Origin of the sequence: Enterobacter cancerogenus, assembly GCF_019047785.1 — a bacterium.
GTDB lineage: Bacteria > Pseudomonadota > Gammaproteobacteria > Enterobacterales > Enterobacteriaceae > Enterobacter > Enterobacter cancerogenus.
In genome coordinates this window covers 4,295,154-4,351,839 of record NZ_CP077290.1, presented here as the reverse complement: position 1 = coordinate 4,351,839, position 56,686 = coordinate 4,295,154, and the positions used below count along the sequence as shown (strand labels likewise).

General features: G+C 56.0%; 55 protein-coding genes, 1 tRNA gene and 1 pseudogene (2 of these 57 only partly in view). 33 read left to right on the top strand and 24 right to left on the bottom strand.

The window, feature by feature from the left end; translation table 11 throughout:
* From galS to I6L58_RS20570, 4 genes are all read right to left on the bottom strand, one after another.
* Positions 1–29, bottom strand: the start of a protein-coding gene (gene galS / locus I6L58_RS20585; protein WP_042320612.1) for an HTH-type transcriptional regulator GalS. It extends 994 nt beyond the left edge of the window; the window shows 29 of its 1,023 coding nt (coding positions 1–29); its start codon is at positions 27–29; its stop codon lies off the left edge, out of view.
* A 155-nt stretch (positions 30–184) separates the two neighbouring features.
* Entirely contained in the window at positions 185–1,342 is a 1,158-nt protein-coding gene (gene yeiB, locus I6L58_RS20580; RefSeq protein WP_088208088.1) for a DUF418 domain-containing protein YeiB, read from the bottom strand.
* An 18-nt stretch (positions 1,343–1,360) separates the two neighbouring features.
* On the bottom strand, positions 1,361–2,029 hold the full coding sequence (folE, locus tag I6L58_RS20575) for a GTP cyclohydrolase I FolE (RefSeq protein ID WP_042320272.1): 669 nt from the start codon (positions 2,027–2,029) through the stop codon (positions 1,361–1,363).
* A 103-nt stretch (positions 2,030–2,132) separates the two neighbouring features.
* Positions 2,133–3,281 carry a YbfB/YjiJ family MFS transporter gene (locus tag I6L58_RS20570; protein ID WP_058609829.1) on the bottom strand — a complete coding sequence of 383 codons (1,149 nt, stop codon included), beginning with the start codon at positions 3,279–3,281 and terminating at the stop codon, positions 2,133–2,135.
* 137 nt (positions 3,282–3,418) lie between these two features.
* On the opposite strand from I6L58_RS20570, the gene fghA reads away from it, so the two are divergent.
* Positions 3,419–4,246, top strand: a complete 828-nt coding sequence (gene fghA / locus I6L58_RS20565; protein WP_088208087.1) for an S-formylglutathione hydrolase — start codon at positions 3,419–3,421, stop codon at positions 4,244–4,246.
* A gap of 101 nt (positions 4,247–4,347) precedes the next feature.
* Here fghA and cirA read toward each other — a convergent pair whose 3' ends face one another.
* The 3 genes from cirA to yieE form a co-directional block, all read right to left on the bottom strand.
* The gene (gene cirA, locus I6L58_RS20560; RefSeq protein ID WP_088208086.1) at positions 4,348–6,318 is read right to left on the bottom strand and encodes a catecholate siderophore receptor CirA; all 1,971 of its coding nucleotides are present in this window, start codon (positions 6,316–6,318) and stop codon (positions 4,348–4,350) included.
* Positions 6,319–6,545: 227 nt separating this feature from the next.
* Complete coding sequence (locus I6L58_RS20555; protein ID WP_088208085.1) at positions 6,546–8,015, bottom strand: amino acid permease; 1,470 nt, start codon at positions 8,013–8,015, stop codon at positions 6,546–6,548.
* A 180-nt stretch (positions 8,016–8,195) separates the two neighbouring features.
* Positions 8,196–9,062 (bottom strand): DNA-binding transcriptional regulator YeiE, encoded by an 867-nt coding sequence (gene yieE / locus I6L58_RS20550; protein WP_006176427.1) that lies wholly within the window; start codon positions 9,060–9,062, stop codon positions 8,196–8,198.
* Positions 9,063–9,159: 97 nt separating this feature from the next.
* Here yieE and I6L58_RS20545 point away from each other — a divergent pair, with 97 nt between their 5' ends.
* Together I6L58_RS20545 and nfo are read left to right on the top strand one after the other, a co-directional pair.
* Positions 9,160–10,206, top strand: coding sequence for a YeiH family protein (locus tag I6L58_RS20545; protein WP_088208083.1), 1,047 nt, complete (start codon positions 9,160–9,162; stop codon positions 10,204–10,206).
* A gap of 64 nt (positions 10,207–10,270) precedes the next feature.
* A complete protein-coding gene (gene nfo / locus I6L58_RS20540; protein ID WP_088208082.1) occupies positions 10,271–11,128 on the top strand; it encodes a deoxyribonuclease IV in 858 nt (285 codons plus the stop codon).
* A gap of 47 nt (positions 11,129–11,175) precedes the next feature.
* Here nfo and fruA read toward each other — a convergent pair whose 3' ends face one another.
* The 3 genes from fruA to fruB are packed head-to-tail and all read right to left on the bottom strand — an operon-like array spanning position 11,176 to position 14,946.
* Positions 11,176–12,861, bottom strand: a complete 1,686-nt coding sequence (fruA, locus tag I6L58_RS20535) for a PTS fructose transporter subunit IIBC (protein WP_006176430.1) — start codon at positions 12,859–12,861, stop codon at positions 11,176–11,178.
* 16 nt (positions 12,862–12,877) lie between these two features.
* Positions 12,878–13,816 (bottom strand): 1-phosphofructokinase, encoded by a 939-nt coding sequence (fruK, locus tag I6L58_RS20530; RefSeq protein WP_006176431.1) that lies wholly within the window; start codon positions 13,814–13,816, stop codon positions 12,878–12,880.
* Complete coding sequence (gene fruB, locus I6L58_RS20525; protein ID WP_088208081.1) at positions 13,816–14,946, bottom strand: fused PTS fructose transporter subunit IIA/HPr protein; 1,131 nt, start codon at positions 14,944–14,946, stop codon at positions 13,816–13,818. Before fruB ends, fruK begins: the two co-directional genes overlap by 1 nt.
* Positions 14,947–15,300: 354 nt before the next feature.
* Here fruB and setB point away from each other — a divergent pair, with 354 nt between their 5' ends.
* Entirely contained in the window at positions 15,301–16,482 is a 1,182-nt protein-coding gene (gene setB, locus I6L58_RS20520; RefSeq protein ID WP_006176433.1) for a sugar efflux transporter SetB, read from the top strand.
* On the opposite strand, the gene I6L58_RS20515 is transcribed toward setB, so the two are convergent.
* Entirely contained in the window at positions 16,479–16,733 is a 255-nt protein-coding gene (locus tag I6L58_RS20515) for a YkgJ family cysteine cluster protein (RefSeq protein WP_042320278.1), read from the bottom strand. The genes setB and I6L58_RS20515 overlap by 4 nt on opposite strands.
* Positions 16,734–16,896: 163 nt before the next feature.
* Between I6L58_RS20515 and yeiP the strand changes: the two genes are divergently transcribed.
* Positions 16,897–17,469 (top strand): elongation factor P-like protein YeiP, encoded by a 573-nt coding sequence (gene yeiP / locus I6L58_RS20510; protein ID WP_006176435.1) that lies wholly within the window; start codon positions 16,897–16,899, stop codon positions 17,467–17,469.
* 117 nt (positions 17,470–17,586) lie between these two features.
* On the opposite strand, the gene uxuA is transcribed toward yeiP, so the two are convergent.
* Positions 17,587–18,777, bottom strand: a complete 1,191-nt coding sequence (gene uxuA / locus I6L58_RS20505; RefSeq protein ID WP_088208080.1) for a mannonate dehydratase — start codon at positions 18,775–18,777, stop codon at positions 17,587–17,589.
* Positions 18,778–18,982: 205 nt separating this feature from the next.
* On the opposite strand from uxuA, the gene I6L58_RS20500 reads away from it, so the two are divergent.
* The 9 genes from I6L58_RS20500 (at position 18,983) to yejF (ending at position 30,573) form a co-directional block, all read left to right on the top strand.
* Positions 18,983–20,449 (top strand): mannitol dehydrogenase family protein, encoded by a 1,467-nt coding sequence (locus I6L58_RS20500; protein ID WP_088208079.1) that lies wholly within the window; start codon positions 18,983–18,985, stop codon positions 20,447–20,449.
* Positions 20,450–20,572: 123 nt separating this feature from the next.
* Positions 20,573–21,559 (top strand): CobW family GTP-binding protein, encoded by a 987-nt coding sequence (locus I6L58_RS20495; protein ID WP_006176438.1) that lies wholly within the window; start codon positions 20,573–20,575, stop codon positions 21,557–21,559.
* 33 nt (positions 21,560–21,592) lie between these two features.
* Positions 21,593–22,309, top strand: coding sequence for a phosphatase PAP2 family protein (locus I6L58_RS20490; protein WP_088208078.1), 717 nt, complete (start codon positions 21,593–21,595; stop codon positions 22,307–22,309).
* A gap of 411 nt (positions 22,310–22,720) precedes the next feature.
* Entirely contained in the window at positions 22,721–23,290 is a 570-nt protein-coding gene (mepS, locus tag I6L58_RS20485) for a bifunctional murein DD-endopeptidase/murein LD-carboxypeptidase (RefSeq protein ID WP_006176441.1), read from the top strand.
* Between the two features lie 127 nt (positions 23,291–23,417).
* On the top strand, positions 23,418–24,974 hold the full coding sequence (locus tag I6L58_RS20480) for a cyclic di-GMP phosphodiesterase (RefSeq protein ID WP_088208077.1): 1,557 nt from the start codon (positions 23,418–23,420) through the stop codon (positions 24,972–24,974).
* A gap of 73 nt (positions 24,975–25,047) precedes the next feature.
* Entirely contained in the window at positions 25,048–26,853 is a 1,806-nt protein-coding gene (locus tag I6L58_RS20475) for an extracellular solute-binding protein (protein ID WP_088208076.1), read from the top strand.
* Between the two features lie 9 nt (positions 26,854–26,862).
* A complete protein-coding gene (locus I6L58_RS20470; RefSeq protein WP_006176444.1) occupies positions 26,863–27,957 on the top strand; it encodes a microcin C ABC transporter permease YejB in 1,095 nt (364 codons plus the stop codon).
* Positions 27,957–28,982: an ABC transporter permease gene (locus I6L58_RS20465; RefSeq protein WP_006176445.1), complete on the top strand. Its 1,026-nt coding sequence runs from the start codon at positions 27,957–27,959 to the stop codon at positions 28,980–28,982. The genes I6L58_RS20470 and I6L58_RS20465 overlap by 1 nt, the downstream gene beginning before the upstream one ends.
* 1 nt (position 28,983) lies before the next feature.
* A complete protein-coding gene (gene yejF, locus I6L58_RS20460) occupies positions 28,984–30,573 on the top strand; it encodes a microcin C ABC transporter ATP-binding protein YejF (protein WP_088208075.1) in 1,590 nt (529 codons plus the stop codon).
* 3 nt (positions 30,574–30,576) lie between these two features.
* On the opposite strand, the gene I6L58_RS20455 is transcribed toward yejF, so the two are convergent.
* The 3 genes from I6L58_RS20455 to rsuA form a co-directional block, all read right to left on the bottom strand.
* Positions 30,577–30,921, bottom strand: a complete 345-nt coding sequence (locus tag I6L58_RS20455) for a YejG family protein (protein ID WP_042320285.1) — start codon at positions 30,919–30,921, stop codon at positions 30,577–30,579.
* Between the two features lie 279 nt (positions 30,922–31,200).
* Complete coding sequence (locus I6L58_RS20450; RefSeq protein ID WP_058609838.1) at positions 31,201–32,397, bottom strand: Bcr/CflA family multidrug efflux MFS transporter; 1,197 nt, start codon at positions 32,395–32,397, stop codon at positions 31,201–31,203.
* Positions 32,398–32,412: 15 nt separating this feature from the next.
* On the bottom strand, positions 32,413–33,120 hold the full coding sequence (rsuA, locus tag I6L58_RS20445) for a 16S rRNA pseudouridine(516) synthase RsuA (protein ID WP_088208074.1): 708 nt from the start codon (positions 33,118–33,120) through the stop codon (positions 32,413–32,415).
* Positions 33,121–33,271: 151 nt separating this feature from the next.
* Between rsuA and I6L58_RS20440 the strand changes: the two genes are divergently transcribed.
* Both I6L58_RS20440 and rplY read left to right on the top strand, forming a co-directional pair.
* Positions 33,272–35,032, top strand: coding sequence for a DEAD/DEAH box helicase (locus I6L58_RS20440; RefSeq protein ID WP_058609840.1), 1,761 nt, complete (start codon positions 33,272–33,274; stop codon positions 35,030–35,032).
* 125 nt (positions 35,033–35,157) lie between these two features.
* Complete coding sequence (rplY, locus tag I6L58_RS20435; protein WP_006176451.1) at positions 35,158–35,442, top strand: 50S ribosomal protein L25; 285 nt, start codon at positions 35,158–35,160, stop codon at positions 35,440–35,442.
* 51 nt (positions 35,443–35,493) lie between these two features.
* Here rplY and yejK read toward each other — a convergent pair whose 3' ends face one another.
* A complete protein-coding gene (gene yejK / locus I6L58_RS20430) occupies positions 35,494–36,501 on the bottom strand; it encodes a nucleoid-associated protein YejK (protein WP_006176452.1) in 1,008 nt (335 codons plus the stop codon).
* A 134-nt stretch (positions 36,502–36,635) separates the two neighbouring features.
* Between yejK and I6L58_RS20425 the strand changes: the two genes are divergently transcribed.
* The 3 genes from I6L58_RS20425 to I6L58_RS20415 all read left to right on the top strand — a co-directional run bounded on the left by I6L58_RS20425 (position 36,636) and on the right by I6L58_RS20415 (position 38,792).
* Complete coding sequence (locus I6L58_RS20425; protein ID WP_001135586.1) at positions 36,636–36,863, top strand: YejL family protein; 228 nt, start codon at positions 36,636–36,638, stop codon at positions 36,861–36,863.
* A gap of 19 nt (positions 36,864–36,882) precedes the next feature.
* Positions 36,883–38,643: an LPS biosynthesis-modulating metalloenzyme YejM gene (yejM, locus tag I6L58_RS20420; protein WP_006176453.1), complete on the top strand. Its 1,761-nt coding sequence runs from the start codon at positions 36,883–36,885 to the stop codon at positions 38,641–38,643.
* Between the two features lie 72 nt (positions 38,644–38,715).
* Positions 38,716–38,792 (top strand) — tRNA-Pro (locus I6L58_RS20415).
* Between the two features lie 55 nt (positions 38,793–38,847).
* Here I6L58_RS20415 and I6L58_RS20410 read toward each other — a convergent pair.
* Positions 38,848–39,108 carry a DUF2534 family protein gene (locus I6L58_RS20410; protein WP_042320288.1) on the bottom strand — a complete coding sequence of 87 codons (261 nt, stop codon included), beginning with the start codon at positions 39,106–39,108 and terminating at the stop codon, positions 38,848–38,850.
* A gap of 215 nt (positions 39,109–39,323) precedes the next feature.
* Here I6L58_RS20410 and eco point away from each other — a divergent pair, with 215 nt between their 5' ends.
* On the top strand, positions 39,324–39,827 hold the full coding sequence (eco, locus tag I6L58_RS20405; RefSeq protein ID WP_006176455.1) for a serine protease inhibitor ecotin: 504 nt from the start codon (positions 39,324–39,326) through the stop codon (positions 39,825–39,827).
* Positions 39,828–39,919: 92 nt separating this feature from the next.
* Here eco and mqo read toward each other — a convergent pair whose 3' ends face one another.
* Entirely contained in the window at positions 39,920–41,569 is a 1,650-nt protein-coding gene (gene mqo, locus I6L58_RS20400; RefSeq protein ID WP_088208073.1) for a malate dehydrogenase (quinone), read from the bottom strand.
* A 187-nt stretch (positions 41,570–41,756) separates the two neighbouring features.
* Here mqo and I6L58_RS20395 point away from each other — a divergent pair, with 187 nt between their 5' ends.
* A complete protein-coding gene (locus tag I6L58_RS20395) occupies positions 41,757–43,043 on the top strand; it encodes a SulP family inorganic anion transporter (protein WP_088208072.1) in 1,287 nt (428 codons plus the stop codon).
* Here the strand turns inward: I6L58_RS20395 and mgtE are convergent.
* The 5 genes and pseudogenes from mgtE to I6L58_RS20370 form a co-directional block, all read right to left on the bottom strand.
* On the bottom strand, positions 43,006–44,442 hold the full coding sequence (mgtE, locus tag I6L58_RS20390) for a magnesium transporter (RefSeq protein WP_006176459.1): 1,437 nt from the start codon (positions 44,440–44,442) through the stop codon (positions 43,006–43,008). The two genes, I6L58_RS20395 and mgtE, sit on opposite strands and share 38 nt — an antisense overlap.
* Before the next feature lie 186 nt (positions 44,443–44,628).
* Positions 44,629–46,272: a multidrug ABC transporter permease/ATP-binding protein gene (locus I6L58_RS20385; RefSeq protein WP_006176461.1), complete on the bottom strand. Its 1,644-nt coding sequence runs from the start codon at positions 46,270–46,272 to the stop codon at positions 44,629–44,631.
* Positions 46,273–46,348: 76 nt separating this feature from the next.
* The gene (alkB, locus tag I6L58_RS20380) at positions 46,349–46,999 is read right to left on the bottom strand and encodes a DNA oxidative demethylase AlkB (protein ID WP_006176462.1); all 651 of its coding nucleotides are present in this window, start codon (positions 46,997–46,999) and stop codon (positions 46,349–46,351) included.
* Positions 46,999–47,682: pseudogene (ada, locus tag I6L58_RS20375) on the bottom strand (bifunctional DNA-binding transcriptional regulator/O6-methylguanine-DNA methyltransferase Ada); the annotation flags it as partial. The gene alkB and the pseudogene ada, both read right to left, overlap by 1 nt.
* A gap of 303 nt (positions 47,683–47,985) precedes the next feature.
* Entirely contained in the window at positions 47,986–48,534 is a 549-nt protein-coding gene (locus I6L58_RS20370) for a helix-turn-helix domain-containing protein (RefSeq protein ID WP_088208071.1), read from the bottom strand.
* A gap of 184 nt (positions 48,535–48,718) precedes the next feature.
* Here I6L58_RS20370 and I6L58_RS20365 point away from each other — a divergent pair, with 184 nt between their 5' ends.
* The 10 genes from I6L58_RS20365 (at position 48,719) to I6L58_RS20320 (ending at position 55,185) form a co-directional block, all read left to right on the top strand.
* On the top strand, positions 48,719–48,955 hold the full coding sequence (locus tag I6L58_RS20365) for a helix-turn-helix domain-containing protein (RefSeq protein WP_088208398.1): 237 nt from the start codon (positions 48,719–48,721) through the stop codon (positions 48,953–48,955).
* 1 nt (position 48,956) lies between these two features.
* On the top strand, positions 48,957–51,029 hold the full coding sequence (locus tag I6L58_RS20360) for a Mu transposase C-terminal domain-containing protein (protein ID WP_088208070.1): 2,073 nt from the start codon (positions 48,957–48,959) through the stop codon (positions 51,027–51,029).
* A 10-nt stretch (positions 51,030–51,039) separates the two neighbouring features.
* A complete protein-coding gene (locus I6L58_RS20355; protein WP_088208069.1) occupies positions 51,040–51,957 on the top strand; it encodes an AAA family ATPase in 918 nt (305 codons plus the stop codon).
* A 241-nt stretch (positions 51,958–52,198) separates the two neighbouring features.
* Positions 52,199–52,429, top strand: a complete 231-nt coding sequence (locus I6L58_RS20350; RefSeq protein WP_088208067.1) for a hypothetical protein — start codon at positions 52,199–52,201, stop codon at positions 52,427–52,429.
* Entirely contained in the window at positions 52,419–53,066 is a 648-nt protein-coding gene (locus tag I6L58_RS20345; protein ID WP_088208066.1) for a DUF3164 family protein, read from the top strand. Before I6L58_RS20350 ends, I6L58_RS20345 begins: the two co-directional genes overlap by 11 nt.
* Positions 53,066–53,290 carry an ANR family transcriptional regulator gene (locus tag I6L58_RS20340; protein WP_254082135.1) on the top strand — a complete coding sequence of 75 codons (225 nt, stop codon included), beginning with the start codon at positions 53,066–53,068 and terminating at the stop codon, positions 53,288–53,290. The genes I6L58_RS20345 and I6L58_RS20340 overlap by 1 nt, the downstream gene beginning before the upstream one ends.
* Before the next feature lie 267 nt (positions 53,291–53,557).
* Entirely contained in the window at positions 53,558–53,734 is a 177-nt protein-coding gene (locus I6L58_RS20335) for a hypothetical protein (RefSeq protein WP_176399416.1), read from the top strand.
* Positions 53,731–54,447 (top strand): DUF2786 domain-containing protein, encoded by a 717-nt coding sequence (locus tag I6L58_RS20330; RefSeq protein ID WP_088208397.1) that lies wholly within the window; start codon positions 53,731–53,733, stop codon positions 54,445–54,447. The genes I6L58_RS20335 and I6L58_RS20330 overlap by 4 nt, the downstream gene beginning before the upstream one ends.
* 216 nt (positions 54,448–54,663) lie before the next feature.
* The gene (locus tag I6L58_RS20325; protein WP_088208062.1) at positions 54,664–54,891 is read left to right on the top strand and encodes a hypothetical protein; all 228 of its coding nucleotides are present in this window, start codon (positions 54,664–54,666) and stop codon (positions 54,889–54,891) included.
* A 3-nt stretch (positions 54,892–54,894) separates the two neighbouring features.
* Positions 54,895–55,185, top strand: a complete 291-nt coding sequence (locus I6L58_RS20320) for a hypothetical protein (protein WP_088208061.1) — start codon at positions 54,895–54,897, stop codon at positions 55,183–55,185.
* Between the two features lie 2 nt (positions 55,186–55,187).
* Here I6L58_RS20320 and I6L58_RS20315 read toward each other — a convergent pair whose 3' ends face one another.
* Positions 55,188–55,598: a DUF2513 domain-containing protein gene (locus tag I6L58_RS20315; RefSeq protein WP_088208060.1), complete on the bottom strand. Its 411-nt coding sequence runs from the start codon at positions 55,596–55,598 to the stop codon at positions 55,188–55,190.
* Between the two features lie 621 nt (positions 55,599–56,219).
* Here I6L58_RS20315 and I6L58_RS20310 point away from each other — a divergent pair.
* Both I6L58_RS20310 and I6L58_RS20305 read left to right on the top strand, forming a co-directional pair.
* Complete coding sequence (locus I6L58_RS20310) at positions 56,220–56,498, top strand: hypothetical protein (RefSeq protein ID WP_088208059.1); 279 nt, start codon at positions 56,220–56,222, stop codon at positions 56,496–56,498.
* Positions 56,499–56,514: 16 nt separating this feature from the next.
* A protein-coding gene (locus tag I6L58_RS20305; RefSeq protein WP_088208058.1) for a gp16 family protein crosses the window boundary here: on the top strand, positions 56,515–56,686 show its 5' end (the start). The gene runs 224 nt beyond the window's last position; the window shows 172 of its 396 coding nt (coding positions 1–172); it begins with the start codon at positions 56,515–56,517; the stop codon falls past the right edge of the window.

Below are 56,686 nucleotides of genomic sequence, written 5' to 3'. Positions count from 1 at the left end.
AGACGGGCAACGTCACGAATGGTGATCATGTTCACCATCCTTCAAAGGATTGCAGCAACTCACAGACACCCCCTGTGTTTAGCAAGGAGGCTATTCTGGCAGCGAGCGGAAGGGGACTACGTGAAGAAGGTCACACAGATGAAAACGCTTACATCCGTTTTGTTAATGATTGTGATCCAGATCGTTATCTGGTTGTATTACTCAATGATACACCCGACGCAAGTGCGGTTAATTGACGCCATACCCACTCCAGCGGTCCCTGGCGGAAATAGCGCAGCCAGATAACGGAAAACGCCAGGTTCACGGCCCAGACTGGAATAACGAATGCCAGGAGCGTCAGCCGGTCGAATTTCATAAACAGGCCAAATCGATAGAACAGCGTGGTGCAAATCAGCGTCTGAAGGAGGTAGTTGCTGAGCGCCATGCGGCCTACGCAGGCCACGGCGCTGACGATCCACAGCCGGCTAAGCTGTGGCCAGAAACCGTAGATCAGCGCCGCATAGCCGATGGTCTGAAACGGCGCGCTCAGCTCACGTGGAGCCTGAAGCAGGAAGGCACACCAGCGGTAGTTCCACGCCAGATGCCACTGCATCACGACCGCCGGAAGATTGATCAGCAGGCCAAGCAGCACCAGCCCTGCCCCTGTCAGACGATAATGACGTGGGCTGAATTCGCCTTTCAGCCACCCGGTGCGCATCAGCGACGCGCCCATCAGCATCATTCCCGCCAGCTGCCAGCCGTACTGTGCGCCCAGCGCAATGAGATTGTCGCCCAACATATCCGCGCGATTGCTTATCGCCTCGGTGCCGCCTTTAAGCTTCCAGAACTGTTCGTACTGAAGGTGAGCCGCGTCCGGGATCCACGCGCGGTTGGTTGAATCGCCCGAAATAAGACCGAGCAGCACCAGCACGCTCAGCCCCATGACGTACAGCATCACGCCGGTGTTAAACAGGCTTTTGACGCTGGGCGCATCGCGAATCAAGCGCCAGCAGATTAGCCCCACCAGCCCGTACGCCAGCAGAATATCGCCGTCCCAGAAGAACAGCCCATGGATAAAGCCGAGTATGACCAGCAGCGTCAGGCGTGCCTGGATCCAGCGCGTGCCGCGCCTGAGCAACAGCTGAAGGCCCGCGCCAAACAGCAGGGCAAACAGCGTCAGGAATTTAACCTGGGCGAAGAGATCGAGCACCGCCCAGGTCCAGGCATCGCTGCGAGCGATCTCGCCATACCAGGCCGGATTAAGATAAGCCGCCTTCGGCAAACCGAAGGCGTTAATATTGAGCAGCAGGATACCGAGAATGGCGACGCCGCGAACAAAATCGAGCGTGACGTTTCGCTCCATGGTTCCTGCCCTGCCTGATTAGTTGTGGTGACGCACGGCGCGCAGAAACTCCTGGCGGGTGTTCTGGCTGGATTTAAACAGGCCACCGAGCGAGGTGGTGGTGGTCGCGCTGGTGGCGTCCCGTACGCCGCGCGCCTTAACGCAGTAATGCACCGCGTCGATAGAGACGGCCACGTTGTTGGTGCCCAGCAGGGTCTGCAGCGCGGTAAGGATCTGCTGCGTCAGACGCTCCTGCACCTGCGGGCGCTGGGAGAAGAACTGCACGATGCGGTTGATCTTGGACAGACCAATCACCGTGTCTTTCGGGATGTACGCCACGGTCGCCTTGCCGTCGATGGTTACGAAGTGGTGCTCGCAGGTGCTGGTCAGGGTGATGTCGCGCACCGTCACCATTTCATCAACCTTCATCTTATTTTCAATGACGGTGATTTTAGGGAAATTGGCGTAATCGAGGCCGGAGAAAATCTCGTCGACATACATCTTGGCAATGCGGTGCGGCGTTTCCATCAGACTGTCGTCGCTCAGGTCGAGATTCAGCAATTGCATGATCTCGGTCATGTGCCCGGAAATCAGACGTTTGCGGGTTTCATTATCCAGCTCCTGAACCGGCGGGCGCAGTGGCGTTTCAAGACCGCGCGCAACCAGGGCTTCATGGACCAGGGCAGCTTCTTTACTGAGTGATGACATTTTTTTCTCCTGCAGGTGTGGCTTCCTTCTGCCCTCGTTGTGGCAAAAGTGTGCGCTCATTGTGCGTGAGGTGACGCACATAATCCAGTATTCACGATGATAATTATTGCAATTGCCGCTGCCTTTCGGCCTGACGGTTCCACACCAGCGCGCCGCCAATGAACAAGGCGACCCCGGCCAGCCCCAGCGCAGGCTCCAGCTGATGGGTCAGCCAGGTGGAAATAGCGGAGGTGACCGGACCAATCAATTGACCGATTGCATAGCCCGTGGTCAGCAGCCCCGCCATATAGCGCGTATGGTTCGGCGCCAGCTCGCGTCCATAGAGTAAGGAGAGCTGAACCGCACACAGGAAGCCGCCGCCCACCAGCAATCCGCCCATCAGCAGTCCGCTAAGTCCGGGTAACAGCCAGGCCGCCAGCACGCCTGCGCCCTGCAGCCACAGGACGATGGCCAGCCTGCGGTTCGAGGTGGAGAGATGACGCAGGGCGATACTGAGCGCAATGCCCAGCACGGCGGCCGCACCAAACAGCGGCCAGACAAACTGCGCGAAGACGCTGCCGGGGAATCGCACGGCCGCCATTTGCGAGAGAAAGGTTGCTGGCAGGATGTAACCGAATCCCGCCAGGCTGTAGCTCCAGACCAGCCGTTTCAAATCCGTGGTCAACGTGAGTGGCTCAGGCGCCGTGCCGGGTCGATGGAGTTGACCCGCACGCGGCAGATACCGCGCCACCAGCGCGATAAGCACCAGCGCCAGCACGCCATAGATTTGCCAGGCCGCCCCTGCCGACAGCCCCTTCGCCTGAATATAGACCGCCAGCAGTCCGCTCAGGGCGATACCCGCCCCCGGCCCGGCGAAGACCGCCGCGCTCAGGCCCGGCTTACCCAACTGGCCCAGACGCTCGTTGGTCCAGGCGGCAATCAGCACCATTGACCAGCCGCTCATGCAGCCGATAACAAAGCGCAGCAGTCCGTGGACGAGCGCATTATCCGCGGCGGCGGAAAGGAGCGTCAGCGCAACCGCGCCGGTCATGCCCAACCAGAGACGCGTTTCCACGAAGCGATGGGCGCGCATGGCATCCCAGGCCCCTACCAGATAACCCAGGTAGTTCATCGCCGCCACCAGCCCGGCGCTGGTCAGCGTGAGTTGCCCGGCGGCAATCATCAGCGGCACCTGAGGCGTAAAGGCAAACCGCCCGATGCCCATGGCAACCACCAGAACCACAAATCCGCTGAGCGCGATACGCAGCGCCATGATCACTCCAGTTGTTAAAGAAAAGTAAATTTATGATGCAGCATCCCGCCGTGAAGCGGAAGTGAAAGTTACTCACAGGTCAATGAAAACTCTGTATTATGAGTTTGATGAATCGTTTTTCGTATAAGGAGCCCTGCATGGAACTGCTCGAAGAGCACCGTTGTTTTGAAGGTCGACAGCAGCGCTGGCGGCACGACTCCACCGTTCTGAACTGTGATATGACGTTCAGCATTTTTCTGCCACCGACGGAAAATCCCCCCGTTCTGTTCTGGCTGTCAGGCCTGACCTGCAACGACGAAAACTTCACCACCAAAGCCGGGGCGCAGCGGGTCGCCGCTGAGCTGGGTATTGCACTGGTCATGCCGGACACCAGCCCGCGCGGTGACGAGGTTGCCGACGATGCTGGCTACGATTTAGGCAAAGGCGCAGGCTTCTACCTCAATGCGACCCAACAACCCTGGGCGAACCATTACCGCATGTACGATTACATCCGCGATGAACTGCCCGCGTTGATTCAGGCAGAGTTTGCGGTGAGCGAGCGTTGTGCAATTAGCGGTCACTCGATGGGCGGCCACGGGGCGCTGATCATGGCGCTGAAAAATCCGGGGAAATACACCAGCGTGTCGGCATTTGCGCCGATTGTGAACCCTTCTCAGGTGCCGTGGGGGCAAAAAGCCTTTACGCACTACCTGGGTGAGGACGCTGAACAGTGGCAGGAATGGGACAGCTGTGCGCTGATGCTGGCGAGCGATTCGGCGGATGCGATCCCCACGCTCGTCGACCAGGGCGATGCGGATCAGTTCCTCGCCGGTCAGCTGCAGCCAGCGCTACTGGCAGAGGCCGCACGTCAGAAAAACTGGCCGCTGACCCTGCGCATTCAGCCGGGGTACGATCACAGCTATTACTTTATGGCATCCTTTATTGAGGATCATCTCCGCTTCCATGCGGCGCATTTAATGGGATAAGTGCGCCCTTTGTTGCCCGGTGGCGCTTCGCTTACCGGGCCTACAAATCCCTCGAATATAGGACGGGTAAGGCGCAGCCGCCACCCGGCATTAAAGCGACATCAGAACTTATAATCCACGCCCACAAAGTAGCGACGACCATCTTCCGTGTAGCTGTAGTCGTCACGGCTGAGGTCTTTATCCAGCAGGTTCTGCACGCCCGCGCGCAGCTTAACGGCTTTCGTTGCCTGCCATGACGCTCCCGTGTTCCACACGACATAGCCACCCGGCGTCGCGGCACCGCTGGTTAAGGCGCGTTTCTCGCCGGTATAGTTGCCCTGAACATAGAATGACCAGTCCTGCGTGGCTTTCCAGTCAACGGTTCCGTTTGCCGTATGGAACGGCAGTTCGGACAGCGGTTTGTTGCCGCCGTTGCTGATATCGCGGCCATCGTTATAGGTGTAGTTCAGCGTGACTTTCCAGTCTTCCGCCACCGGGAATTTCAGTTCGGTTTCCACACCCCGGATGCGCGCCTTGTTAACATTGTAATAGCGGAAAATAGGCTCGCCGTCGGCGTTCAGACCGACATAATTCGGGTAGCTTTGTGCCTGATCGACGTTAGCCGTACGGCTGATACTGATACGATCGTCTACGTCGTTCTGGAAGGTGGTGATGCTCGCCTGCACACCCTCTAACCAGCCCTCTTCCCCGCTATAATAGAGACCCAGTTCGAAACTTTCGCTGGTCTCAGGCTTCAGGTCCGGGTTACCGACGATCTCACACGCCCCGCGGCACGAGCCGGTGATCCAGTCCGGGCTAAGCTGCAGCAGAGACGGCGCTTTAAACGCGGTGGCCCAGCCCCCTTTCACCGTTACCGTATCCGTTGCGTTATAGACCAGATAGGCACGCGGGCTCCAGTGGTCGCCGTAGGTTTCGTGGTCATCCATACGGATACCGGTGGTCAGCGCCAGCGGCTCAAAGATGCGCCACTCGTCTTCCAGGAAGAGTGCGTACTGGCTTGCTGAGGTGTTGCTGCTGGAGCCGCCCGTCAGGTTGACCGGATCTCTCAGCTTGTCGTGACGCCACTCGCCGCCAAAGGTCAGCAACTGGTTAATTTCACCCAACGGCAGCACATATTTACCGTCAACAGCGTTGCTCTCGGAGGTAATCGCATTTGCGTTGCCGGGATTTTTGTTATCCACCTTCTCGCCATACACTTTCAGCTCGCTATTGCCCACGCCCCAGCGGCCATTGTGGCTCAGGGAGTAGTTCTGGCGCTCGAGGCGGTTTTTATCGAGAGAGTCGGAATCGCGATCCTGGCGGTCGAAGCCGTAGCCCGCGGTGAAGTCGTGGTTCTCCGTCGGCGTCCAGGCAAATTCGACGTTGGCATCACGGCTGGTGAACCCTTCAATACGCGGGGTTTCACCGGTGGAGGAGGTAGAAGATGACTGCTGGTCGTCTTTTTCGCGTTTGGACAGGCTGCCGTAGGCTTTCAGCCCCAGCACACCGTCCACCAGTGGACCGCTGGTATAGAACTGACCGTTATAGGTATCACCGCGATCGCGATGTTCCTGAATCGTTGAATCCGCACTGAGGGTACCGGTCCATTTCTGGCCGATCTTTTTGGTGATGATGTTGACCACGCCGCCCAGCGCATCCGACCCGTAGAGCGAGGACATCGGCCCGCGCACCACTTCGATACGCTCAATGGCGTCTACAGGCACCCAGTTCAGGTCGAAATCGTTATGGCGGAACACCGCGTTACGCGAACTCACGCGCTTACCGTCGATCAGGATCAGCGTATAGCTGCTGTCCAGCCCACGAATGCTGACGCCTTTACGGTTATCCCCTTCGTTGGTGAGCTGCACGCCCGGCACATCCTGTAACACATCCTTCAGGTTCTGAACCGGCTTACGCTTCAAATCTTCCTGGGTAATCACGCTGATACTGGCGGGCGCATCCTTCAGGTTTTGCTCAGTAGCCGAGGCCGTGACAACCAGCGTGTCGCCGGATTCCGCCGCTACAACAGGCAGTGCCAGGGACATAGCGGACGCACAAAGGCCTCCCCTGACGATGGGATTCAACCTAAACATTCCATATCTCCATGAGGTGAACACAACTAAATCAATGAATTATTGCTCGCATTGCCCATCATGCCGCCCACGTCTGTGGCGGGTCGGCTGGCGCGTTATAATTTTTGATAACGATAAAGCAAACGATAACTATTATCAATTTAATTGTTAAAAATTATATCCGTTCTGCATACTGTGGAGATAAAAAAGCCCGCTCGAGTGAGCGGGCTGAAAGAGAGGAACTGCGGTTATTTTTTGAATCGTTCCGGGAAATCCATTTCGCTATAGCGAACGAAACGTGTGCCTTTCACCAGCTTGTAACCAAACCAGATCGCCAGGAACAGCGGAATGCCGATGTAGGTCGCCATCACGCCACCCCAGTCGATGGTGTCAGACAGGAACGCCTCATAGTTCTGACCAAGCGTAATGATCAGACACAGAACAAAGGCAAAAATCGGCCCCAGCGGGAAGAACCCTGAGCGGTACGGCAGGTCATTGATGTCGTGCCCCTGCATCACGTAACCACGGCGGAAACGGTAGTGGCTGATGGCAATCCCCAGCCAGGCGATAAAGCCGGTCATACCCGAGGTGTTGAGCAGCCACAGGTAAACGGTCTGGTTACCGAACATCGAAGTCAGGAAGCAGAGACCCGCGATTACCGTGGTTGCGTACAGCGCGTTACGCGGTACGCCGCCGCGAGAGAGTTTGGCGAAAATACGTGGCGCTTTACCGTCGCAGGCCAGGGTGTAGAGCATACGGGTAGAGGCGTACATACCGGAGTTACCCGCAGAGAGTACCGCGGTCAGGATAACGGCGTTCATCACCGCTGCCGCCGAGAGCAGACCAGCATGCTGGAAGACCAGAGTGAACGGGCTAACGCTGATGTCTTTCACGTCATTACGCAGCAGGCTCGGATCGGTATAAGGAATGATCAGGCTGATAATCAAAATGGCGAACACATAGAACAGCAGGATACGCCAGAACACCTGGCGCACCGCGCGCGGAATGTTCTTCTCCGGATTTTCAGATTCACCAGCCGCGATGCCGATAAGCTCGGTTCCCTGGAAGGAGAAGCCGACGATCATCGCCACGCCAATCATTGCCGACAAGCCCCCGGCAAACGGCGCATCGCCTATGGTCCAGTTGCTCCAGCCCGCCGGCTCTGTCCCTTTGAAAATGCCGACGATCATCGCCACACCGACGACGATAAAGATGATGACGGTCGCCACTTTGATCAGAGAGAACCAGTATTCCGCTTCACCGAACCCGCGAACGGAGATGTAGTTCAGCAGGAAAATCACCGCCAGGAACAACGCACTCCAGATCCAGCCGGGCGTGTCCGGGAACCACCAGGTCATCACCAGCTGTGATGCCACCAGGTCAACGGCGATGGTTACCGCCCAGTTGTACCAGTAGTTCCAGCCCAGCGCGAAGCCGAAGCCTTCTTCCACATACTTTTGCCCGTAAGTGGAGAAGGAACCCGAGACCGGCATGTAAGCAGCCAGCTCGCCCAGACTGGTCATCAGGAAGTACACCATCAGGCCAATAAGGATATAAGAGAAGAGTGCCCCGCCCGGGCCTGCTGCCGAAATCGTTGCGCCAGAGGCAACGAAAAGACCTGTACCAATGGAGCCGCCAATGGCGATCATCGTCAGGTGACGCGCCTTGAGTTCGCGACGTAGCGCGGGCGCTTCTGTGGTTTTATTTTCTGAAACCATGTGAAAATGCTGTCCATTTATTAAATGAGGCGCGATTGTAGCAGACGATCCGCGTTCCTTCCGGCAGAAATACCCAGTTATAAGAGAGCTTCATGACGCGGCCAGGATTATAAGTAAAGCATACAAACAGGGGCTGAAAAGCGCGCCTGGCCCCGGTCAGCGAAGCGCCACCGGGGAGGGTTACATCTCGCAGTAGCGTAAAAAACGCTGCAACGAACTGGAAAGGTGTTTCTGACGATGATGGATGCACCACAGCGTGCGCACCAGTTTTGGCAGCGGAACAGGGATTTCAACCAGCGTACCCGCCTCGAGCTGTTCAGCAATCACCCGCCGCGAAAGACAGCTGATGCCCAGCCCGTGACGCACCGCATGTTTAATGGCTTCGGAATTTCCCAGCTCCATCCCCAGCTGAAACTGTGGCAGATGGGAGAGCAGCAGGTAATCCACGATTTCGCGCGTGCCGGACCCCTGCTCACGCAGGATCCACTGGGCCTGCGCCAGGCGCTCGAGCGTTACCTCGCCCTGTAATAACGACGAGGCTGGCGAAGCGAACACCACCAGCTCATCCTCCAGCCAGGGTTCAGCAATAATGTCGACGTTGTGGCACGGCCCTTCGATAAGACCAATGTCCACGCGAAAATCGATTACCGCATTGATCACGTCCTGACTGTTGCCGACGCTCATCTCCAGCGGCAAGGCCGGGAAGTCGCGGCGGTAGCGGGCAATGACCTCGGGCAGAATGTAGTTGCCGATGGTGCTGCTGGCGTAAACGCGGATCGCGCCGTTGTCCTCGCGGAACAGCTGTTCGATTTCCGTCGCCTGCTCCAGCAGCGCCAGCGCGCGCGGATATAAAAGCCGACCGTGTTCGTTCACCACCAGCCGCTTCCCTACCCTGTCGAAAAGCTGAACGCCCAGCTGCCCTTCGAGGTCGGTTAACGCAGCGCTGACGGCAGACTGCGAAAGCGACAGCATTTGCGACGCCTGTGTCGTCGAGCCGCTTTTCAGCACTTCCGCAAACACTTCCAGCTGACGCAAAGTAATGTGCATGGTTGCTTACCACTTATAAAGATTGATTATAAATATATAATCAATTTTATTTTTAAGCCAGAGCGCCGTAACCTTTAGCCAGACAAAGGAGAAGGTTATGTCAGAAATCACCTTACAGCATCATCGTACATTGTGGCACTTCGTGCCGGGTCTTGCGCTCAGTGCCGTCATTACCGGCGTGGCGCTCTGGGGCGGCAGCATTCCGGCGGTGGCGGGCGCAGGCTTCAGCGCCTTAACGCTGGCCATTTTAATTGGCATGGTCGTCGGGAATACCCTTTACCCGCACATCTGGAAATCCTGCGACGGTGGGGTTATTTTCGCCAAGCAGCATCTTCTGCGGCTCGGGATTATTCTCTACGGCTTTCGCCTCACGTTTTCCCAGATTGCGGACGTGGGCGTGAGCGGCATCGTCATTGATGTCCTGACGCTGAGCAGCACCTTCTTGCTGGCGTGCTTTATCGGCCAGAAGATCTTCGGGCTGGATAAGCAAACCAGCTGGCTGATTGGCGCGGGCAGCAGCATCTGCGGCGCAGCGGCGGTGCTGGCAACGGAGCCGGTGGTGAAAGCAGAGGCCAGTAAAGTCACCGTCGCGGTGGCAACGGTCGTGATCTTCGGTACCCTGGCGATTTTCCTCTACCCGGCCATGTACCCGCTGCTGGCCCACTGGTTTAGCCCTGAAACTTACGGTATCTACATCGGCTCGACCATGCATGAAGTGGCGCAGGTTGTCGCGGCGGGTCACGCCATTAACCCGGATGCGGAAAACGCTGCGGTGATCGCCAAAATGCTGCGCGTGATGATGCTGGCTCCGTTCCTGATTTTCCTGGCCGCACGCGTTAAACAGCTGGCGCCCACTGAAGGCAACCAGAAAAGTAAAATCACGATCCCGTGGTTTGCGATCCTGTTCATCGTGGTGGCGATCTTTAACTCGTTCCATCTGCTGCCAAAAGCCGTGGTGGATATGCTGGTGACGCTCGATACCGTGCTGCTGGCAATGGCGATGGCGGCGCTGGGGGTTACCACCCACGTCAGCGCGCTGAAAAAAGCCGGGGCAAAACCGCTGCTGATGGCGCTGGTGCTGTTCATCTGGCTGATTGTCGGCGGTGGCGCGATTAACCTCGCGGTACACAGCCTGATGGCATAAACCACTACATCCTTCCCCTGTTAACCCGTTATCATACGCATTTCGGGTTAACAGGAATTCCCTTATGAAATATGTTGGAGCGCACGTTAGCGCTGCAGGCGGCCTGGCGAACGCCGCCATTCGCGCCGCAGAAATCGAGGCGACCGCTTTCGCCCTGTTCACCAAGAACCAGCGCCAGTGGCGTGCCGCACCGCTGACCACCGAAATGATTGATGAGTTCAAAGCCGCCTGCGAGAAATATCACTTCGGGCCGGGCCAGATCCTTCCCCACGACAGCTACCTCATTAACCTCGGCCATCCGGTTGAAGAGGCGCTGGAGAAATCCCGTGAAGCCTTCCTTGATGAAGTTCAGCGCTGCGAACAGCTCGGGCTGACGCTGCTGAATTTCCATCCGGGTAGCCATCTGAAGCAAATTGATGAAGACGCCTGTCTGGCGCGCATCGCTGAATCCATCAACATTACGCTGGACAAGACGCAGGGCGTGACGGCGGTAATTGAAAACACCGCCGGTCAGGGCAGCAACCTTGGCTTTAAGTTTGAACATCTGGCGGCGATTATCGACGGCGTGGAAGACAAAACCCGCGTGGGCGTGTGCATCGATACCTGCCACGCCTTTGCGGCGGGTTACGATCTGCGTACCACCGAGGCGTGTCAGCACACCTTCGATGAGTTCGAGCGCATCGTCGGCTTTCAGTACCTGCGCGGCATGCACTTAAACGATGCCAAAAGCGCCTTCGGCAGCCGGGTCGACCGTCACCACAGCCTGGGCGAAGGGAACATCGGTCACGATGCGTTCCGCTTTATCATGCAGGACCCGCGCTTCGACGGGATCCCGATGGTGCTGGAAACCATCAATCCCGATATCTGGGTCGAAGAGATTGCCTGGCTGAAAGCGCAGCAAACCGCCGAACAGGCGGCATAAAAAAAGCCGGGTGCTCATGCAACCCGGCTTTTTTTTCATCTTACTGCTTATGCCGCTTTGGCGACGGCTTCAGCTTCCGGGCGTTTCAGCACGGCGTAAGAGAGGCCCGCCACCAGCGTACCGGCGACGATCGCCAGCAGATAGCCCAGCACCGGGGTGATTGCGCCAGGGATCAGCAGCACGAACAGACCGCCGTGCGGTGCCATCAGCTTCGCACCCACCGCCATTGAGATAGCGCCGGTCACCGCGCCACCGACGATGCAGCAAGGCAGCACGCGCATTGGATCACGCGCGGCGAACGGAATCGCCCCTTCGGTGATGAAGCACAGGCCCAGCACCAGTGCGGCTTTACCGCCTTCCTGCTGTGCTTTGTCGAACTTACGACGCGCGATGATTGTCGCCAGTCCAAGCGCCAGCGGTGGCACCATACCTGCCGCCATGATCGCCGCCATTGGCGCGTAGGTCTGGGTACTCAGCAGGCCAACGCCAAAGGCATAGGCCGCTTTGTTCACCGGGCCACCCATATCGGTACACATCATGCCACCGAGGATCGCACCCAGCAGAACGGCGTTCGCCGTACCCATGGTTTGCAGCCAGTGGGTCAGCCCTTCCAGGATGCCCGCAACCGGTTTACCAATCAGGTAAATCATCGCCAGGCCGACCACCAGGCTGGAGATCAGCGGGATGATCAGGATCGGTTTCAGCGCTTCCATGCTCTGCGGCAATTTCAGCTTCGAGCTGATAAGCTTCGCGACGTAACCCGCCAGGAAGCCCGCAATGATACCGCCGATAAAGCCGGAACCGGTGCTCACGGCGAGCATACCGCCGATAAGGCCCGGGGTCAGACCCGGACGGTCAGCAATGGAGAAGGCAATAAAGCCTGCCAGCACCGGCACCATCAGCGCGAAGGCTGAGCCGCCACCAATCTGCATCAGCGCCGCGGCCAGGGTGTCCTGCTCCTTAAACGCTTCAATACCAAACGCGAAGGAAAGCGCAATACACAGACCGCCCGCAACAACCATCGGCAGCATGTAGGAGACGCCGGTCAGCAGGTGGCGATACGCGCCCGCAGACTCTTTTTTCCCTTCTGTAGCGGTTTTCGCCGCGCCGGTTGCCTGATACGGCTTAGCTTCCGCCAGCGCTTTATCAAACTCCTGAGCGGTCTTTTTCAGCGCCAGGCCGGTCGAGGTACGGTACATCGGCTTACCGGCGAACTTCGCCAGATCCACTTCGATATCCGCCGCGACGATCACCAGATCCGCCTCAGCCACCTCTTCCGCCGTAATAGGGTTGCCCGCGCCAACGGAACCGCGGGTTTCAACCTTCACCCACCAGCCGCGTTTTTTCGCTTCGGTTTCAATGGCTTCAGCCGCCATAAAGGTGTGCGCCACGCCCGTCGGGCAGGCCGTCACGGCGACAATTCGTTTCGGGCCGGACGCCGCAACCGGCGTTTTTGCAACAGGTGCGCTGTACACCGTTGCGTGGCCTTTGGCCTCGCTCAGGAACAGCTCAGGATGCGCCACCGCGCGATTGATATCGCCCAGCCACACTTTTTTGCCGTTCAGCGCGCTGTCCGCCGGGATGCTGTCGCCCAGCACAATCGCCAGTTCGGCATCGCCCGGGTTGTCGATAATATCCAGATGTGCTTTGTGAGCCGCCGCGCCCAGCAGCGTCTTCGCCATATAGGCGCGAGCCTGTCCGAGTCCGGAGTCAATAATCAGCAGCGTTTTCATTATTCCTCTCCTGCTGTTAGTTAAAGGGTTTTAAGTCAACGCGCGCCATCATCGCGGCCAACTGGGTACGATCGGTAATGCCGACGTTGCTCTGGCTGACGGCCAGGGCGGCAACGGCGGTGGCAAGACGTAACGTATGCTCGCTGGATTCACGCATCAGCAGGCCGTAAATCAGGCCGCCAACCATCGAATCCCCTGCGCCGACGGTGCTGACTACCTCAACCGACGGTGGTTTGGCGATCCATTCGCCCGAGGCGTTCACCCACAGTGCGCCTTCCGCACCGAGAGAGATCACCACGTGCGCAATACCTTGCTCGCGCAGGGCATGGGCAGCTTCAATCACATCTTTTAATTCTGGCAGCTTGCGGCCTGCCCAGATCTCCAGCTCGCGGCGGTTAGGTTTCACCAGCCATGGCGAGGCCTTGAGGCCGGCTACCAGGGCGTCACGGCTGCTGTCGAAGATAATGCACGGACACTGGCTGCGCAGGCGCGTCATCCAGTCGGTGAAGGCTTCCGGGCTGACGCCTGACGGCAGGCTGCCGCTGACGCAAACCATGTCAAACTGACCGAGCCAGGTCAGCGAATCGTTAACGAAACGCTCCCAGTCCGATGGCGTAACCTCGAAACCGGAGAAGTTCAGATCGGTCACTTCACCGTCTTTTTCCGTCAGCTTAACGTTGATGCGGGTACGGCCCTGAACGACCTGGAAACGGTTCGCAATGCCCAGTTCGCTGAACAACTGCTGAAAACCGTCCTGGTTGTCTTTACCGAGGAAACCGCCCACGGTGACGTCGATACCCAGATCCTTAAGAACCTTCGCGACGTTAATGCCTTTCCCTGCTGCATGCAGGCCCGTTGTGCGGACGAGGTTAACTTCGCCGCGCTCGATTTCCGGGCAGAAGCCCACCAGATCGTAAGCCGGGTTGAGGGTAATCGTAGCAACACGTCTGCTCATTATGCGCCCTCCCCCAGACCTGCCGCGATGGCGTCGCCAATCGCTTTCAGCGCCTGTTCAGCATCCGCACCCTGCGCGGTGAAACGCAGGCGGTGGCCTTTCTTCACGCCCAGCGCGACAACTTTCATCAGGCTGCGGCCATTCGCCGGTTTGCCTGAACCGTCGAGGTTGGTCACGGTGATGTCGCTTTCGAACTGTTTCACCGTATTCACCAGCATGGTGCCCGGGCGGGCATGCAGGCCGTGTTCATTACGTACCACAAACTCAGCGCTCAGCACGTCATCCGTCGGCACGTCGTCGCTGGTCAGCAGCGCCAGCACAGTGGCGGCATCAGCGTTCAGCAGTTTTTCAGCTTTATTGTTCAGGAGCAGATCGCCCAGGCGTTTCAGCACGGAAACTGGCTGTTCATCGGCCATGGCGACGGTGACGAGCATCGCAGCACGTTCACCTTCTACCTCGAAAGCGGTGGCCGCGCGGCTAACGGCAATCGCGCTGCGCAGGTTGCCTTCAGCACTGTCGTTCAGCCAGATGCCCTGACCGAGATTCAGCGGTTTGTCGTTAATGACGCGCGTCACGAAGGCCGTATCAGCGGCACCCGCCTCTTTCAGGCGACCGGCGTTCAGCGCCTGCAGCGTCACCAGATCGCTTGTGGCAACGTCCAGGGTCAGCGTTTCGTTGTCCAGCTTCAGCGCTTCGCTCTGTTTTTCACCCATCAGCAGGGCGCGCAGCTCTTCGGCGGTGGTCACAGTTTTCAGCTGTTCAGCAACGGCGTCATCGCTTAACACGTGCGTCAGCTGACGCAGCAAGCCCAGGTGTTCATCACTGCTCGCGGCGATACCGATGGCGACATAAGCCACCTGGCCGTCGCCCCAGACGACGCCCTGCGGGAACTGATAAACCTGAACGCCGGTTTTCAGCACCTGGTCGCGGGTGTCCGTTGTACCGTGCGGAATGGCAATGCCGTTGCCGAGGAAGGTAGACGTCTGCTGCTCGCGCGCCAGCATGCCATCAACGTAGCCTTCCGCAACGTTGCCTGCCTGTACGAGCGCGGCGGCAATCTGGCGAATGGCCTCTTCTTTATTCCCGGCCTGTTCGCCCGGGTGAATATCCTGAACAGATAACTGGAACATGGTTCTCCTCTCCTGCTGAACTTGAATCGTTTCAGCCTTAATGAGAAAAAATGCGCTAACCTGCTCCGTCAGTTCAAACAAGATAGCGCTGAAACGTTTCAAGAATTCTTGCCTTTTTCTCGAGAATGTTGCAAGAAAAGTTACATTCCGTATAACAGAATTTAGAGATGCCGCACATTTCTGTTGCAGCGAGCCGTTTTTGCTGACGTTCAGCAAACGGCGTCAGCAGCTTCAGCTGAACGACTAAAATGAAATGCTATTTTGATTTTTTGTGGCGAAATTGACGGCACCCACTGTTTATTTTATGACGGGCGGCGTAAACTCCGCGGTTTTGTCATTCTCTGATTATAAAACATGCATAACACCCCCGCTGCCGCCTCACCAAAGCCCTTTGATTTGACGTCAACGGCGTTTCTGATTGTCGCTTTCCTCACCGGTATCGCGGGGGCATTACAAACGCCCACGCTGAGCCTGTTTTTAACGAACGAGGTTCATGCCCGCCCGGCGATGGTTGGCTTCTTCTTTACCGGCAGCGCCATTATCGGGATCCTCGTCAGCCAGTTTCTTGCTGGCCGCTCTGACCGTAAAGGCGATCGCAAAAGCCTGATTGTGTTCTGCTGCCTGCTGGGCGTGTTCGCCTGCGTGCTGTTCGCCTGGAACCGAAACTACTTCATTCTGCTGTTTGTCGGCGTATTCCTGAGCAGCTTTGGCTCCACAGCCAACCCGCAGATGTTTGCCCTTGCCCGCGAGCACGCCGATCGCACCGGGCGCGAAGCGGTTATGTTCAGCTCCATTCTGCGTGCCCAGGTCTCCCTGGCATGGGTGATTGGCCCGCCGCTGGCGTATGCGCTGGCGATGGGTTTTGGTTTTACGGTGATGTACCTGAGCGCCGCCGTGGCGTTTGTGGTGTGCGGCGCAATGGTATGGTTTTTCCTGCCGTCGATGCGCAAAGAACCAAAAGTCACGACCGGCGTGCTGGAAGCGCCGCGCCGCAATCGTCGTGACGCGTTGCTGTTATTCATCATTTGTATGCTGATGTGGGGAACCAACAGTCTCTACATTATTAATATGCCGCTGTTTATTATTGACGAGCTGCACCTGCCGGAGAAACTGGCGGGCATTATGATGGGTACCGCGGCAGGTCTGGAGATCCCGACCATGCTCATCGCCGGTTATTACGCGAAGCGCTTCGGAAAGCGCTTTTTGATGCGCATTGCGGCCGTCGCCGGGCTGCTGTTCTATATTGGCATGCTGACGGTGCATAGCCCGGCGCTGCTGCTGGCGTTACAGCTGCTGAACGCGATTTACATCGGGATCCTGGCGGGCATCGGGATGCTCTACTTCCAGGATCTGATGCCTGGACAGGCAGGCGCGGCCACCACCCTTTATACTAATACCACCCGCGTGGGCTGGATTATTGCCGGCTCCATGGCCGGGATCGTGGCGGAAATCTGGAATTATCACACGGTGTTCTGGATTGCGCTGGTGATGTGCGTCGTGACCATCGGGTGTCTGACGCGCATTAAAGACGTTTAGGGCGCGGTGAGGCTCTCCAGCTCAAGCAGCCAGGTCATGGCCTGTTCGCGCGTGCTGCCGCACATTCCGGCGCTGGGCTGAAGCCCGGCGCACACCTTCGGGCGCAAAGGCGAACTAAAGATCATGCACAGATTGGACTCAGAGAGCTGAACGCAGCGCGTGTTTGCCGGCTTGCCCTGCGGCATGCCGGGTATGGGGCTTGAGATGGACGGTGCGGTACAGCACGCGCCACAGTCCGGACGACAATCCATAAAGGCTCTCTGTGGGTAGAAATGCCCGCGCAGTCGGGCATCGGGCGCACAGTAACACCTTTTGTGTATTGATAGCAAAAGCCACGAATTCCTCTTGCCTGAAAGGCCGCGCGCGAGTAATTTGGCGCGATATTTTTTACCTCCCGTAAACAGGATTACTGCAATGCCAAGAGCGAACGAAATTAAGAAAGGTATGGTACTGAATTACAACGGCAAACTGCTGATTGTGAAAGATATCGATATTCAGGCCCCGAGCGCCCGCGGTGCTGCAACGCTGTATAAGATGCGTTTCGCCGACGTGCGTACCGGCCTGAAGGTTGAAGAGCGCTTCAAAGGCGACGATATCGTGGATACCGTGACCCTGACCCGTCGCTACGTTGATTTCTCCTATATCGACGGCAACGAATACGTGTTCATGGATAAAGAAGACTATACGCCGTATATCTTCACCAAAGATCAGATCGAAGAAGAGCTGCTGTTCATTCCTGAAGGTGGGATGCCGGACATGCAGGTGCTGACCTGGGATGGCGTGCTGCTGGCGCTGGAACTGCCGCAAACCGTCGACCTGGAAATTGTCGATACGGCACCGGGTATCAAAGGCGCGTCCGCGAGCGCCCGTAACAAACCGGCAACGCTGACGACCGGCCTGGTTGTTCAGGTGCCTGAATACCTCTCAGCAGGCGAGAAAATCCGCATCCATATCGAAGAAAAACGCTATATGGGTCGTGCTGACTGATTGCCGCATTTGTCGGGTGGCGGCTTCGCCTGACCCGACCTGCAAAAACTCAAAAACCGGCTCTCAGGCCGGTTTTTTGTAGGCCCGGTAAGCGGTAGCGCCACCGGGCAACAGAGCTTACAGCAGCTCCGGATACTTCGTCATCTTCAGCGCCAGCTCAACGCCGCGCACTTCCGCCATCCCTTTCAGGCGACCAATCGCCGAGTAGCCCGGGTTGGTTTTCTTGCGTAAATCATCCAGCATCTGATGCCCGTGATCCGGACGGAACGGAATTGGACGCACATCGCCCGCCTGCTTACGGCGAACTTCCTGCGCCAGGATCGCATCCACCACCGCCACCATATTCACGTCGCCGCCCAGGTGCGCCGCTTCGTGGAAGGTTTTCGGGTTCTCTTCCCGGCAGGTAGCGCGAAGGTGGGTGAAGTGGATCCGATCGCCAAAGGTCTCGATCATCTGCACCAGGTCGTTATCCGCGCGCACGCCGTAGGAGCCGGTGCACATGGTAAAGCCGTTATAGATGCTGTCGACCGTCTCTTTCAGCCACTGCATATCCTCGATTGTCGAGACAATACGCGGCAGGCCGAGGATGGGACGCGGAGGATCGTCAGGATGGATAGCCAGACGCACTTTCACCTCTTCTGCGACCGGGACAATGGCGCGCAGGAAGTGGGCCATGTTGTCGCGCAGCTGGTTTTTATCGATATTGCCGTACTCGGCCAGACGCGCGCGGAACTGATCCAGGGTGTACCCCTCTTCTGCCCCCGGCAGACCGGCAATGATATTGCGCGTCAGCTTTTCGATATCGGCTTCGCTGGCGGCATCAAACCACTGCTTCGCCTGCTGCTGCTCTTCGGCGGTGTAATCCGCTTCAGCACCAGAACGTTTCAGAATATGCAGCTCAAATGCCGCAAAGGCAATCTGGTCAAAGCGCAGCGCTTTAGAGCCGTCTGCCATCTGGTATTCCAGATCGGTACGCGTCCAGTCCAGAATAGGCATAAAGTTATAGCAAACGGTATCAATCCCGCAGGCGGCGAGGTTACGAATGCTCTGCTGATAGTTGGCAATCCAGGTGTCGCACTCGCCGGAACGGGTTTTGATCTCTTCATGCACCGGAATGCTTTCGACCACGGACCAGGTTAAGCCCTTTTCCGCCAGCAGCGCCTGGCGCTGTTTAATTTCGTCAACCGGCCACACCTGGCCGTTGGGAATGTGGTGCAGTGCCGTCACGACGCCCGTCGCGCCTGCCTGACGCACATCATCAAGCGAAACCGGATCGTTCGGTCCGTACCAACGCCAGGTTTGTTCCATCGTCCCACCCCTTAAAGTTGTTATACCAATATGAATGACTTTGTTGACGACTACCATACATGTTTAATCATGAGGGTCAATATAGCCCACGGCATTGATTGATCAAACTCACATAATCGCGATATTTACGGCTTACCAATTCTCTTTGTTGTCATATAACTTTACACTGGCATTGTTAATTAATGGTTAATCAGGTGTGTATTTCATGAAGACAATTGCCTCCACCGCGCTTCCTTCCCACGTTCAACAGCCGCACTACGACCGTCAGTCACTGCGCTCGCGCATCGTCCATTTTGGCTTTGGTGCGTTTCATCGCGCGCATCAGGCATTGTTAACAGACCGGGTACTGAACGCAAAGGGGGGTGACTGGGGGATTTGCGAGATCAGCCTGTTCAGCGGCGACGTGCTGATGAGCCAGCTGCGCGCCCAGGACCATCTGTTTACCGTGCTGGAGAAAGGGCCTGACGGGAATCAGCCGATTATCGTCGGCGCGGTACATGAATGTCTGAATGCAAAACTCGACTCGCTGGCGGCGATCATTGAAAAATTCTGCGAACCCCAGGTGGCGATTGTTTCCCTTACCATCACTGAAAAGGGCTATTGCCTCGACCCGGCTACCGGCAGGCTGGATACGCAAAACGCCCGCATTGTCCATGACCTTGAAAATCCGTCTGAACCACATTCCGCGCCGGGTATTCTGGTCGAAGCGCTGCATCGCCGCCGCGAGCGGGGGTTGCAGCCGTTTACCGTTCTCTCCTGCGATAACATCCCGGATAACGGACATGTGGTGAAAAACGCCGTGCTCGGGATGGCGCAAAAACGCTCCCCTGAGCTTGCCGCCTGGATTGATGCGCACGTCAGCTTCCCGGGCACCATGGTCGACCGGATTGTTCCGGCTGCCACCGAGGCCTCTCTGGCCGAAATCACCCAGGCCCTTGGCGTGGACGATCCCTGCGCCATCAGCTGTGAGCCATTTATCCAGTGGGTGGTTGAAGATAACTTTGTCGCCGGACGGCCAGAGTGGGAGGTCGCAGGCGTGCAGATGGTGCAGGACGTTCTGCCCTGGGAGCAGATGAAACTGCGGATGCTGAACGGCAGCCACTCGTTTCTGGCCTACCTTGGCTACCTGGCGGGCTATGCGCATATTAATGAATGCATGGAGGATGAGCACTTCCGCGAGGCCGCCCGCCGGTTGATGCTGGACGAGCAGGCCCCTACCCTGCGCATTACGGATGTTGACCTCACCGCCTATGCCGACAGCCTGATCGACCGTTTTGCCAACCCGGCGCTTCAGCACCGGACCTGGCAGATTGCGATGGACGGCAGCCAGAAATTGCCGCAGCGGATGCTCGACGGCATCCGCGTGCATCTTGAACGTCATACCGCGTGGCCTCTGCTGGCGCTGGGCGTGGCGGGCTGGATGCGCTACGTCAGCGGCACGGATGACCAGGGAAACGCAATCGACGTTCGCGATCCGCTTAGCGAGAAAATCCGTGGCATTGTGAGCACCAGCAGCGAAGCCGATCGCGTCACCGCCCTGCTGGGGCTAAACGAGATCTTCGGCCACGACCTGCCGCAAACGCCGGCGTTCGTGGACGCAATCGTTCAGGCCTACCAGCGCCTCGTCCGCGATGGCGCGCGCCGGGCCGTTATCGAAACGTTAAATATTTAGCGATTATTGCGTTTAACGCGAACGGGGTGCCTCTCCGTTCGCGCCTCCCCTTCTCAATGTCCGTTTTTTTCGCCAGGATGATAGATTATCGGTTTAGCATTACGATTATCTCTCGGAGCACACGTGACCAAAACCAACCTCATCACCGGCTTCCTCGGTAGCGGCAAAACCACCTCCATTCTGCATTTGCTGGCAAATAAAGATCCGGCCGAAAAATGGGCCGTGCTGGTTAACGAATTTGGCGAAGTCGGTATCGACGGCGCGCTGCTGGCCAACAGCGGTGCGATGATCAAGGAGATCCCCGGCGGCTGCATGTGCTGTGTGAATGGTCTGCCGATGCAGGTGGGGCTGAACACACTGCTCCGTCAGGGCAAACCCGACCGTCTGCTGATTGAACCCACGGGGCTGGGCCATCCGAAGCAAATTCTCGATTTACTGACCGCACCGGTTTATGAACCCTGGATCGATCTGCGCGCCACGCTTTGCCTGCTCGACCCGCGCCAGCTGCTCGATGAAAAAACGCTGAGCAATGAGAACTTCCGCGACCAGCTCGCCTCGGCAGATATCATTGTGGCGAATAAATCCGACCGCAGCACGCCCGAGAGCCAGGCGGCACTGGCGGCCTGGTGGCAACACGCGGGCGGCGGACGCCAGCGTGTCGAGACCACGCAAGGGAACATTGATGGCGCGCTGCTCGATCTTCCTCGCCTGAATCAGACAGAACTGCCATCCAGCCCCGAGCACGCGCATCATCATGGCGTGAAGCATGGCCTGGCTGCGTTAAGCCTGCCTGAGCATCAGCGCTGGCGGCGTAACCTGAACAGCGGTCAGGGGCATCAGGCCTGCGGATGGATTTTTGACGCCGACACGCAGTTTGACACCATCGGCATCCTTGAGTGGGCCAGGCTGGCCCCGGTTGAGCGTGTAAAAGGGGTGATGCGCACGCAGGACGGCTTGGTGCGGATAAACCGCCAGGGTGAGGACTTCTTTATCGAAACGCAGAACGTCGCGCCGCCGGATAGCCGAATAGAGTTAATTAGTGCGGTTAACACCGACTGGAACGCACTCCAGTCCAGTCTGTTGAAGCTTCGTTTAAGTTCGGGTGGCTAACGTTGCCCCAGTTTTAACACTATGCTGAAGACTATGACGACTCGATACCCCCAGATATTACTGCTGAACGCCGCCGGGCTGGCGCTCTTTTTATCCTGGTATCTTCCGGTGAACCACGGCCTGTGGTTCCCGCTGGATTCCAGCATTTTCCATTTCTTTAATCAGGAACTGGTAAAAAGTAAGGCGTTTTTATGGCTGGTAGCGATTACCAATAACCGTGCCTTTGACGGTTGCTCGCTGCTGGCGATGGGCTGTTTAATGCTCTCCTTCTGGCTGAAAGAGGACAAAACAGGGCGTCGTCGTATCATAATGATGGGTCTGGTGATGCTGCTGACGGCGGTGGTGATCAACCAGCTGGCGCAGCATCTGATGCCGGTTAAACGCGCAAGCCCCTCCCTGTCGTTCCCGAATATTTACCGCGTGAGTGAATTGCTGCATATTTCGACAAAAGACGCGTCGAAAGACAGTTTCCCTGGCGATCACGGCATGATGCTGCTTATTTTCTCCGCCTTCATGCTGCGTTATTTCGGTAAAAAAGCCTTTGCCATTGCTCTGGCCATCGTCGTGATATTTGCCTTCCCGCGCGTCATGATTGGTGCGCACTGGTTTACCGATATTGCCGTTGGCTCCCTGACGGCGGTGCTCATTGGGGCGCCATGGTGCTTAATGACCCCCTTAAGCGACCGTTTAATTGCGCTTTTCGATCGTTATATGCCCGGAAATAGCAACAAAATTAAAACAAATATCTAACCTAAATTATCATCATCCATCAGGGATCGTTTGGGATCCCTGATGCGACTCCCCCCTTTCGCCTGTCTGGCTGTCATATTCTCGTCATCACATTCATGTTAGAAATGAATGAATTGCGCATTTAAGCAGCAATTTTGACGGCATTTTACGCTATTGCAGTTATTCACTTTCTGTATCACTTTTTCTTATAAAAAAAAGGGTATTTTTGCTCGCAATAGCCCTTGCAATCGGGTAATCTCAGACTCGTTTTGCCCCACAAAGATAATTATTACTGTGGTGAATAAATTTGTGCGCTGTGCCACAGATTTGGCCATAAAGAATTGTCTGATTGTGCGCAGGTAATTAGTCTCGTCACGTTTGGCATTTTTATAACGATTTTTTCGTTAAGGACTTCAAGGGATAATAAACAACATGGTCAAATCTCAACCGATTTTGAGATATATCTTGCGGGGGATCCCGGCGATTGCAGTGGCGGTACTGCTTTCAGCATGTAGCACAACGAACACCGCGAAGAATATGCATCCTGAGACGCGTGTTGTGGGAATGGAAGATTCCTCTTCACTGCAAGCCTCTCAGGATGAATTTGAAAATATGGTACGTAATCTGGACGTGAAGTCCCGTATTATGGACCAGTATGCTGACTGGAAAGGCGTGCGTTATCGTCTGGGCGGCAGCACCAAGAAAGGCATTGATTGTTCCGGTTTCGTACAGCGTACCTTCCGCGAGCAATTTGGGTTAGACCTCCCGCGTTCAACCTATGAACAGCAGGTGATGGGCAAGTCGATTTCACGCACCAAACTGCGTACCGGTGATTTAGTCCTGTTCAAAGCAGGCTCGACCGGCCGACATGTGGGCATCTATATCGGTAACGATCAGTTTGTCCATGCCTCCACCAGCAGCGGTGTGACCATCTCCAGCATGAACGAGCCATACTGGAAGAAGCGCTACAACGAAGCGCGCCGAGTTTTGACCCGCAGTTAATATAACTGTTGTATCGTGAGTTATCCCTTGGCTGGCGATACGATAAAGAAAGACACTGCTTCGGCAGTGTTTTTTTTTGCCCGTTACACTGAACACATTCAGCGGCCATTCAGGAAGCACGACGTCTATGTTTACCCGCTACTTTTTCAGCAATCGCAAAATAGCGATCCTCAGTATCCTGACAGGCCTTTTCATCGCCCTGCTTATGGGTTCAATACAGTTTTTCTGGAGCTATCAGAAGCGACAGGCCAAGTTTGATACCTTAATTTCAGACCTGAGCGTGTACATGGAGGGGTATTTCGGCGAGCTGAAAACCGCTATCGATGTGCTCCAGCCGCTCACGCTGAGCAACTGCCATGATGTGAGCGGCGAGCTGACCTCGCGCGCAGCCTTTAGTATCAACGTACGCGCCTTTTTGCTGGTCCGGGACAGCAATGCGTTTTGCTCATCCGCAACCGGGCCTATGCAGGTCCCCATGCAGGAACTCATTCCTGACCTGAATATCACTAAGCAGATCGATATGGCCCTTTTGCCAGGGACGCCCATGCTCCCCAACAAGCCGGCGATCGCCATCTGGCATCGAAATCCGCTGGTGAAAGACGGCGGCGTGTTTACCTCGGTGAACCTCAACCTGGCCCCCTACCTGCTCTACACCTCACGTCAGGACGCATTCACGGGAATTGCCGTCGTCATTGGCGATAAAGCGTTATCCACCATGTCCCCGAACCTGGTCAACGCGCACGACCTGAATCAACATCCGGCCCGCACCGCCACGCTTAAGGCCGTGCCGATCACCATCAAAATGTATGCGCAAGCCTGGACCACGGATGAAATGCTCTTCGCCCTGTTTTTCGGCCTGGTCTGCGGGATTGCGGGAGGCTCCCTTAACTTCTACATCCTGACCATTCGCCAGAACCCGGGTAAAGAGATTTTAACCGCCATCAAGGCAGGTCAGTTCTACGTGGTCTATCAACCGGTGGTGGATGCGAAAGAGCTTAAAATGCGCGGCGTAGAGGTGCTGATGCGCTGGAAGCACCCCACCATGGGCGAAATCCCGCCTGACGCCTTTATCAACTTTGCCGAAGCCCAGAAGCTGATCGTCCCGCTGACGCTGCATCTTTTCGACCTGATTATTCGCGATGCGCCGGTTTTACAAACGCTTTTACCGCCCGGCGCGAAGCTCGGGATCAACATCGCGCCAGGGCACCTGCACGCCGACAGCTTTAAAGACGATATGCGTACCTTTACCAGCCTGCTGCCTCCACATCATTTCCAGACCGTACTGGAGATTACCGAGCGCGATATGATCAACCATCATCAGGCCAATACGCTGTTTGAGTGGCTGCACAACGAAGGATTTGAGATCGCCATCGACGACTTCGGGACCGGGCACAGCGCGCTTATCTACCTTGAGCGTTTCACCATGGACTATATCAAAATCGACCGCGGCTTCGTTAACGCCATTGGGACAGAAACCGTGACCTCCCCCGTGCTTGATGCGGTGCTGACGCTGGCGAGGCGGTTAAATATGTCCACCGTGGCGGAAGGTGTGGAAACCCCCGAGCAGGCGGCCTGGCTGCGGGAGCACGGAGTGAACTTCCTGCAGGGCTACTGGATTAGCCGTCCGATGCCGCTGGAGCAATTCAGCCAGTGGACGCCGGATATGCCGCAACCCCGCGAATAATTTCACAATCGCGTCGGCGTCACTTATTATTCAGCTTATCTCAGCCATTCGATACAAAGAGGGACCGCGGCCGATGGTGATGCGCGTAATACTGATGCTAATGGCATTCCTGTGCCTGCCCGCTCAGGCACAGACAATCAAAGAGAGCAGCGCGTTTGCCGTTATTGGCGAGCCGAAATATGCCGTTAACTTCACCCACTTTGATTACGTCAACCCCGCCGCGCCAAAAGGGGGAAACGTCACCCTTTCCGCCACCGGCACCTTCGATAACTTTAACCGCTACGCGCTGCGCGGCGTGGCGGCTGCGCGCACCGAATCGCTCTACGATACCCTTTTTGTTACCTCCGACGACGAACCGGGCAGCTACTATCCTCTGGTGGCGGACAATGTCCGTTATGCAGATGATTTTGCCTGGGCTGAAGTGTCGATTAACCCCCGCGCGCGTTTTCATGACGGCACGCCGGTAAAAGCCAGCGACATCGCCTTCACGTTCCATAAGTTTATGACCGAGGGCGTGCCGCAGTTTCGCCTGGTGTATAAAGGCACCACCATTAAGGCCATCGCACCGCTTACCGTGCGTATCGAACTGAGCGAGCCGAATAAAGAGAACATGCTGAGCCTGTTCTCCCTGCCGGTGATGCCGGAATCCTTCTGGAAGAACCATAAGCTCAGCAATCCGCTCTCCGTGCCGCCGCTGGCGGGTGGCCCCTACCGCATCACCGCCTGGCGGATGGGTCAGTATCTGGTCTATTCCCGCGTCAAAGACTACTGGGCCGCCGATCTGCCCGTCAACCGCGGGCGCTGGAACTTCGATACCATCCGCTACGATTACTACCTGGACGATAACGTCGCGTTTGAGGCGTTCAAAGCCGGTGCCTTTGATTTACGCCTCGAAAGCAGCGCCAAAAACTGGGCGACCCGCTACATCGGCAAGAACTTCGCTAAAAAGTACATCGTCAAAGACGAACACAAAAATGAGTCTGCCCAGGACACGCGCTGGCTGGCGTTTAATATCCAGCGTCCGGTCTTTGCCGACCGACGGGTCCGCGAGGCGATAACCCTGGCGTTTGATTTTGAATGGATGAACAAAGCGCTCTTTTACGGTGCCTACAGCCGCGCCAACAGTTATTTCCAGAATACGGAATATGCCGCCCGCGATTATCCCAATGCGGACGAGCTGGTCCTGCTGGCCCCGCTGAAAGCTGAACTGCCTCCCGAGATTTTTACCTCCGTCTTTACCCCGCCGGTGTCGGACGGCAATGGCTTCGATCGCGATAACCTCCTGAAGGCCAGCCGGTTGCTGGACGCGGCGGGCTGGCCGCTTAAAAATCAAAAGCGGATCAACGCAAAAACCGGGAAACCGCTGAGCTTTGAGCTGCTGCTCTCCTCGGGTGCTGATAACCAGTGGGTGATGCCGTTTAAACAGAATCTTGAACGCCTGGGCGTGACCCTGAATATTCGTCAGGTGGATAATGCGCAGATCACCAACCGCATGCGCAGCCGTGATTACGATATGATGCAGCGCCTGTGGTCCGCCCAGCCCTGGCCGAGCAGCGACCTGCAGATCGCCTGGGCCTCGAGCTATATTGACTCGAGTTATAACGCGCCAGGGGTGAAAAGCCCGGCCATCGATGCCCTCATCGCCAAAATTATTGCGGCACAGGGCGATAAAGACAAACTGCTGCCCCTGGGCCGGGCGCTTGACCGGGTGTTAACCTGGAACTATTACATGCTGCCGATGTGGTACATGGGTGAAGATCGTACGGCCCGCTGGGATAAATTCTCCCTGCCGTCCGTGCGCCCCATTTATTCACTGGGTTTTGATACCTGGTGGTATGACGTGAATAAGGCCGCGAAGCTCCCTGCCGAGCGGCGCTAAGGAATAACCATGGGTGCTTATCTGATCCGTCGTCTGCTGCTGGTTATTCCAACGCTGTGGGCCATCATCACCATCAACTTTTTTATTGTGCAAATTGCGCCCGGCGGCCCGGTGGATCAAGCGATCGCGGCGGTGGAATTTGGCAACAGCGGCGCGATACCGGGCGGCGGCGGAGAAGGTTTAGGCGCAAGCCATGCCAGAACCGGTGTGGGTAATATCAGCGACAGCCATTACCGGGGCGGGCGCGGGCTGGATCCTGAGGTGATCGCCGAGATCACCCAGCGCTACGGCTTTGATAAGCCGCTGCACGAGCGTTATTTCACCATGCTGTGGAACTATGTGCGTTTTGATTTTGGCGACAGCCTGTTTCGCAGCGCCTCGGTCCTGACCCTGATTAAGCAGAGCCTGCCGGTGTCGGTCACGCTGGGTCTGTGGGGGACGCTGATCATCTACCTGGTGTCGATTCCGCTGGGGATCCGTAAAGCGGTCCACAACGGCAGCCGCTTTGATATCTGGAGCAGCACGTTCATCATTGTGGGCTATGCGATCCCGGCGTTTTTGTTTGCCGTGCTGCTGATTGTCTTTTTCGCGGGCGGCAGTTACTTCGATATCTTTCCGCTTCGCGGGCTGGTGTCAGCCGACTTCAGCACCCTGCCGTGGTATAAAAAAATCACCGACTATTTCTGGCATATCACTTTGCCGGTGCTGGCGACGGTGATTGGCGGCTTTGCGGCGCTGACGATGCTGACCAAAAATGCGTTCCTCGATGAGATCCGCAAACAGTACGTGGTCACCGCGCGCGCCAAGGGCGTCGGTGAAAAGCAGATCATGTGGAAACACGTTTTCCGCAACGCCATGCTGCTGGTGATTGCAGGCTTTCCGGCCACCTTCATCAGCATGTTTTTTACCGGTTCGCTGCTGATAGAGGTGATGTTCTCCCTGAATGGCCTGGGACTGCTGGGCTACGAAGCGACCGTCTCTCGCGATTATCCGGTGATGTTTGGCACACTCTACATCTTCACCCTGATTGGCCTGCTGCTGAATATCATTAGCGATATCAGCTATACGCTGGTCGATCCCCGCATCGACTTTGAGGGCCGCTGATGCCGCACTTAAGCCCCGTTAATCAGGCCCGCTGGGCGCGCTTTCGTCATAACCGCCGCGGCTATTGGTCATTGTGGATCTTCGCCGTGCTGTTCGCGTTAAGCATGTGTTCGGAGCTGATTGCCAACGATAAACCCTTGCTGGTGCACTTTAACGACCGCTGGTACGTGCCCGTGCTGGCTAACTACAGCGAAAGCGATTTTGGCGGGCCCTTTGCCACACCGGCGCAATATCAGGATCCCTGGCTGCGTCAGCATATCGAGCAGCACGGCTGGGCGCTGTGGGCACCGATTCGCTTTGGCGCAAACAGCATCAATTACGCCACCCAGACCCCCTTCCCTTCTCCACCCTCCCGGCAAAACTGGCTGGGCACCGATGCCAACGGCGGTGATGTGCTGGCGCGCATCCTCTATGGCACGCGGATCTCGATCCTCTTTGGGCTGATGCTGACGCTGTTTTCCAGCGTCATGGGCGTCGTGGCGGGCGCCATTCAGGGCTATTACGGGGGCAAGGTCGATCTCTGGGGCCAGCGTATCATTGAGGTCTGGTCCGGCATGCCGACCCTGTTTTTAATCATTCTGCTTTCAAGCGTGGTCCAGCCAAACTTCTGGTGGCTGCTGGGGATCACCGTTCTGTTTGGCTGGATGGCGCTGGTGGGCGTGGTGCGCGCGGAGTTTCTGCGAACCCGCAATTACGACTATATCCGCGCCGCCCAGGTTCTGGGCGTGAGCGACAGCGGGATCATCTTCCGCCATATGTTGCCCAACGCCGTGGTGGCAACCCTCACCTTCCTGCCGTTTATTTTGTGCAGCTCCATTACCACCCTGACCTCACTTGATTTTCTCGGGTTCGGGTTACCGCCCGGCTCCCCGTCGCTCGGCGAACTGCTGCTGCAGGGCAAGAATAATCTTCAGGCGCCGTGGCTGGGCATCACCGCCTTCCTCTCGGTGGCTATATTGCTCTCGCTGCTGATCTTCATTGGCGAAGCCGTGCGCGACGCGTTTGATCCTAACAAGGCGGTATAAGATGACGCAGCCTCTTCTGAGTATTGATCACCTGTCGATTGCGTTTTCCAGGCAGGGCGAAACGCGCAGGGTGGTCACGGATTTGTCTTTGCAGATCCAGCGCGGTGAAACCCTGGCGCTGGTGGGCGAGTCCGGTTCCGGCAAGAGCGTTTCGGCGCTCTCGGTGCTGCGCCTGCTCCCATCCCCGCCGGTCAGTTATCCGCAGGGCGATATTCTGTTTCACGGCAGCTCGCTGCTTCACGCCGATGAGCAGACCCTGCGCGGGATCCGCGGCAATAAAATTGCCATGATTTTTCAGGAACCGATGGTGTCGCTCAACCCGCTGCACACCCTGGAAAAACAGCTGTATGAAGTGCTGTCCCTGCACCGGGGCATGCGTAAAGAGGCGGCGCGAGGAGAGATCCTGGACTGCCTTGAGCGTACCGGCATACGTCACGCGGCCAAACGGCTAAGCGATTATCCCCACCAGCTCTCCGGCGGTGAGCGCCAGCGCGTGATGATCGCCATGGCCCTGCTCACCCGCCCGGAACTGCTGATTGCCGATGAGCCGACAACCGCTCTCGACGTCACGGTGCAGGCGCAGATCCTGCACCTGCTGCGCGAGCTGCGTGACGAGCTGAACATGAGCCTGCTGTTTATCACCCACAACCTGAGCATTGTGAAAAAGCTGGCGGACAGCGTGGCCGTTATGCAAAACGGACGCTGCGTTGAGCAAAACCGCGCCGCCGCCCTGCTCAGTGCTCCACAGCACCCGTATACGCAGCGCCTGCTGGATAGCGAACCGTCAGGCGACCCGGTTCCCCTGAGCGCAGACAGCGTGCCGTTATTGCAGGTGAAGGATCTGGCCGTCTCGTTTCCGGTGCGCAAAGGCATACTGCGGCGCGTCGTTGACCACACAACTGTGCTAAAAAACGTCAGTTTTTCGCTGCGACCGGGGGAATCGCTCGGGCTGGTTGGCGAGTCAGGCTCGGGTAAAAGCACCACCGGTCTGGCGCTGCTGCGCTTAATTGCCTCACGGGGGGATATTATTTTCGACGGTATGCCACTGCACGACTGGAACCGGCGTCAGATGCTTCCCGTGCGTCCGCGTATGCAGGTTGTTTTTCAGGATCCGAACTCGTCGCTCAACCCACGGCTGAGCGTGTTGCAAATCATCGAAGAGGGGCTGCGCGTTCATCGCCCTGAACTGACGACCCGGCAGCGCGAAGACGACGTGATGCGCGTGATGGTGGAGGTAGGCCTGGATCCCGACACGCGGCATCGCTATCCGGCTGAATTTTCCGGCGGACAGCGCCAGCGCATTGCGATAGCCCGCGCGCTTATCTTAAAACCGGAGCTGATCATTCTTGATGAGCCAACGTCTTCACTCGACAGAACGGTGCAGGCGCAGATCCTGGCGCTGCTAAAAGACTTGCAGGAAAAGCACCGCCTTGCCTATATCTTCATCAGTCATGATTTACAGGTGGTGCGGGCGCTGTGCCATCAGGTGATTGTGCTTCGTCAGGGAGAGGTTGTCGAGCAGGGGGAGTGCCAACGCATTTTCGCCGCGCCAACGCAAAACTATACGCGCCAGCTGCTGCAGGCAGACTAGCGCTTAGAAGGGATAGTGACCAGAGAAAGGCTCGGCAATCGCCACGCCAAAGTTTTTCAGACGACAGGTGGCGGCAAATTCGTCCTGACTGTTGACGAACAGGCAGGGCTCGCCTTCGCACTCCAGCACGGAGCTGACCACTTCGATATCCGTCAACGCCTGGCTAAGACGTTCCATTACCGGCCATGCGTTTTCATCGCTTGGGCTTAGCAGCTTAAGCGCAACCAGACAATTCTCGCACTCTTTACCACTTTGCGGAATCGGTTCAACTTTTGAACCTGCAAAACCCGCCGACCAGCGATAGCTCTGGGGCAAGCGATGGACAATGGAGAGTTGTAATGTATTCACGTTCGTTCCCCGGAAGCAAAATTTACTTCACAATTTATTTACATTTATAGTAACACATCATCGCTAACCTGCACTGTTCAGCGCTTTTTATAGGAGTGGCAGCCTCGCGTCGGGGCTATATGTACCCGTTTCTGCGATCTAACTCAACCTTTTTAAATACAATGATGTGACTTTTTACACAAATAGATTTTACATAAAAGAAACAAACAGAGGGTAAACGAACGGGGGTTTGGTTGACATGTGTCAAAAAAAAGGCCCGAGTTGGGCCTTATTTGTGCGCTAGTTCGCGACTTTTCGCGACCGGCTGGCGTACAGGTAAAAAAGAACCGAGCTTGTAGCGCAGAAAGCGATCGCCCAGAGCATCGGCCAGGCCGTGTTAAAGGTCGCCAGCGAAAGCAGGGCCCCCACAATCGCGCCGATGCCGAAGCGGAAGGTCCCCGCCAGCGACGATGCCGTCCCCGCCATATGGGGAAACTCGTCGAGGATCACCGCCATCGCATTGGAGGAGATCATCGACACACAGCCGACAAACGCCGCAACCCCTATCACCAGCGCCCAGAAACCGACGCCAAAGAAGGCACTCACCACCAGCCATATCGCCATCACAAACTGGATCCACAGCCCGGCGCGGAACATATTCAACGCCCCAACGCGCCGTACGAAGCGGCTGTTAATGATAGTCATCACAAACAGGAACACGATGTTCAGCGCGAAGTAATAGCCAAAGTGCTGCGGGGAGACGTGGTTCAGCTCAATGTAGACAAACGGCCCGGCGCTCAGGAACGAGAACATCCCGGCGAAGCTGAAGCCGCTTGCCAGCATGTAGCTGAGCACGCGCTTGTGGCGGAACAGCGAAGCGAAGTTCCCGAGCGTGGTACGGATGTGGAACTTCTGCCGACGCTCAACGGGCAGCGTTTCATCAATAAAGAAGAAAATCATCGCCGACGCCAGCAGCGCGGCAATGGCCAGGATCCAGAAAATCGCATGCCAGCTGAACCACACCAGCACCGCGCCGCCCACCATCGGCGCAACCAGCGGCGCAATGGTGGTCACCAGCATGACAAACGACATCATGCGGGAGAACTCTTCTTTCGGGTAGATATCACGCATCAGGGCGTTAATCACCACGCTTGCCGCAGCCGCCGCCAGGCCGTGGAAAAAGCGCATGACGATAAGGTGATCGATTGTCTGCGCCAGGGCACAGGCCACCGCTGCACCAGCAAAGATTAACGTCCCGCCAAGGATAACCGGTTTACGCCCGAGGCTGTCTGCCAGCGGTCCGTACAGCAGCTGACCGATGGCAAAACCGAGAATATAGGTACTGAGCGTCATCTGGGCGCTGCCCGCCGGTACGCCAAACTGCTCGGAAATCACCGGCAGCGCGGGCAGATACATATCGATAGACAGCGGCATCAGCATGGCCAGCAGGCCAAGAATGAAGACGATTTTGAAAGACGAGTGTGGCCTGGTGGTCACAGAGTTCTCCTGAAATTAACGCGAAGGTGTGCCTACGCTGGCGATCTCTTCTTCCGTCAGCGGGCGGTATTCGCCTGGCGCAAGTTCCGGATCGAGTTCAATGGCGCCAATGCGCTCGCGATGCAGACCCACCACCCGGTTGCCCACGGCGGCAAACATCCGTTTCACCTGGTGGTAACGCCCTTCGCTGATGGTCAGACGGACTTCCGTTGGGGTGATAACCTCCAGCACTGCCGGTCTGGTGAGATCTTTTTCATTGTGCAACTGAACGCCTTTCGCAAAGTGTTCTGCCGTATCGTCCGCCACCGGCGACTCCAGTGTCACCAGGTAGGTTTTCTCGCAGTGGTGACGCGGAGAAGTAATGCGGTGCGACCACTGGCCGTCATCGGTCATCAGTACCAGACCGGTGGTGTCGATATCCAGACGACCGGCGGCGTGCAGCTTGTGCGCGACCGGCTCATCCAGGAAATAGAGCACCGTCGGGTGATCGGGATCGTCCGTTGAGCAGACGTAGCCTTCCGGCTTGTGAAGCATGAAGTAACGCGGGCCGTTCTGCTGGGTAAGCGTGTTACCGTCATACTCTACCTGATGTTCAGGCTGGAGTTTGAACGCCGAGTCTTTCACAATGTCGCCATCCACGGTAACGCGGCTGGCGCGGATCTCGCGCCCTGCAATAGCGCGGCTTACGCCGAGTTGCTGAGCGATAAACTTATCAAGTCGCATGAAATCTTTTTAGCCTTAATGGTGCTGGAAGTCGGACAACGCGTCCGAAAAAGAAGCAGTCAAGAACGGTTCAGTATAATGGTCTGGTTGCGCCACTCAAGGGAAAAAGTTTCGTGGCATACTATATGCGAAATAACTAAACCGAGACCTCATGACTTTCACACTCCGCCCCTATCAGCAGGAAGCCGTTGACGCCACCCTGGCCTGGTTTCGAAAACACACAACGCCCGCGGCCATTGTGCTCCCCACCGGCGCGGGCAAAAGCCTGGTGATTGCCGAGCTGGCACGTCTGGCGCGCGGGCGCGTGCTGGTGCTGGCGCACGTCAAAGAACTGGTGGCGCAGAACCACGCCAAATATTGTGCGCTCGGGCTGGACGCCGACATCTTCGCCGCCGGGCTGAAACGCAAAGAGAGCCACGGTAAAGTGGTGTTTGGTAGCGTGCAGTCGGTTGCCCGTAACCTGGAGCAGTTTCGCAGCGAGTTTTCACTGCTGATCGTCGACGAGTGCCACCGCATCAGCGATGACGACGACAGCCAGTATCAGCAGATCCTGACGCATCTGAAAACGGTAAACCCGCAGATTCGCCTGCTCGGGCTGACCGCGACCCCCTTTCGCCTGGGCAAAGGCTGGATCTACCGTTTCCACTATCACGGCATGGTGCGCGGGGACGAAAAAGCGCTTTTCAGCGACTGCATCTACGAGCTTCCGCTGCGGTACATGATTAAGCATGGCTATCTGACGCCGCCCGAGCGGCTGGATATGCCCGTGGTGCAGTACGACTTCAGCCGACTCCAGGCGCAGAGCAACGGATTGTTCAGCGAAGCGGACCTCAATCATGAGCTGAAAAAGCAGCAGCGGATCACGCCGCATATCATCAGCCAGATTGAAGAGTTCGCCCGGACACGCAAAGGGGTAATGATTTTCGCCGCCACCGTCGAGCACGCGAAAGAGATCACCGGCCTGCTGCCCGCTGACGATGCCGCGCTTATCACCGGCGATACCCCCGGCCCGGAGCGTGACGCGCTGATTGAGGCTTTCAAGGCGCAGCAGTTCCGCTATCTGGTCAACGTATCCGTGCTGACCACCGGCTTTGATGCCCCGCACGTCGACCTGATCGCCATTCTGCGCCCGACCGAATCGGTCAGCCTGTATCAGCAGATCGTCGGGCGCGGGCTGCGCCTGGCGCCGGGGAAAACCGACTGCCTGATCCTGGACTACGCCGGGAACCCACACGATCTTTACGCGCCGGAAGTGGGCGCGCCGAAAGGCAAAAGTGACAACGTGCCGGTTCAGGTCTTTTGTCCCGCCTGCGGATTCGCTAACACCTTCTGGGGCAAAACCACCGCTGACGGCACGCTGATTGAACATTTTGGCCGGCGCTGCCAGGGCTGGTTTGAAGATGACGACGGCCATCGCGAACAGTGCGATTTCCGCTTCCGCTTTAAAAACTGCCCGCAGTGCAACGCGGAGAACGATATTGCCGCCCGTCGCTGCCGGGAATGCGACACCGTGCTGGTCGACCCGGACGACATGCTCAAAGCCGCGCTGAAGCTGAAAGACGCGCTGGTGCTTCGCTGTTCCGGCATGGCGCTGCAGCCGGGGGCGGACGAAAAAGGCGAATGGTTAAAAATTACCTATTACGATGAGGACGGCGCAGACGTCAGCGAGCGGTTCAGGTTACACACGCCTGCCCAGCGAATGGCGTTTGAGCAGCTGTTTATCCGCCCGCATACCCGCACGCCGGGGGTGCCCCTGCGCTGGATAACGGTTGCCGATATCGTGCATCAGCAGGCGTTACTGCGCCATCCCGATTTCGTGGTTGCCCGTCAAAAAGGCCAGTACTGGCAGGTGCGTGAAAAGATCTTTGACTACGAAGGCCGCTTTCGCCGGGCAAATGAATTACGCGGCTGACGGGACTTTTCGTTGATGTGCGGGGCGTTTGAGTATAAAATGCCGCCCGCTTCACATCCGTGAGGCAGAACACTCACCTGCTGCTGGGTCGCCTGTAGTAGGGTTTTAAATACAGAGAGAAATCTATGTTCACTATCGAAGCAGAAGTACGTAACGTGCAGGGTAAGGGTGCGAGCCGCCGCCTGCGTAACGCTAACAAGTTCCCGGCTATCGTTTACGGTGGCGAAGCTGCTCCAGTTGCAATCGAACTGGATCACGACAAAGTATGGAACATGCAGACTAAAGCTGAATTCTACAGCGAAGTTCTGACCATCGTTGTTGGCGGTAAAGAAGAAAAAGTGAAAGTTCAGGCTGTTCAGCGTCACCCGTTCAAGCCAAAACTGTCTCACATCGACTTCGTTCGCGCGTAATCGCAAACTCGTCGAGAAAAACCCCGCTTCTGCGGGGTTTTTTTATGGCCGTTATTTACCGCCCGAGGTGCGGCGCTGCAGCTGATCGCGCAGGTTCGGCGGTGTGCCTTTGATGGTCAGCGTATCGGTCGCCGGATCCCAGAAGATACGTTCCCCCAGCAGCATGGCATCAAAGTTGATGGTTAAGCCGCCACCGCTGCCGGCAAATTTCGTCAGCTGACGCAGCGTGCTGCGATCCGCCGGGAAGCTCTCTTCAAGCTCATAGCCTTTTTCGGCGGTAAACTCTTGGAAGCTCACTTCGCTGACGCCCGCCAGCTCTTTAGAGAGAGACTCCAGTTCAATCTCCTCACCCGCCTGCAGCTGTTCGTTACAGTAGCTGTAAACCTGCTGACGCACGTTCTGGCGCTCGGATTTATCGAGCTGCGCTTCTGAGGTGAAGTCATCCACCGCCTGCAGCAGACCTTTGTTCTGCGCTTTCGCGTTCAGCCCTTCGCTCGCGCCGAGGAAGTCCATGAAGAAATCGGCCACCTTGCGGCCCACGCGGCCTTTCAGGAAGGTCAGATAACGGGTGGATTCCGGGTTGGTTTCCCATTCGGTCAAATCGATACGCGCGACGATATCCGCATGATTGATATCGAGATAGTGCGTGGAGCTGATGTCCAGCTGCTCGTTGACGCGCATGCTGCTTAAGTTGTTCAGCACCGTGACCAGTAAATACTCCACCGCCAGGTAACGGTAGTGGCAGAACAGCACGATACCGCCGTCGGCAAACGGGTATTTCGCCAGTTCATCACGCAAACGACCGGTTGCCGCGCGGCTGAACGCCAGGAAATCTTCTTCGCCCTGACGCTGCAGGCGCAGGCTATCAGCCAGTTCGCTCTCTTCGCTGAACAGGCCATAGGCTTTATTTTTTGCGCTGTAGACGCGGTGTAACTCCGCCATCATCTCTACAACGGTAGGCGTTGGTTCAAGTAACGAATCGCGCAGCACCACCTCAAGGGTTTGCTCATCACGCTTGATAAGCTGGTGCAAGGCAATCTGGTTGATTTCCAGACTCATGATAAACTCTCCTTTTAGACCGGGCGGTATTCAACCACCACCAACGCATGTGTGCAACAGAAGATAAAAAAGGGGAAAAAAAGCTGTTGCTACGGTAATATGTTGCCCTCTTATCAACAGACTGATTTTGATTTATGCCACAACATTCCCGCTACAGTGATGAACACGTTGAACAATTGCTCAGTGAGCTGGTCAACGTACTGGAAAAACACAAAACGCCGACCGATCTCTCCCTGATGGTACTGGGAAATATGGTCACCAACCTTATCAATACCAGCGTTGCTCCGGCTCAGCGTCAGGCGATCGCCAAATCTTTCGCCCAGGCACTGCAGTCATCTGTTAGCGACGACCAGGCCCACTAAGGGAAACGAACAACAGTTTATGGTGACGAATCGTCAGCGCTACCGTGAAAAAGTCTCCCAGATGGTTAGCTGGGGGCACTGGTTTGCCCTGTTCAACATCCTGTTGGCGATGGTGATTGGCTGTCGTTATCTGTTTGTCGCGGACTGGCCCACCACCTTAACCGGGCGTGTCTACTCCTGGATAAGCGTTGTCGGTCACTTTAGCTTTTTGGTGTTCGCTACCTATCTGCTGATCCTGTTTCCCCTGACGTTTGTCGTCATGTCGCAGCGTCTGATGCGCTTCCTGTCCGCGATCCTCGCGACAGCGGGCATGACGCTGTTGCTTATTGACAGTGAAGTCTTTACCCGTTTCCACCTGCATCTCAACCCCATCGTCTGGGAGCTGGTCATTAACCCTGACCAAAACGAGACCGCACGTGACTGGCAACTGATGTTTATCAGCGTGCCCATTATTCTCCTGATTGAGATGCTCTTCGCCACCTGGAGTTGGCAAAAACTCCGCAGCCTGACGCGACGTCGCCATTATGCGAAGCCGGTCGCGGCGCTGTTTTTCATCTCTTTTATCAGCTCGCACATCATGTATATCTGGGCGGATGCAAACTTCTATCGCCCGATTACCATGCAGCGCGCCAACCTGCCGCTCTCCTACCCGATGACCGCGCGTCGCTTCCTTGAGAAGCACGGCCTGCTGGATGCTCAGGAGTATCAACGTCGTCTGGTTGAGCAAGGTAATCCGGAAGCGGTCAGCGTGCAGTATCCGCTGAGCGATCTGCGCTACCGCGATATGGGTCGCGGCCAGAACGTCCTGCTGATCACCGTGGACGGTCTGAACTATTCCCGTTACGAGAAACAGATGCCGGCGCTGGCCGACTTCGCCGGACAGAACATCACCTTTACGCAGCATATGAGCTCTGGTAACACCACCGACACGGGGATCTTCGGCCTGTTTTACGGCATTTCCCCAGGCTATATGGATGGTGTGCTGGCCGCACGTATTCCGGCGGCGCTGATCACCGGGCTGAATCAGCAGGGATATCAGTTAGGGTTATTTGCCTCAGACGGCTTTAACAGCGCGCTGTATCGCCAGGCGTTGCTGTCTGATTTCTCCCTGCCTGCGCCGCGTAGTCAGTCCGACGAGCAGACCGCCAACCAGTGGGTTAACTGGCTGCAGCGCTATGCTCAGGAAGATAACCGCTGGTTCTCGTGGGTTGCCTTTAACGGCACCACGCTTGATGACAGCAATCAAAAAGGCTTTGCTCGCCGCTACAGCCGTGCTGCGGGTGATGTCGATGCGCAAATTGCGCGCGTGCTGAAGGCACTTCGCGACTCTGGCAAGCTCGACAATACGGTGGTAATTATTACTGCGGGTCACGGCGTGCCGCTGGGCGATGAGACTAAAAATATGGACTGGTCTCGTCCTAACCTGCACGTCCCGCTGGTCATTCACTGGCCGGGCACCCCTGCTCAGCGCGTCACGATGCTGACCGATCATAAAGACGTCATGACCACGCTTATGCAGCGTCTGCTGCACGTCAGTACGCCAGCAAATGAATATTCGCAGGGGCAGGATCTCTTCAGCGCCACGCGCCGACATGACTGGGTCACGGCAGCTGGCGGCAACACCCTGGCGGTGACAACGCCGGCGCTGACGCTGGTGCTGAACAGCAACGGCAGCTACCAGACGTATAATCTTCAGGGTGAGAAGCTCAAGGATCAGAAGCCGCAGCTCAGCCTGCTGCTGCAGGTGCTGACGGACGAGAAACGCTTCATCGCTAACTGATTAATTATAAACCAGTTAGCGTGGTCTCCCCTTGCATTCAAAAAGGATTCGAGTAGTATTCCTTTTATGCGTCGGCACGTAGCGCAGCCTGGTAGCGCACCGTCATGGGGTGTCGGGGGTCGGAGGTTCAAATCCTCTCGTGCCGACCAATCAAATACAAAAAACCCGCCTTATGGCGGGTTTTTTTATGGCTGACGCTCAGGCTTAGTGCTTGTCGCGCTCCCCGAGGAAGAAGATCCCCAGCGGAATGGCGAGCAGAACGGTGAAGACCAGACTGTAGACAAAGATCATCGCCGACTGCAGCACATACATGCTGGTGGTCCAGGCGGAGAGCGGAATATTGTACTGCTCAATCACGCCCACAATGGTTGCCCGGCCAACGCACGCAGCGGCAATCAAAAACACAACCAGTAATGCCAGTAAAAACTTGCGGCCTTCAGCTGTTTTCAGTTTTGCACGAACCATCTTTCTCTTCCCTTTACAGATGAATAACATTTTTAACGCTTAAAATAACACGATCTCCCCCTCGACTCCACACCAGCACGAAAGACCAGTGATAGCGCCATCAGGCAGTGTATTCATCCATACATAATGAAAATGTAAGTAAATCACTCCAATCATTCATTTGAATTATGCTAATCTGGCAGCGAACGTTTTGACATAGACATAAAGGGATAACTGTGAAAAACGCACCTAAATTTGCCATCGCCCTGCTGGCTGCAGCCTGCGTCAGCACCAGCGCATTCGCCACCGACACCAAAAACGATCAGCCTCTGGAAAAAGTAGCTCCTTATCCGCAAGCGGAAAAAGGGATGAAGCGTCAGGTTATTCAGGTTCCGGCCCAGGAAAATGAAGCCAACTTCAAAGTTGAGTTGCTGATTGGTCAGACGCTGGAAGTGGACTGTAACCACCACCGTCTGGGCGGCAAGCTGGAGAGCAAAACCCTGGAAGGCTGGGGCTACGACTACTACGTCTTTGATAAAGTGACTTCTCCGGTCTCCACTATGATGGCCTGCCCGGACGGCAAAAAAGAGAAGAAATTTGTGACCGCGTATCTGGGTGACAACAGTCTGCTGCGCTACAACAGCAAGCTGCCTATCGTGGTATACACGCCTGAAAATGTGGATGTGAAGTATCGCATCTGGAAGGCGGATGAGAACGTTGGGCAAGCGGTAATTCGTTGAAAAAAGTCGGGTGACGGCTTCGCCTTACCCGACTAACAACACAGCACCGAACGTAAGCCGGGTAAGCGTTAGCGCCACCCGGCTTTTTTATATTACAGTGCGATATCCGCGACCGGTTTATTTTCCGGCTGAGGTTTCAGCTCTGCCTTAGGTGCCGCGTCGGCGGCCTGCGGCTTGATGTACTGCAACTGCAGCACGCGGCTGGTGTATTCCAGCTCTTGTTCCGTCGCCTCAACGTTACCGTTCAGCTTCGTGCCGTAAGATGGAATGATGGTTTTCAGCTTCGCCTGCCATTCCGGGCTGGCGACTTTATCTTTAAACACTTTTTCCATCAGGTGCAGCATGATCGGTGCCGCGGTAGACGCGCCCGGTGATGCACCCAGCAGGGCAGCGATCGTCCCGTCTTTATCGCTCACCACTTCGGTACCCAGACGCAGTACCCCGCCCTCTTTAGGATCGCGTTTGATGATCTGCACGCGCTGGCCCGCCTGCCACAGACGCCAGTCCTCTTTCTTCGCCTGCGGATAGTACTCTTTCAGCGCCTCGAAGCGTTCGTCGTCAGAGAGCATCACCTGGCTAATCAGGTATTTCACCAGGTCGAAGTTATCCAGACCGACGTCGATCATAGGCTTCACGTTAGAGGTGGTGGTCGCGCTCAGCAGATCCCACAGCGAACCATTTTTCAGGAACTTGGTCGAGAAGGTTGCGAACGGCCCGAACAGCACCACGCGCTTGCCGTCAAGCATACGGGTATCGATGTGCGGAACGGACATCGGCGGCGCGCCGACAGAGGCCTGGCCGTACACTTTCGCCAGGTGACGGTTTACCACTTCAGGGTTTTCAGATACCAGGAACTGGCCGCCTACCGGGAAGCCCGCATAGCCATCCGCTTCAGGAATACCGGTCTCCTGCAGCAGCTTCAGCGCTGCCCCGCCTGCACCAATAAAGACGAACTTCGCTTTAATGACGTGCTCGGCTTCGTTGTTTTTCAGATCGGCAACGGTCACGCTCCAGCTGTTATCCGCGTTGCGCTTGAAGCCGCGTACTTCGGTGTTAAGCTGCAGCGTGAAATTGTTTTTCTTCTGCAGGGAGCCAACCAGCTGACGGGTGATCTCACCGTAGTTCACGTCGGTACCAATTTCGGTACGGGTCGCCGCGACTTTCTGGTTCGGGTCACGACCTTCCATTACCAGCGGTGCCCACTCTTTGATCTGGGCGTGATCTTCAGAGTATTTCATGCCGCGGAACAGGGTGCTCTGCTGCAGGGCAGCGTAGCGCGCGCGCAGGAAGTTCACGTTCTGGTCGCCCCACACGAAGCTCATGTGCGGAACGGTGTTGATAAAGGAGTGCGGATTTTGCAGCACGCCGCTGTTAACCTGGTGAGACCAGAACTGACGAGAGATCTGGAACGCTTCGTTGATCTCTACCGCCTTCTCGATACTAATGGAACCGTCCTTTTTCTGCGGCGTGTAGTTCAGTTCCATGAGTGCCGAATGCCCGGTACCGGCGTTGTTCCAGCCGTTAGAGCTCTCCTTCGCCACGCCATCAAGGCGCTCGACCATGGTCATCGACCAGTCCGGCTGGAGTTCGTGCAGATAGGTGCCCAGCGTAGCGCTCATAATGCCGCCACCAATTAAAAGGACGTCCGTTTCCTGCTCTTCAGGCGTGTCGGCTTTCGCCGCCAGGGAGACGGTATTCAGCCCCACAGCCAGAGAAAAGAGCATGGCAGTCATTTTTTTCATAATTTATGCCTTCGTTGAATAGTACGTGATGCGTGGAAAATTGCAGGTGAAACAGCTGCGCGGGAACGGTAGCAACTTTTAAATATTGTTTAAAGGTTACGAAATTATTGTAATTGTGAAATTTAATGATGGATTGTTTGTAGGGGATTGCGCGTGCCGCTGGCAATGGCCGCTTTTTATGGCTACTATGCTGCACTTTGTGATCGCGCGCACGGAAGCCTGCCCTAACCTGCGAATTGTTATGTCATTACCCATCTCCCAAGAACATCACGTTGCTAACGTACTTCGATCGCCATCGAGTCTGATGCGCGAAACGCTGGCGGGCGTTATTACCGCGCTGGCGTTGATCCCCGAGGTCATCTCGTTTTCTGTCGTCGCGGGCGTAGACCCGAAAGTGAGCCTGGTCGCCTCCGTGGTTCTCTGTCTGGCCCTGTCCGTGCTCGGTGGTCGCCCGGCCATGGTGACGGCTGCCGCAGGCTCCGTTGCGCTGGTGATTGGTCCGATGGTGCATCAGCACGGCGTGCAGTACATCCTGCCTGCGGTCCTGATGGCCGGGGCTATCCAGATCCTGTTTGGCGTGCTGGGCATGGCGCGGTTAATGCGCTTTATCCCCCAGTCGGTGATGACCGGGTTTGTAAACGCCCTCGGCATTTTGATTTTCTTCGCCCAGGTTCCGCACTTCTGGAGCAAAAGCCCGCTGATCGTCGGCCTGTTTGTCCTGACGCTGCTGATTGTGCTATGGGTTCCGCGCTACATCAAAAGCGTCCCCTCGCCGCTGATCGCCATCGTGGTGTTAACCCTTTTCACCGTCACCAGCGGACAGATCCTGCCCACCGTCGGCGATGAAGGCTCTATGAGTGGCGGCTTGCCGGGGCTGACGCAGCTGCTTGTTCCGCTGAATCTGCACACGCTGTCCATCATCTGGCCGTGCGCACTGAGTATTGCCTTTGTCGGTCTGCTGGAGTCGCTGCTGACGGCGAAGCTGGTGGATGAGCTGACCGTCACCCCGTCAAGCAAGCGCCGGGAAAGCATCGGGCTGGGCGTGGGTAATATCATGGCCGGGCTGTATGGCGGTATTGCAGGCTGTGCGATGATTGGACAAACCATCGTCAACGTTGAGATGGGCAAAGGCCGCAGCCGCATTTCAACCGTTGCGGCGGGCATTGTGCTGCTGGTGCTGGTCACCGCGCTCAGCGAGGTGATGGCGAAAATACCGATGGCTGTTCTGGCCGGGATCATGGCCATCGTGGCCATTAAAACCTTCAGCTGGCATAGTATTCAGCCTGCGACGTTAAAACACGCCCCGATTGCCGAAACGGTCGTGATGCTGGTCACCGTGGCGGCAACGGTCTACACCGGTAATCTGGCGATTGGCGTGCTGGGCGGGATTGTGATGATGGTTATCCTGCCCGCCCGACTTAAGCGCACGCCTCGGGTTACAGAAGAAAAATCGTCGCCAGCCCAAGAAAAATAAAGAAACCGCCGGTATCGGTAATGGCAGTGATCATCACGCTCGACCCCACTGCGGGGTCGCGCTTGAGCTTAGTCATCGTCAGCGGAATAATGACCCCCATCATTGAGGCCACCAGCAGGTTTAACACCATTGCCAGCATCATCACCCCGCCGAGCGCCATATCATCGTACAGCCACCAGGTGATGCCCCCCATGATCCCGCCCCACACCAGGCCGTTGATCAGCGCCACGCCCATCTCCCTGAAAATCAGAAAGGCGAAGTTGCCGGGCTGAATGTTTTCCAGCGCCAGCGCGCGGACGATCATGGTGATGGTCTGATTACCGGTGTTGCCGCCGATCCCTGCCACAATGGGCATCAGCGAGGCCAGCGCCACCAGTTGTGAAATGGTATGTTCAAAGCCGTCAATCACGCGCGAGGCGATGAACGCGGTACAGAGGTTGATGGCCAGCCACGCCCAGCGCGTTTTGACAGCCTTGCCGACGGAGGCGTGAACGTCATCTTCGGCGCTGATCCCCCCGAGGGCACGTAAATCGTTATCGGTCTCTTCGTAAACCACATCGACGATCTCGTCGATGGTGAGACGCCCCATCAGTTTGCCCACTGAATCCACCACAGCCGCACTCACGAGGTTGTCACGCTCGAAGGTACGCGCGGCTTTTTCCGCGTCATCTTCCGGCGAGAAGACCATCGGTTCGTTCTCCATCACCTCACTCACCCGCCGCTGGGTGCTGTTGAGCAGAATAGTTTTCAGCTCCAGCTCGCCGAGCAGGGTCTTATCCCGTGAGGTGACAAACAGCTTATCGGTGTTGTCCGGCATGTCGCCCAGGCGACGCAGATAGCGCTGCACCGTCCCGAGGGTCACATCCGGGCGCACCATGATGACGCCAAACTCCATGATCGCGCCGACGCTGTTTTTTTCGTAGTGCATCACCTGACGCACCCGCGCGCGCTCTTCCGCCGGCAGGGACGCCAGCAGTCGCCCGGTCAGGTTTCGCGGCAGGTGCTGAACCAGGTAAATCTGCTCGTCGATGTCGAGCGTTTGCAGGGCATCCAGAATAGCCTTGTCGCTCATCTCATCGATGAGGTCATCCCAGACGTTTTCGGACGCCTCAAGCAGGACCTGGCCACGCTCGTGATCCTGTACCAGCCGCCACAGGGCATGGCGTTCTTCCGAAGGGAGTGCTTCAAGGGTGTCCGCCAGGTCGGGCGGGGGCAAGTGAGCAACCAGCGCTCCTACCTCAGCAATATCGTCGGATAACGTACCGACATCATATTGCTCAGCCAGGGTCAGTTTACCCAGTAAAGCAGACGTAACCGCTTTATCGGTCGTGAGAAGCCAGATTAGACGCGCACGTTCCTGATCGCGCACCCTGGCGCTGTTTTTGCTTAATACCGACATCAATCATAAATCCATGAAATGAGATGGCATTAAGCATAGCGCGGGGATATGTAAATAAGAATAAACAACGGGGCGGGATGGAGAAAAAAGCGGCATATCGTGCAAAACAGCGTGCACGGCGTTGCTACCTTCGCACGGGCGTAAACATGCCGGGTGAGGCGAAGCCACCGCCCGGCACTATCGCACTCAGGCCGTACGGGCCACCGCATCACGCGAAGCCGCGTCGCGCTCTTCGCCGGTCAGCTCGCTGAGCTTCCCGTCGCGCATCTCCAGCAGACGATCGGCATGGATAAAGTAGTGATCGTCATGGCTGATGGCAAAAATGGTCTTGCCCATCTCCTGCATCAGCGGCAGAAGCACCTGATAAAACTCACGGCGGAAGTGCGGGTCCTGATCGGCTGCCCACTCGTCCAGCAGGATAATGTCGCGCTCTTCAGCCAGCGCCAGCAGCAGCGCCACGCGCTTTTTCTGCCCCTTGGAGAGCTTCAGGTTGAGGATCTTGCCGTCCTGCAATTCCAGCTTGTGCGACATTTGCAGGTGCGCAAGCCATTTGTCCACCAGCGCAGGGTCCGCCTGCTGCCCTTCCGGCCCCAGCAGGTGGTCGAACAGCCAGACGTCGGTGAATACCGCCGAGAAGAGTTTGCGGTAATCCTCCGGCTTTTCTGCGTTCAGCGCTTTGCCATCAAGCAAAATTTCGCCCGACTGCGGCTGGTACAGCCCGGTCAGCAGCATCGCCAGCGTCGATTTTCCGCTGCCGTTGCCGCCAATCAGGAACAGCAGCTCGCCGCGGTGAATCGTCAGGTTTACCGGCCCGACGGAAAACGCGTTGTCCTGATAGCGGAAGGTGACGTCGCGCAGTTCCAGCGTTTGCCAGTGCGGGAAGGCCTGCGGGCGCGGGAACTCGGCTTTGAACGGCGCGAGGTCGAATTTTTTAAGTTTGTTAAACGCCACCTGAGCACTCAGCAGCGTGGGCAGCGCGCCGACAGCGGAAAGCAGCGGCGTGCGCAGGAACAGCAGCGTCAGCGAGTAAGTCGCCGCCACGTTGGTATCGGCCCAGCCCAGGCTATTTGCCATCCAGAACACCAGGCCAATCGCCCCCAGCATCATAATGTTCGACCAGTTCACCGCGCTAAGATGGAAGGTATCGGCCCGGATGATATGGTGCCGGTATTCGCGCGCATCGGGCGTATACAGGTGGTTAAAGATATGCTCGGCACGCTCGCGGTTCAGCGTCAGCTCCTTGCGCCCTTCCAGTACCGTCTGATAATCGTTATAGAGCTTATCTTCGGTTTCGCGCAGCACCGCCATGTGTTTATAGACGCGCGATACCAGCAGGAAGCCGCCCCAGATGGTAATGACGATCCACAGCGCGGTCACGGCCAGCATTTTGGTGGAAAGCCAGGCCAGATAGGCCGCCGAGCCAAAGGTCAGAATGATCCCCTGCACCAGTTCCGGCAGACGCACAAACGCAATGGTGATGGCACGTACGTCGCTGGTCAGCCCTGCCAGCAGAGAGGCGCTGCCAAGCTGCTCAATGCGCTCAACGTGGGTATCCATGATCCGTTTGATAAATTCGCTTCGCAGACGGAAAACGAAATGGTGGCCAAGCGCGGTCAGGGCCAGCTGTGAGCCAAGCGTCACCGCCATCAGTAGCAGCAGTAATCCCAGGAATTCTGGCAAAACGGAGAGTGAAGTGTCGACCATTTCAATCAAACGCACGTTGATGAAAGCAATCAGGCCAATCCCCAACGCGGCGCTGGCAAGGCTTAGGGCCATTACCGCAATAAAAGGCCAGCGATACTGACGCCAGACAAGAAGAAGTAGTTGCATGCAGAGCAATCCGGACAATAAAAAACAGCCAGCAGTGTAAACTGCCTTGCGCCTACATCAAGAATAATTCTTATTTTTATTCGCTGTACGCTGCCTGCCGGAAGGTCAGGTTATAACGGTATTCCCCCGTCATAGGATGAACGCCAGGCTTAAGAGGCTGGATACCGTGGTAATACAGGCGGGATTCCCGGCCCCAGACCACCACGTCGCCATGCTCCAGCATCAGGCGTTTCAGGGGATCGCTGCGTTTTAACCCGCCAAACTGAAACACGGCAGGCAGACCTAAGGAGACGGAAACAATGGGTGCGCGCAGGTCCGGTTCATCCTTATCCTGGTGCAACGACAGCTTCGCTCCAACGGCGTAGCGGTTTATCAGACAGGCGTCGGGCTGAAATTCGGGATACCCCGCTTCGATGGCTGCCTCGTGGCACAGAGCCTCAAAAACCGCAGGCACGGGCGGCCAGGGGTGGCCGGTGACCGGGTCTTTCGGGGCGTATAAATAGCCGCGGGCATTGGTTGCCCAGCCCAGCGGCCCGCAGTTGGTCATCGCGACAGACATGGTGTAGCCGCCGGGCGTCACCATGTGGCGAAACGGCGAGATGGCCGCTACGTCGTTGATCCCGTCGAGCAGCGCCTTCGCGCGCGTAAGCGCAAAGCGTCTCAGGATCACCGCCCCGGGAGCCAGCGGCTCCTGCCAGGGTTCAGCCTCCGCAAAAAGATCGAGCATTAGCCCTCCTGCTTTTTTGCCTCACGTTGTAATAATAGCGTCTTGCGGGCGGTTCCCCAGCGATAGCCCGACAGCGCCCCGTCGTTACGCACCACGCGGTGACAAGGAATAACAATCGCCAGCGTATTCGCCGCGCAGGCTCCCGCCACGGCACGCACGGCATTGGGTTTGCCAATGGCCTTCGCCACCTGCTGATAGCTTAGCGTTTCACCGGCCGGAATGGCGCGTAACGCCTGCCAGACCTGCTGCTGGAAGGCCGTGCCGCGAATATCCAGCGGCAGCGTCAGCGGTATCCTGTGGCTGTCGATACTGGCGATAACCTGATGAATGCGCTGGGCAAACTCGCCCTGCATAGGCTCGCGCGCCGCGTTGGGAAACAGCGTTCGCAGCTCCGCTTCAAGTGCCGCGTCATTATCCCCCAGCAGTATCGCGCAGATCCCGCGTTCGCTTTCCGCCACCAGACAGCGGCCCAGGGAACAGTCAACGAGGGTATAGCGCACCGCGATATCCCCCCTGCGATACTGTTTTGCCGTCATTCCCAGTGCGCCATCGGCTTTGCGGTAATAGCTGCTGCTGTCCGGAAAACCGGCGGTCAGTACGGCATCGGTAATGCTCTCGCCCTGAGCAAGCGCAGTACGCAGGCGCTGCGCCCGCGCGGCCTGCTGCCAGGCCTTCGGCGTCATGTGTGGGGGAGAAATCATTTTGATACTACTCGGACATACCTCAAGCAAGCCGACAACCTTTGACTGGCGCGGCATTGGTCGAAATCTGGGGTTTGATACTCGCTGCGAAAAAATGACTGAAAACTGATTTTTTTGAACGGTATTTGATACTCGAATGATTGTTACTTGAGTGAGTTTGAATAGCGTTTAAATCGTTTTTGCTTTCCGTTTGAGCAGGCGGCTAAGAAAGTTGGCCGAACTCAATAACCTCATAAAAAATTTGCATTACATCTGACAACAAGTAGCTGCCTACACTTTCCTGATCTAACCTGCTCGCTTAGCTTCCTGAGCTAGGCTATCCGTGCTGCTCACTTCACTACCTTCAGATGCCCCTTTTTTAGCCTCATGCAATGCTAATAGGCGTTCCTTTTCCTCTTTAGGCAAAAGAAGCAAGGTGGTATCGATGTCCTCGCCAGTTCCAGCCGAGGACAGAATGCCTCTGGCCCCGTCCTTGTGGATCAGCCTAATCAAGGCTTCGGCATCTTCTTTACTAAGTGATTCATAGATCATTTGCCATGTAAATTTGAGAGGATCACTCACATCTACCGTGCTATTTGTAGCCCAGTCAACTTTATCTAGTCCAGTTGCTAACCACTCCAGACTTACTCTCTCAGCTTTAGCTATCGCCAAGGCGACTTTGAGTGCGGGTTCAGTTCCCTTATGTAGGTAGTTATTAATTGTCGATGGGGGAAGGTTCCAGGCTTGTGCCGCGCTTCTTACACTTCTGTTTCCAATCAGGCTTTCAAGGCGCTGGCGAAAACTTTCTTTTCCCTCACCCTCAATAGCAAATTTGTTTTCTTTTTGCTTACTCATTTTCTTTACCACATAAGTTGTTGAAATGTATTGTCCTTTAGCGTCGCAACGCCTTTGCTATCTATAAATACAAAAGAAAGAGCTAATTTTGCTTTACATGGGCTACATATGGATCAATACTCTTATCCAGACGGATAACCCGCAGGGCTTATCCGCGCGGTTAACTTTGTAGGGTAATCGAATGATGGAAAGAAAAGAAGTATCCAGTGCCGACTGGCACCGTCTGGACATTGTGGCTGCGATCCACAAACAAGGCACTACCATGCGCGAGCTGTCTGTTCGTGCAGGTCTTAAGCCCGACACGCTTAAAAATGCGCTTAATCGCTCTTACCCAAAAGGTGAGCGAATTATTGCGAGCGCTCTAAATATAGAACCGGCCTGTATCTGGCCCAGTCGTTACATGATGCGTAAGGCGTCCTGATATGTTCGTTACGGTGAATGAGTTAATTGGCCTGCCGGGGTTGCCTGGTACGGTTCAGGGAGTGCGGTACACCCTGAATAAGTGTGCTGCTGGTTTGCCGGAAATGATGCGCCGCCGCCAGGGTACGAAGGCCTACGAGTATAACGTTGATTGTCTGCCGGACGCTGCCCGCGAAGCTGTTCAGGCCCGTTTAGCGCGACAGTTGCTGGCGCAGTCTGCTTCCCTTCCGGTCAAAGCGACCGCCAGAGGCGAGCTGGTCGCGGGAGCCGGTGGCGAGAAAGTGCAGCGCGAGCTGGCGCTGTACCGTAAATGCCCGGCCCTGCAGGAGAAGAAGCTGCGCGAGCTGACCGACAGCCAGAAAGCAGTCGGTGATGCGAGGATGGTGCTGGTTCAGGAGGTGTTACGCCTGATGGACAGCAGTGAAAATGGCGGCCTCAACATGAAGCGCAAACAGGCGGTCGAGTTTATTGCCGACGCTTCTGTCGCCGGGACGCTGCCAGATTATGTGCAGCGGGCCGCAGATATCGCCAATGCCCGCAAGGGTGCCACCCGCACCGGCGTTAGCGTGCCCACGCTTCAGCGCTGGCTCTCAGCCTGGATGGCTGCGGATACGGTGGGTGAACGCATGGTGCTGCTGGCACCTGGTAAGGTCAGCAAAAAAGAGGTATTCCAGTATTCATGGATGCCGGACTTCATGCGCTTCTGGCGCGATACCAATAAACCCACCGTTATGATGGCATACGAGAAGTTTGCAAAGTGGTGGGTTGAACAGTACGGAGACAACGAGATCATGTTATCCATGCTACCGAAGGTCGATACAGTACGCTATGCACTGGACAAGCTGCCCGTAGCCGAGCGCGAGCGCGGACGTGCAACCGGCTCCGATTACAAGAAGTATCTGCCGTTCGTGCGCCGCGACTGGTCTGTTATCCCGGTTAATGGCGTATGGGTCGGCGATGGCCACGGCATGAAGATGGAAGTGATTAACCCTGAGACGGGCAAGCCGTTCCGGCCTGAGATTACGCTGGTAATCGACGCCCGCACCCGCGTGGTGGTCGGCTGGAGTCTGGCCATGTCCGAGAGCCAGGTCGCCGTAGGCGATGCCATCCGTAACGCAGTATCACGCTACGGCGTACCGCTGATGTATTACTCCGATAATGGTGGCGGTGAGAAAAACGCCGTATTTGATGCCGATATTACCGGTATTTTCTCCCGCCTCGGTATTGAGCACCCCACCGGTATTCCGGGAAATCCACAGGGGCGCGGTATTATCGAACGTCTTAACCAGGAAATACCGAAGCGTGCCGCGATGGCCTTTGGCTCCTGGGTGGGTAAATCTGGTGACCGGGAAGCGCAACGTAAGTACCGCAAGGCGATGGATTCAGCGGTCAATGCGCTGGAGAAAGGTAAGCCCCTGAATGAAGTACAGGCCTCTGCCATGCGCAAGGTGCCGACGATGGAGCAGCTGGTCGCAGAGATTGAGCGCCAGATTGAGCGGCATAATAATCGCCCCCACAGCAGCCTGCCGGAGCGTAGCAACGGGCAGCACTGGTCTCCGCTGGCCTACCGTAATCACGTTATTAAGCAGGAGCAGGAAGAAATTCAGTTCCTGACCAATTCTGAACTGCATGAAATGTTCAGACCTGAGCAGATTTGTATAGCGCGACGCGGCGAAATTAAGCTGTTTAAAAATATCTATTTCAGCACCGAACTGGCCAGTGTCGAAGGCGAAGAGGTACGTGTCTGTTTTGATATTCATGACCCCCACAGCGTTATCGTGCGGCGTATGGACGGCTCCTGGATATGTGATGCCATCTGGAACGGCAACAAAGTCGATGCCTTCCCGAAAGCCCGTATCGAGCAGCTTAAAGAGAAGCGCGTTAAACGCAGCGTCAAGAACCTGGAAGACAAGGTGCGTCGCAAGCAGGAAGAACTGCGGCCTGCACTGGAACAACGGCCTGAAATTGACGTTACGATGTTTGCCCCGCAACGGAATCACAACGAGCCTGAAAAGGTTTATTTATTCGAATCAGAATTTGAAAGCGATTTAAAGAAAGCCAGTAATCATCAATAAGGTTATTTAAATGAACATCAAAGATAAATTAATCCACTTGCTGGAGGGGACTGGCTACACCCAAAAAAAGGTAGCCACTAAAACGGGGCTGAGTACTGCAGTTATTTCTCAGTATCTGAAAGGCGTCTATAACGGCAATATCAGTAACGTCGAGTCGGCTATCGCTGACTTTATCAGCCGCGAGGAAGAACGCGCCCGCCGCCGTGAAGTTAAAGAGTCCTTTGTTCAGACCCATCTTGCCGGGCTGGCGCTGGGCTTGATTAACAATACCCACATGGACGGCGATATTGGTGTGATCTACGGCCCGGCAGGCATGGGTAAAACAATGGCGCTGAAGCGCTATGTGGAGATGAATAAGGGCGCGATCCTGATTGAGGCTGACCCCGGCTACACCGCCAAAGTGCTGCTACAGGAGCTGTGCGCCCGCCTCGGCGTGAAGAAGAACGGCAATATTCATGAGTTAAGCGAGGAGTGCATACAGGCGCTGACGGGCACCGGCTGGGTTGTCCTGGTGGATGAAGCCGAGTTGCTGCCTTACCGGGCGCTGGAAGTCCTGCGCCGCATCCACGACCGTTCTGGCGTCGCCATCGTTCTGGCGGGCATGCCACGCCTGCTGATTAACCTCAAGGGGTCTCGCGGTGAGTTTGCTCAGCTCTACAGCCGCGTGGGCATGGCGTTAGACCTTGAGGCCCACAAGGGCAAGTCCGAGGTCGAAGACTTCAACACCATCCTCGCCAGTCTGCTGCCGGATGATGGTGATGGCGTTATTGTCGCTCCGGGGGTTGCTGAGGCTTTCCTTAAATATTCAAAGGGTAATTATCGCCGCATGTTCAAGCTGGCGCGGGGTGTGGTTCGTGCCAGCGCTATCGGTAATCAGGGTATCAGCGTCAAGTTAATTGAAACTTACGCGCAACTGTTAATTCACTAATGGAGTAACGGGTCATGGATAAACAAGTTCTTAACTGCCAGCGCTCACGCGCCAGAATGGAGATTCAGACTCACGGCGGACGTGTGACTGGCTGGCACCCTAAATTACCGATTGTCTACGCTATTGCACCACTTAGTGGCCCTCTTTGGCCAGTAGTGGAAGTTGCCGAAAAATTGGGCGGCGTGATGAAAACCACACGCACATCAAATATCGACGGTTGTACTGTTATCTGGAGGTAGTTATGGCAATTATGATGAAAATAATTATTGAGCAGGACGAAAAAGGCGTGGGTACTCGTATAGAGGCCAGCGGCCCTTGCACCGAACTTAAAGCCGCTCAGGCCGCATTTATTCACCAGTCTATTATAGCGGCGCTGGAAACGAAAAAAGGCTTTAAACATTTAGATACCACTATTTGTGAAACAAAAGAAATTAACCAATCAGTTAACGGAGAAAATAAAAATGTCCACTAATAACGTTATTTCAGCGCAATACACAACCACACCGGCTCCGGCTGGCTACTGGGTTGATGCAAAGGGCGTGTTAACGCCGGAACACCTTATCAAACCGATTGATAAGGCCCGTGACCAACTGGTTGGAGAGATTGTTGAGCGGGCTATCGCTCTGAATTCAGCGCTGGCTGAATTTAAACTGGCAGGATTCGGCGACATTGCGGCGTTCGTTGACCTCTCAGCCAATGAGTATGGCGTGAACGTCGGAGGTAAGAAAGGCAATGTCACTCTGCACACCTTTGACGGGCGTTTCAAGATTCAGCGGGCGATGCAGGATCGCATTGCTTTTGATGAACGTCTGCAGGCGGCAAAAGCCCTTATTGACCAGTGTCTGACGGACTGGACTGAGGGGGCCAGCCCCGAAATCCGCGCCATTATTAACCGCGCTTTCCAGACAGAAAAAGAAGGTGAAGTGAATACCGGTGCTGTACTCGCCCTGCGTCGTCTTGATATTACTGACGAACGCTGGATAAAAGCGATGGACGCCATCGGGGAGGCTGTACAGGTTGTGGGAAGCCGGTCTTATATTCGCGTGTATGAGCGTGTGGGCGATTCAGACCAGTACCGCCCGATTGCACTTGATATTGCCGGGGTCTGATGATGAATATGAAAGCAGAGAACGCCGCACGTAATAACTACGGGCTGTATGCCGTAGGTGCGGGCCGCGCAGAGCGTAATGGAGAATGGGGTAAGGCAGCTGAACTGTGGCAGTCTGCCCTGAGTCATGCCCGCACCAGCCATTGTCGCCAGTGGGCTGAGGCCCGTATCGCTTATTGTTCTAATGCAGCTGCACGCGGCTGGGGCGGGATAAATGAAAGCTAAGGCGTTTAATCAGGCGCATGCGGTAGGAAGTCATTTTATATACCAGCCGTGCAGAGCGCTCAGGGGCGGTTATCCGGTCAGAACCAGAGATAAAGCGCGGGATTTTAAATGTGGTTGTATTGTTGAAATAGACCGCGCTCCTTATTTTGTTAAAACAGAAACACTGACGCCTGCGGGCTGAATTTAAACCGAAATTAAGCATCGTTTAATTATGGCGTAAACCGTCAGGGGACTGTTTACGCCTGAAACTCTATCAGAGGTTATTTAATGAATATTTTGCTTGATTCAGAATGCCCTCAGTGTGAGCACACTGCCGTTCTGGAACTAAAGGCTGATGCCGCCACCCATGATGTGCAGCAGCTCGATATCGTCGTTGAATGCCATTTTTGTAAAACAGTATTCAATGAGTTTATTTCTCTTAATGAAATGGTGGTGTGCCCGTGAACAAAGAAAAATATCTCGCAAAAATTAAAAAGCTCCTTCGCCTCGCCAGGGGGACCTCCAGCCCGGAAGAGGCAGCTAACGCGATGGCAAAAGCCCAGGCCTTTATGCGCGAGTATGGCCTGAATGAGAGTAATGTTGAATTTGCCACGATCAACACCGCGGACAGCGCAGGCGCACCGAGTGATGCAGCCAGGTCCCCTGCGTATATGCACCACCTTGCCAATATGATCTGCCGGGCCTTTGGTGTTGAATGCTATTTCTCTGGCTCATGGCGCAGCACCGGCAGCCTTAAAAGGTTTATGCGTTTTTATGGCCCCGGCCAGCGTGCAGAGATTGCGGCATATGCCTTCGATGTGCTCTCCCGCCAGATGAAACTGGCCCGCAAGGAATATCAAACCAGACACTGTAAACGCTGTAAACCTGCGACCCGAATTGCGCGTGGTGACCAGTTCTGTGAGGGTTGGGTCGGTGGCGCATCCGGGACAATTACCTCTTTCGGAATGTCTCCAGAAGAAAAGGGCATGCTGGAGCGCTACACCAAAAAGCTCCATGCAGAAAAAGGGCTTTGCGAAGGTGAAGCCCGATCAGCTAAGTCCTGTCGAGGTTCCGACGATGCCGTTGGAGCTGGATATCTCGCGGGGAAAAATGCCCGCCTTCATCATGGTGTTGGCGGCCATGATGACTTACAGCCGCTGGCTATCGGGAGGCAATAATGCTGCTTAGAGTCTCCGAAGCAATTTATCCTCAGCCCGGCGAACGGCACGAGTATCGTCTTAATGATGGGAGTTCTGTTGTTGAGTGCCCGACCCTGCCAGTTGTTTCGCGCTTGAGGTTCTACGACAACCGTAATCACCGGATTCTGAATAAAACAGTCCAGGCATCAATGAAGGCTGCTGTTATTCAGCACAAAAAAAGATGGGGCGTAAGTCATGGCCAGCGCTAATCCGTATGCTGAACACGTTAAAACCGCCCGCAGCCACCTGCGTCGTCTGGCGACGATCGAGCGCCATTTGCTCGAAATGTCAGAGCACTGGGGTGGGCTGGATACTTGGGTGATGTCGCTGCTGGAAGTGCAGGCGGAGCAAATCAGTAAATTATCGAAAGAGCTGGCGGATTCAGTTAACGATTGGAAACGCGGCACAGAATGGGAGGAGTAAGGTATGACGACTAAAATTGATATGACTGACCGTGATTTTATTGAAAATGACCTGATGGTCAGCGGGTATACTGCGAGTGAAGTTTCGGCACTTACTCGCCACCTTGATGATGAGTCCAGCGCCGTATCCCCTGAATGGATGCGGCATGATTCTGAACTTGAGGTGACGCACTCCCTCTGTCGGGCGTGGCTGGTTCGGCGGTTGCGAGCGCTTGCGGAAAGTTCAGATCAACGTATCGGAATTGCGGCACTGGAGCAGTTAGTTAAAATCTCATTACATCGCGGTATTTACTGATGTCACTCAATACCGATTCTTTCCTTAATAACCTTCGTTAACCACTGCTTGCTGACGTCTTTCACCAGCTCAAACGGGGCGTCAGCAAGCTCTTTTTTAATCCTCTCCAATACAGGCTTCTGATAAAGCGCTTTAGCAAAATCATGACCATCTTGTGTAAGCCTGATTTTCACGTTTCTGTAACCTATACCCCTGCTGCTGTAAACGAATCCAACATAGGCTGGATCGCCGATGCGGAGTTTGCTGTCACTGATAAGTCCATTCTCAACCAGCAGGAGGGTGTGAAAAAGTAGCCTTTGCTCGCGATCTCCCTCTGCTGTGTCATAGCCTAGATCATCCAGCGTGATGAATGCTTCCGGGCTATCTAAAAACAGCGACAACTGTCGTTTAAGTTCATCAAAATCAATTTTCATAATATTCCTTGGGGCATTCTCCAGTGCCGCATTCAGTTTATAGGGTTCGGGCTTCGTCACCATACCTGCCGCCAATTAGATCTCAGCCGTTGATATAAGATTGAACAATAACGGCAGATAATAACCTCAGTGAATCATATTTGAGGTCCTCATGTTTCTGATGCTGATGCTTTATCTCGCTACCGTGCCGATCGCCACGTTTTTTGCGTGGTGTCTGTTCCGTATGAGTGATGACTAGATGGATACGACTTTATGGCTCTTTGGATTGTTGCAACGTTTATTCTGGTCGTGTTGTGGGGCGCAGCGTGGGTGCTCGGCAGCCCCAGAATGCGTAACTGACGGGGGTTCAGGTGGTTGTTTCTGATTGTATGATTTGCCTGGTAATTGCAGTTTGTTCGTCGCTGGCGGCTTTTGTGGTGTGGTCACTGTAGTTGATGTTAAGAATTGCCTTTGAAGTCTTCGCGGCACTGGTATCATGCTGGTATGTTATCTGGTTATTAATTGACAATATTATCCAGTTGTGATCCAATTAATTTGTTAAAACTGTTCACCACAATTTGAAATGGCCCAAAGCCCCGCCCAGTGCGGGGCTTTTTCGTTTAAATTCCCGGAGAATTTTCCATGACCAACTATGCCAAACTCGGCGAGTACACCGCCTATAAAAAACAGGCTCAGGACGCGGCAGATCGTCGTCGCCTCAGGCTTGCCATGCTGGAACGTAAAGCCGGTGATTTGAAAAACCTGTGTGCTGTGGCTATTGATGTGCCGGAATTGACCGCTCTGCAGCAGGATGCCGTCAGGGCTGAAGAGGAGATGCGGGCCGCAGTCGAGATGGCTAATCAGGCCGCACCACTATGCGGTGTGCAGAAGATTGATCTCAAGCTCCTTATGGACATCTGACGGCCACGGGATACCCATGAAAGCAAATCTGATCCGTATCGTTCACACCGGCAAATCCTCCCTCGGCTGGGATGATGAAACCTATCGCGATGTACTGACCCGCCAGACCGGCAAACGTTCGGCGCGTGACTGTACCACTGCCGAACTCGAAAAAGTGGTGCTGTACATGCGCACACAGGGCTTTGCGC

Bases quoted from the DNA above. Each gene is read 5' to 3' on its own strand.
- I6L58_RS20515 (WP_042320278.1), bottom strand. From the start codon at position 16,733: ATGGATTGTCGTCCGGACTGTGGCGCGTGCTGTACCGCACCGTCCATC.
- fruK (WP_006176431.1), bottom strand. From the start codon at position 13,816: ATGAGCAGACGTGTTGCTACGATTACCCTCAACCCGGCTTACGATCTG.
- I6L58_RS20325 (WP_088208062.1), top strand. From the start codon at position 54,664: ATGGCCAGCGCTAATCCGTATGCTGAACACGTTAAAACCGCCCGCAGC.
- yejF (WP_088208075.1), top strand. From the start codon at position 28,984: ATGACGCAGCCTCTTCTGAGTATTGATCACCTGTCGATTGCGTTTTCC.
- I6L58_RS20545 (WP_088208083.1), top strand. From the start codon at position 9,160: ATGTCAGAAATCACCTTACAGCATCATCGTACATTGTGGCACTTCGTG.
- fruB (WP_088208081.1), bottom strand. From the start codon at position 14,946: ATGTTCCAGTTATCTGTTCAGGATATTCACCCGGGCGAACAGGCCGGG.
- I6L58_RS20465 (WP_006176445.1), top strand. From the start codon at position 27,957: ATGCCGCACTTAAGCCCCGTTAATCAGGCCCGCTGGGCGCGCTTTCGT.
- I6L58_RS20385 (WP_006176461.1), bottom strand. From the start codon at position 46,272: ATGCAACTACTTCTTCTTGTCTGGCGTCAGTATCGCTGGCCTTTTATT.
- mepS (WP_006176441.1), top strand. From the start codon at position 22,721: ATGGTCAAATCTCAACCGATTTTGAGATATATCTTGCGGGGGATCCCG.
- yieE (WP_006176427.1), bottom strand. From the start codon at position 9,062: ATGCACATTACTTTGCGTCAGCTGGAAGTGTTTGCGGAAGTGCTGAAA.
- I6L58_RS20395 (WP_088208072.1), top strand. From the start codon at position 41,757: ATGCTGCACTTTGTGATCGCGCGCACGGAAGCCTGCCCTAACCTGCGA.
- cirA (WP_088208086.1), bottom strand. From the start codon at position 6,318: ATGTTTAGGTTGAATCCCATCGTCAGGGGAGGCCTTTGTGCGTCCGCT.
- mgtE (WP_006176459.1), bottom strand. From the start codon at position 44,442: ATGTCGGTATTAAGCAAAAACAGCGCCAGGGTGCGCGATCAGGAACGT.
- fghA (WP_088208087.1), top strand. From the start codon at position 3,419: ATGGAACTGCTCGAAGAGCACCGTTGTTTTGAAGGTCGACAGCAGCGC.
- alkB (WP_006176462.1), bottom strand. From the start codon at position 46,999: ATGCTCGATCTTTTTGCGGAGGCTGAACCCTGGCAGGAGCCGCTGGCT.
- uxuA (WP_088208080.1), bottom strand. From the start codon at position 18,777: ATGGAACAAACCTGGCGTTGGTACGGACCGAACGATCCGGTTTCGCTT.
- I6L58_RS20320 (WP_088208061.1), top strand. From the start codon at position 54,895: ATGACGACTAAAATTGATATGACTGACCGTGATTTTATTGAAAATGAC.
- setB (WP_006176433.1), top strand. From the start codon at position 15,301: ATGCATAACACCCCCGCTGCCGCCTCACCAAAGCCCTTTGATTTGACG.
- fruA (WP_006176430.1), bottom strand. From the start codon at position 12,861: ATGAAAACGCTGCTGATTATTGACTCCGGACTCGGACAGGCTCGCGCC.
- mqo (WP_088208073.1), bottom strand. From the start codon at position 41,569: ATGAAAAAAATGACTGCCATGCTCTTTTCTCTGGCTGTGGGGCTGAAT.
- yejM (WP_006176453.1), top strand. From the start codon at position 36,883: ATGGTGACGAATCGTCAGCGCTACCGTGAAAAAGTCTCCCAGATGGTT.
- nfo (WP_088208082.1), top strand. From the start codon at position 10,271: ATGAAATATGTTGGAGCGCACGTTAGCGCTGCAGGCGGCCTGGCGAAC.
- I6L58_RS20410 (WP_042320288.1), bottom strand. From the start codon at position 39,108: ATGGTTCGTGCAAAACTGAAAACAGCTGAAGGCCGCAAGTTTTTACTG.
- I6L58_RS20475 (WP_088208076.1), top strand. From the start codon at position 25,048: ATGGTGATGCGCGTAATACTGATGCTAATGGCATTCCTGTGCCTGCCC.
- I6L58_RS20470 (WP_006176444.1), top strand. From the start codon at position 26,863: ATGGGTGCTTATCTGATCCGTCGTCTGCTGCTGGTTATTCCAACGCTG.
- I6L58_RS20360 (WP_088208070.1), top strand. From the start codon at position 48,957: ATGTTCGTTACGGTGAATGAGTTAATTGGCCTGCCGGGGTTGCCTGGT.
- I6L58_RS20555 (WP_088208085.1), bottom strand. From the start codon at position 8,015: ATGGTTTCAGAAAATAAAACCACAGAAGCGCCCGCGCTACGTCGCGAA.
- rsuA (WP_088208074.1), bottom strand. From the start codon at position 33,120: ATGCGACTTGATAAGTTTATCGCTCAGCAACTCGGCGTAAGCCGCGCT.
- I6L58_RS20370 (WP_088208071.1), bottom strand. From the start codon at position 48,534: ATGAGTAAGCAAAAAGAAAACAAATTTGCTATTGAGGGTGAGGGAAAA.
- I6L58_RS20480 (WP_088208077.1), top strand. From the start codon at position 23,418: ATGTTTACCCGCTACTTTTTCAGCAATCGCAAAATAGCGATCCTCAGT.
- yeiB (WP_088208088.1), bottom strand. From the start codon at position 1,342: ATGGAGCGAAACGTCACGCTCGATTTTGTTCGCGGCGTCGCCATTCTC.
- I6L58_RS20335 (WP_176399416.1), top strand. From the start codon at position 53,558: ATGAATATTTTGCTTGATTCAGAATGCCCTCAGTGTGAGCACACTGCC.
- I6L58_RS20310 (WP_088208059.1), top strand. From the start codon at position 56,220: ATGACCAACTATGCCAAACTCGGCGAGTACACCGCCTATAAAAAACAG.
- I6L58_RS20345 (WP_088208066.1), top strand. From the start codon at position 52,419: ATGTCCACTAATAACGTTATTTCAGCGCAATACACAACCACACCGGCT.
- I6L58_RS20365 (WP_088208398.1), top strand. From the start codon at position 48,719: ATGGAAAGAAAAGAAGTATCCAGTGCCGACTGGCACCGTCTGGACATT.
- I6L58_RS20340 (WP_254082135.1), top strand. From the start codon at position 53,066: ATGATGAATATGAAAGCAGAGAACGCCGCACGTAATAACTACGGGCTG.
- I6L58_RS20350 (WP_088208067.1), top strand. From the start codon at position 52,199: ATGGCAATTATGATGAAAATAATTATTGAGCAGGACGAAAAAGGCGTG.
- yeiP (WP_006176435.1), top strand. From the start codon at position 16,897: ATGCCAAGAGCGAACGAAATTAAGAAAGGTATGGTACTGAATTACAAC.
- yejK (WP_006176452.1), bottom strand. From the start codon at position 36,501: ATGAGTCTGGAAATCAACCAGATTGCCTTGCACCAGCTTATCAAGCGT.
- I6L58_RS20425 (WP_001135586.1), top strand. From the start codon at position 36,636: ATGCCACAACATTCCCGCTACAGTGATGAACACGTTGAACAATTGCTC.
- folE (WP_042320272.1), bottom strand. From the start codon at position 2,029: ATGTCATCACTCAGTAAAGAAGCTGCCCTGGTCCATGAAGCCCTGGTT.
- I6L58_RS20490 (WP_088208078.1), top strand. From the start codon at position 21,593: ATGACGACTCGATACCCCCAGATATTACTGCTGAACGCCGCCGGGCTG.
- I6L58_RS20440 (WP_058609840.1), top strand. From the start codon at position 33,272: ATGACTTTCACACTCCGCCCCTATCAGCAGGAAGCCGTTGACGCCACC.
- rplY (WP_006176451.1), top strand. From the start codon at position 35,158: ATGTTCACTATCGAAGCAGAAGTACGTAACGTGCAGGGTAAGGGTGCG.
- I6L58_RS20355 (WP_088208069.1), top strand. From the start codon at position 51,040: ATGAACATCAAAGATAAATTAATCCACTTGCTGGAGGGGACTGGCTAC.
- I6L58_RS20315 (WP_088208060.1), bottom strand. From the start codon at position 55,598: ATGAAAATTGATTTTGATGAACTTAAACGACAGTTGTCGCTGTTTTTA.
- I6L58_RS20570 (WP_058609829.1), bottom strand. From the start codon at position 3,281: ATGGCGCTGCGTATCGCGCTCAGCGGATTTGTGGTTCTGGTGGTTGCC.
- I6L58_RS20500 (WP_088208079.1), top strand. From the start codon at position 18,983: ATGAAGACAATTGCCTCCACCGCGCTTCCTTCCCACGTTCAACAGCCG.